This window comes from Saccharopolyspora sp. NPDC050389 (genome assembly GCF_040655595.1).
Lineage (GTDB): Bacteria > Actinomycetota > Actinomycetes > Mycobacteriales > Pseudonocardiaceae > Saccharopolyspora.
Map to the genome: position 1 here is coordinate 1 of NZ_JBFAKG010000046.1, position 54,437 is coordinate 54,437.

Sequence of the window (54,437 nt, forward strand, 5' to 3'; positions counted from 1 at the left end):
GCGCACCCCGGGGCCCCCCCCGCTCCACCCCCCCCCCCCCGCGCCGCCCCCCGCCACCCCCCGGCGGCCCTTTTTTTTTGTGGGCTCAATCCGCAACCCAAAAGACTCACGGCCCCGGTATCAGGCGGGCTGGACTCCGGGGTGGCGGTCTTCGACGACGTAGCTGGCCCGGGTCGAGATCGGGGCATCGGGTCGCGAGATGAACGGGACCACCCGGTAGTCGCTGCGCCAGAGCTCCGGCGTCAGCGTGCAGCGGACGTAGCCGCGCTGGGCGTTGAAGAACTTCATGTGCGGATTCGCCGCGAGCATCGTGCGGCCCTCGTCGGTGATGTCCGCGCCGTCGCCGCCGCTGCTGATCGAGGTGCCGACGAACTCGCTGGCCACCGTGGGCGAGTTCGGGTCTTCGAAGTCGCGCTTGAGGTCCCAGGCGTAGTTCTGGTGCCGGTCGCCGGTGATCACCACCAGGTTGCGCACCCCGCGGTGGGCCGCGCCCGCCAGCACCGCGTTGCGCTCCGCCACGTAGCCGTCCCACGGGTCCATGAACAGCTTCTTCGCCGGGCCGGCGTCGAGGTCGGTCTCGCCCATCGGCGCCTGGTTGCCGAGGATCTGCCACCTCGACCGGTTCCAGTAGAACCCGTCCAGCAGCCATTCCCGCTGCTGCTCCCCGAGAATCGTGCGGCGCGGGTCCAGCCGCTCCGTGCAGTCGTACTTCGAGCCGTCGCCGCAGGGCTGGCCGTCGCGGTACTGACGGGTGTCGATCATGGTCAGGTCGGCCAGGTCGCCGAACTTCAGCCTGCGGTGCAGGCGCACGTCCGGGCCGCTGGGCATCCCGGTGCGGCGCAGTGGCAGGTTCTCGTACATCGCCTGGAAAGCCGCGGCCCGGCGTTGCAGGAACAGCGCGGGATCGGTGTTGTCCTGGGAGATCTCGCCGGCCCAGTTGTTGTCCACCTCGTGGTCGTCCATCGTGACGATCCACGGGAACATCGCGTGCGCGGCCTGCAGATGCGGATCGGACTTGAACAGCGCGTACTGCAGCCGGTAGCGCTCGAGGCGTTCGGTCTCCGACTTGAACTCGTCGCCCAGCGCGACGCCGCGCTTGTTGTCCGTCTGGTCGTACTCGTAGATGTAGTCGCCGAGGTGCACGACGAAGTCGAGGTCTTCGGCGGCCATGTGCCGGTAGGCGGTGAAGAAGCCCTCCTTCCAGTGCTGGCAGGAGGCGAAGGCGAACGATAGCGAGGCCAGCGCGGCGCTCGCGGCGGGCGCGGTCCTGGTCCGGCCGACCGGGCTGAGCTCGCCTCCGGCGCGGAAGCGGTAGAAGTACTCGCGGCCCGGCTGCAAGCCGGCGACCTCGGCGTGCACCGAGTGGCCGAGCTCCGGCGTCGCGGTGGTCTCGCCGCGCCGCACGACGTCGCGGAACCACTCGTCGGTGGCCACCTCGTAGCGCACCTGCACCGGTTTGTCGGGCATGCCACCGGAACCGTCGGCGGCCAGCGGCTGAGGAGCCAGCCTGGTCCAGAGCACCACGCCATCAGGCAGCGGATCACCGGAGGCGACGCCCAGCGAGAACGGGTATCCGCCGCGCAGCCGCGTGTCGGCCGCCGCGCTGCTCCACGCTCCCGTGCCGAGCAGCACCGCGGCCGCGCTCGCGCCGCCGAGACCCAACACCTTGCGGCGATTCAGCTTTCCTGACATGCGTCGCTCCATCTATCGCAAACCGGACAACGCAGCGATCTTGCGCACCGGGAGCATCCAGCAGGCCTCGATCAGCCGTCGCGGAGGTGAACGCCGGGCGAGCTGCAGCCGGAAATGGCCGCCGGCTCGCCCGGCGAGCCGCTACGGCAGGCTGATCGCCACCACGGCGCGCCCGAGGGCGGCGGCCTCGTCGGCCAGTCGGTGCGCCCACGGGTGCTCGTCCGCGTTCATGCCGCCGAGGTCGACGCGGAAGCGCACGACGTTCGGGCCGCGCACGACCTCGGCCGTCCCGCCGCGCTCGGCGATCAGCCGTTGCACCTCGTCCGCCGCGTCCGGGCGCACGCTGATCACCATCCGGTCCGAGCTCGGCGGCGCGGTCGGCACCGCGACAGGCGCGGCGGCGGTCTGCGGCGCGTTCGCCGTCTTCGGCCCGGTGATGGCGTTGAACAGCAGTTTCGCCGTGCCGTTGGTGAACGCCCGGTAGTTCGGGTCGAAGCCGAACAGCACCACGCGCCCGCTGCCGACGTTCTCGTCCACAACGGCGCTCTTGCCGTGCAACTGCTCGGCGCCCTCGGCGAAACCGGAGACGTACCAGTCCGAGTCGCCGGCCGCCGGGAAGCGCGCCGCCGAGGACCGCTCCGGGGCCGACCACACCGTGTCGTACTCGTACATCGCCCACGCCGTCGGGCCGACGCCGGCCGCGAGCGGGCTGACCGGGTCCAGCTCCATCCGGATCAGCGCGCCGGGGATGTCCGAGGTCGGCTCGGCGAACGTCGCCGAGGTGAGCCCGAGGCGAGCCGCCAACCGCGAGCTGTCCCGCAGCGTGATCAGCGTGCCGCCGCCGCGCACCCACTCGGTGAGCGCCGCCTGCCCCTGCTCGCCCAGCGAGTCCGCGGCGTCGGCGTCCGACCCGTTCGGCACCACGAGCACGTCGTAGTCGGCGAGCGCGCCGGAGGCGATCTGCGCCGCGGTGAGATCGCCGAAGTCCAGCCCCTCCTGCTCGCCCAGCCACCAGCGCAGCCAGCCCGACGACTCGACCGCGGCGCTGCTCTCCGACACCTGCCAGACCGCCGTCCGCGGCGCGCCCGCGACCGGCCGCGCGATCGGTTCGGCCTGCTGCGGCAGGGGAATCGCCCGCGGCTTCACGTCGGCGCCCGAGCGACCGCCGCTGACGTTCTCCAGCAGCGGGCCGCTCCAGGCCGTGACGTCGTAGAAATACGGGAACGGCACGTGGCTGTTCTCGTTGAGCATCGCCTGCACCCAGTGCTTCTGGCCCTGTGCCAGGGGAATCCACAACGTGCCCGCGGGCAGCGTCGTTTGCTGTGGAGCGCGACCGTATTCGGTGTAGTCTGGCACCGTCAGCGGCGTGGCGAGGCGGTACACGTCGACGTCCATCCGCTGCAGCCGGCGCGCGAGGCGCTGCACCTCGGCGGACTTCGCCGGGTCGTCGGTGCGCAGGAAGTAGTGCTTGACCCTGATGTCGGGCACCGGGTTGGAGATCTCGCCGTCGTTCCAGTAGAGCCGGTTCGGTTCCAGCTCACCGGCGGTGCCCTGCCGGTAGGCCTCCAGGTGTTCGGCGCGCCACTCGGCGAGCATGCCGTCGTTCTGCGCGCCGGCGGCCATCAGCGTCGCCCAGATCGCCGTGTACTGCTCTCCGACGCGCTCGGGCGTCGGGTCGCCGGAGCTCTTCTCGAACGTCATCCCGGCCGCGTTGAAGCCGGTCAGCGGCACGGTGTCGCCGTAGCCGAGGTACATGAGGTCGTAGGACCGGCCGTTGAAGTAGGGAATGCCGAACCGGCCGAAGGCCTGCTGCATCGCCGGGCCGTAGTTGTTGTAGACCCAGTTCAGCGGCGTCTCGCCGATGTCGTGGTAGACGGGGTCGGCGTTGGGCGGGAAGAAGTAGTCCTCGGTGCCCATCTCGTGCGCGTCGATGTACATCTGCGGCGGCAGCTCGCGCAGTTTCTCCAGCTTGCCGTCGGTCTCGGGCTGGGTGCGGGCGAACCAGTCCCGGTTCATGTCGAACCCGTTGGCGTTGCGGCGGGTGCCGGCTTCCCGGCCGTCCGGGTTCTGCGTCGGCAGGACCACGACGATCGCATCGTCGAGGATCGTCCGGGCGGTGCAGTCGGTGCGGGCGGCCAGTTCGTACAGCACGCGCAGTGCCGCGTCTGTGCCGCTCTTCTCGCCGCCATGTACGTTCCCCGCCACCCACAGGACGGCCGGGGTGTTCCGGATGATCTGCTTCGCCAGCGGTTCCGGCGTGCTCGGGTCGCGGAGCCGGTTGAGCTGCCGGCCGATGTTCTCCAGAGCCGCCGGGCGCACCCACTTCTCCTGCCCGACGACCGCGTAGCGCAGCGGACGGCCCTCGACCGACGTGCCGAGGACGCCGTCGACGACCTTCGGGCTCGCGTCGGAGATCGCGCGCAGGTAGTCGTCGGATTCCGCCGTGTTGACGTCGCGCTCGCCGAGGTCGATGCCGAGGACGTCGCGGGCCTTCGGCACCGATTCGTCGACCGCGGGCGCGGTGAACGGGTCGCAGGAACCCTCCGCCGCCGCGTGCACCGTCGGGACCGCGAGCAGCGGCAAGGCCGTGACCAGCGCCGTCACCCCGGTCAGCCACTTCGATCGGAATCCGCCTCGGGTGAACTTCTCCATGTGACCGCCCATTCGCTGCATGCCGAAGTACCGGGGAGTCGATCAGCGCGTCACCCGGCGGACAACCGCCGGGCGGGCGCAAACAGGCCGAACGGGACTTTTCCTCGGTCACCCCGAGGAAAAGTCCCGCTCGGCCTTCACCGAGTCCAGGTCACCAGGGCGTCCAGGGCTTCGACGCGGTCGCCGTCGACCAGCAGCGGGTTGACCTCCAGTGATTCCAGGCCTTCGCCGAGCGCTTGGGCGAGGCGTCCGATGCGCACCACGACGTCGGCCACCGCGTCCAGGTCGGCCGGAGTCGAGCCGCGAGCGCCCTGCAGCAATGCCGCGCCGCGCAGCTCGCCGAGGGCCTGCCGGACCTGGCCGTGGTCGACCGGGAGCAGGCGCAGCGCCGAATCGCGCAGCACCTCGACCCACACGCCGCCGAGGCCGATGGCCATCGTCAGGCCCCACGACGGATCCCGGACGACGCCGACCAGCAGCTCCACGCCACCGCTGCGCTGCGGCTGCACGAGCGCGCCGATCCCGCTCGCACCGGTTTCCCGCAGCGTCGCGCACACCTCCGCATGCGCCCGGCTCACGTCCTCAGGGCCGGACAGGCCGAGCCGCACGCCGCCGATGTCGCTCTTGTGTCCCAAACCGTCGGCGACCGCCTTGAGCACCACCGGATAGCCGAACCGCTCGGCGGCCGCGACAGCGGCGTCCGCATCCGCCGCCAGCTGCGCGGGAACCACCGGAATCCCGTTGTCGGACAACAGGGCCGCCGCCTGGTGTTCGGTCCAGATCCCGGAACCCCGCACGCCCAGCGGTTCCGGATCGTCCACATGAGACACCGAAGCCTCCGACCAACGCGCGGCGGCACCCAGCGCGGTCATGCCGTGCTCGATTCCGCCCGCCACGTAGGGGAAGCCCGACTTCTCCTGGATCATCCGGCCGAACTCGCTGACATCGGCGCACACGTTGCCGATCACCGCCACCGGGCGGGGCGACTCGCGGATCCGGCGCGCGTTCTCCTGGAACGCCGCGATGCTCAGCTCCGGATTCGGCGGCGGCACCCGCGGCAGGTCGGCGAGCAGCAGGACCGCGTCGATGCCCGGATCCTCGGCCACCACCTCCAGCGCCCGGCCCAGCAGCGTCCGGTCGACCACCACGTACCCGGTCACGTCCAGCGGGTTCTGCACGGTGGCGAAATCGGGCACGATCTCCTTCAGCCGCGCCACGGTCTCCGGCGCGTACTCGGGAAGTTCGAGCCCTTCCTCCGCCGCGCGGTCGGCGATGATCTCCGACGCGCCGCCCGACGGCGTGACCACGCCGACGCGGCGCCCCGGCAGCCGCCCGACCTCGGCCAGCAGCCCCGCCGTGATGAGCAGGTCCTCCAGCGAGCGCACGCGGATCACGCCGAGCTGCCGGAAAGCCGCGTCGACCACCGCGTCGTCGCCGACCAGCGCGCCGGTGTGCGCCTGCGCGGTGTGCGAGGCGATTTCGCTGGACCCGATCTTCAACGCCACGATGGGTTTGCCTGCCTGCGCGGCCCGGCGGGCGACCCGCGCGAACTCGGCGGGGTGGCGCACCTGCTCCAGGAACAGCGCGATGACCTTGGTCGCCGGATCGTCGACGAGGTAGTCGATCACGTCTGTCACCGACAGCACCGTCTCGTTGCCCATCGCGGTGAGCAGGCTGATGCCGACGTTGCGGGCCTGCGCGAAGTTCAGCACCGCGCTGGCCAGCGCGCCGCTCTGCAGCACCACCCCGATCGGGCCGCGGACCAGCGGCGCCGGGATCGGCAGGCCGTACGGGGTGATGCCGGCGGCCGCGTTGATGTAGCCGTTTCCGTTGGGCCCCAACAGGATCAGGTCGTTCTCGTGGGCGAACTCGGCCACCTCGCGTTCCAGCCGGCGGCCCTCTGCGCCGGTCTCGCCGAACCCGGCGGTGAGCACGACGTAGCTGCGGATGCCCAGTTCCGCGCCCTCGCGCAGCACATCCAGCAGCGCGTGCGTCGGAACCATCACGTACGCCAGGTCGACCTTCTCCGGGATCGCCGACAGGCTCGGATGAGCGCGTTCGCCGTGCACGACCTCGGTGCGCGGGTTGACCAGGTGCACCGGGCCCGGGAAGGCGTTGTTGCGCAGGTTGTCGAAGGTCGCCAGCGACCAGCCGGACTTGTCGGTGGCGCCGACCAGCGCGATGGACCGCGGGTTGAACAGCGCCCGCACCGCTTCCGCGCTCATCGCCCGACCACCCGGAAGCACGGCACCTCGGGAGAATCCTCGCCGAGTCTGGTGATCACCAGCTCGACCCGGTCGCCGATGCGCGTCTGGTCGCCGTCGACGATGCGGGTCAGCATCCGCGGCCCCTCGTCCAGGTCGACGAGCGCGACGGTGAACGGCGCCTGCCCGGCGAATTCGCCGAACGCCCGGTGCGCGACCGTGCAGGAGTAGACCGTGCCGCGGCCGCTCGCGGTGAACCAGTCGAGCCGGTCGCCGAAGCAGCCCGGGCACACCGAGCGCGGGTAGAACACGGCGGCTTCGCAGTCCGCGCACCGCTGGATGCGGAGTTCGCCCGCGGCGATGCCGTCCCAGAACGGACGCGTCTCGGCGTCCGGGATGATCTGCACCATCGGTCAGCCCCTTCCCAGCACGATGGTCGACGTCGACGACAGCACCCCGCCGGTGCCGTGGGCAAGCGCCAGCTCGGCGCCGTCCACCTGCCGCGGCGTGCCGGCGAAGTCGTGGCGCAGCTGCCGGGTCGCCTCGATCAGCAGGAAGATCCCGTACATCCCGGGATGCGTGAAGGACAGCCCGCCGCCGTTGGTGTTCATCGGTATCTCGCCGCCCGGCGCGGTGCGACCGCCCGCGACGAACGCGCCCGCCTCGCCTGGCTTGCAGAACCCGAGCGATTCCAGCGTCAGCAGCACGGTGATGGTGAACGAGTCGTAGATCTCCAGCACATCGATGTCGTCGTGCCCGACCCCGGCCATCTCCAGCGCCGCCGGGCCCGACCGGGCGGCGCCGGTGACGGTCAGGTCCGGCATGTTGGCGATGGTGTTGTGCGTGGTCGCCTCGCCGTGCCCGAGCACGATCACCGGCCGCGTCGCCAGATCCGGCCACCGGTCCTCGGCCGCGACGACCAGCGCGCCGCCGCCGTCGGTGACCAGGCAGCAGTCGAGCTTGTGCAGCGGCTCGCAGATCATCGGCGACGCCAGCACCTCGTCGACGGTGAGCGGATCCCGGTGGTACGCCTTGGGATTCAGCCGCGCCCATTCCCGCGCGGACACCGCGACGTCGGCGAGCTGCTCGCTGGTCACGCCGTGCTCGTGCATGTACCGGTTGGCCGCCAGTGCGTAGGCGCCGACCGGCGTGGGCAGCCCGTACGGCCGCTCGAACTGCTCGGTCAGCGTCGCCGGGCGCGGCTGGTTGCGGGACCGGTCGCTGCGCTGCGTGCTGCCGTAGGCGATCACCGCGACGTCGATGACGCCCGCCTCGATCGCCGCGGTGGCGTGGCCGAGGTGCGCCTCGAACGACGAGCCGCCGATGTTGGTGCCGTCCAGGTACCGCGGGCGCATGCCGAGGTATTCGGCCAGGGCCAGCGACGGCGCCCAGGACCAGCCGCCGGCGACGAACAGCGCGTCGACGTCGTCGCGCCGCAAACCGGCCTCGGTCAGCGCGGCCTTCGTCGCCTGCGCCTGCTGGGACAGCACGGTCAGGTGCGGGGTCTTGCCCAACTCGGATTCGGCCACCCCGACGATGGCCGCGCGACGCCGTGTCACTCCGCGATCCCTCCTAGCTTGACGTGGCCCTTGAGCAGGTTGCGGGCGATGGTGCGGCGCTGGATCTCGTCGGTGCCCTCAAAGATCCGCAGCAGCCGCAGCTCCCGGTACCAGCGTTCGATCGGCAGCTCGCGGGTGTAGCCCATGCCGCCGTGGATCTGCAGCACTCGGTCGACGACCTGGTTGGCCATCACGGCGCCGTGCAGCTTGGCGATCGACGACCAGTGCCGCGCGTCCATGCCCTGCTGCGCCCGCCACGCGGCGTGCAGCGTGAGCCACTTGGTGGACTCGATCTCGACCTGGGAATCCGCGATCTGCCACTGGATCGCCTGGTACTCGGCGATCGGGCGGCCCATCGACTCGCGGATCCTGGCGTGGTCGATGGCCATCTGCAGCATCCGCTCCGCCGCGCCGATCGCCCGCGCCGGGATCATGTAGCGGCCCTGGCCGATCCAGCGCAGCGCCAGCGGGAAGCCCCGGCCGACCTCGCCGAGCACGTTCTCGGCCGGCACCCGCACGTCCTCGAACACCAGCGACGCCGGGCCCCACTGCCCCATGGTCGGGATGGGCTCGGACTTCCAGCCCATGTCCCGGTCGACCAGGAAGCACGTCACGCCGTTGTCGGCGCTCGCATCGGGGTCGGTGACGGCGAAGACCATCACGAAGTCGGCCTCGTTGCCGCCGGTGATGAAGGTCTTCTCGCCGTTGATCACCCAGTCGCCGCCGTCGCGGACCGCGCGGGTGCGGATGTTGCGGGCATCGGAGCCCGCGCCGGGCTCGGTGATGGCGAAGCAGGACTTCCGCTCGCCCTCGATGGTCGGGACGAGGTAGCGCTGCTTCTGCTCCTCGTTGCCTGCGTAAAGGATGTTGTCCGCGCTGCCACCGAAGCTGAACGGCACGAACGTCCGGCCGGTTTCCATCGCCAGGATCGCGGACATGACCGCGCCGAGGTTCATCCCGCCGTACTCCTCGGGCGTGTTGACGCCCCAGAACCCGGCCTTCTTCGCCTTGTGCTGGAGCTCCCGCAGCACGTCCGGGTCCACCGAAGGTTTGCCGACGCGCTCGTTGCGCAACACCTCTTCCTCCAGCGGCCGCACCTCCCTGGTGATGAAGCTGCGGACGGTGTCGCGGATCTGCCGTTCCTCTTCGCCGAGTGCGAAGTCGACCATCGCGAAGTCCTTTCGACTCGGGCCCCGTTGCCCGGCGGTTCGAAGACTTTCTAGAACGGCACTCTAAATACTTGGACGCCCCGCGCCTAGCGTCCGTCCGTGGTAGCCACGCCGGTGCCGGGCACGTTCTAGAATGCGATCCCACTACTCGAACACCGGATCGGCGGATGTTTCCGCAGGTGGGTGGCCGTGAGTACTTTGTGCTGCCATAGCGACAGAAAGTACGCACGGGCTCTGACCAGGGCCGATCCGCAGCGACCGGCGTTCGAGGCGGTCCGACCAGCACGACGGGAAGGTGGGCATGGCACGGAAGACGAACCGCTCCAACGCCTGGCAGTGGAGCCGAACCGCGGAAACCCGCCGCGTGCTGCTGCAGGCCGCGCGCGAGGTGTTCACCGAGAAGGGGTTCGCCGAGGCCAGCGTCGCCGAGGTCGTCGAACGCGCCGGATCCAGCGTCGGCAGCCTCTACCACCACTTCGGCGGCAAGACCGAGCTGTTCCTGGCGCTGTGGGAAGACCACCAGGCCACCCACGAGCAGAACGCGATCAGCGCCGTCGCCAAGGCCCGCGCCGGCGGCGAGGAGGATCCGCTGACGCTGTTCAACGTCGGCGCACGCGCCTTCCTGGAGGGCTCGTGGGCGCGCCGCGACCTGGTCCGGCTGTTCATGGACGGCGACGGGCCGCCCGGGTTCGAACTGATCCGCCGAACCCGCGGCCGCGAGTGGGTGCGGCAGAATGCGGTGCTGCTGGGCGCCGGCACCGACCCGGTGGACCGGGTGACCGTCGCGGTGCTGACCACGATCATCGGCGAGGCGGGCCGCGAGATCGCGACGTGCTCGAGCAAGCGGGAAGCGAACAAGGTTCTGGAAGCCACGCTGCGGCTGATCCGCCGCCTGGACCCGCTCCGCGACGACGAAGACGAGGAGGATTGATGGCCGAGACCAACGGCACGGAACCGTTCTTCACCATCGACGGCGACCGGCTGGTGCCCGGGCCGCACGCGGGCAGCCCGTGGGCGCCGGACATGATGCACGGCCGGCTGTTCGGCGGACTGCTCGCCCGCGCCCTGGAGCACGAGCACGCCGGGCCGGACTTCCACTTCACCCGGCTGACCGTCGACCTGTTCCGCAACACCAAGCTGGTCCCGGTGCGGGTGGAGACCCAGCGGGTCCGCGACGGCCGTCGCATCCGCATCGCGGACGCGACGGTGTACGCCGGGGACACCCCGGTCGCGCGGGCGAGCGCGGTGCTGCTGCGCCGCGGCGAGCAGCCAACCGAGACCGTGGCGCCGACGCCGGCGTGGGCCATGCCGACCCCGGAGGAGATCGGCCCGCCGCGCTCCCAGTCGTCGGGCTGGCCGCCGCCGTTCGACATCTGGATGCTCGACGCCGACGGCAAGCCCACCAACGACTGGAGCGCCGACGGCCGACGCCGCGCCTGGCTGCGGGACAACAACGAGCTGGTGGCGGGCGAATCACCGTCGCCGTTCGTCCGGGTCGCGCTGGCGGGCGATTTCGCCAGCCCGCTGGCGAATTTCGGCACCCACGGCCTCCTGGAGTTCATCAACGCCGACTACACGCTGACGCTCAGCCGCCTACCGCTGAGCGAGGCGATCGGCATGGAAGCCACGGGCCACCTCAGCGAGGACGGCATCGCGGCGGCGAGCTGCACGTACCACGACACCAGCGGCCCGATCGGCTACTGCACCGTAACGGCGGTCGCCAACCCGGCGTCGAAGTAACCACCGGGCCCGTTCGCCAGCCGTGAGTCTTTTGGGTCGCCATAGCAACCCAAAAGACTCACGGCCCCGAACCTCAGGCGACACGATGGTGGAGAATTCGCCAAAACAGCCCGGAAAACTGTCTGACCACCCCGAAACGATCTCCTCGCCCTGCCAGAACAGCAGCGAAGGAGACCGAAATGGCACTGAGTCGTGAGTGATGGTTCCGGTAAGAACCGGATTGTTCACTCACGAGCTCGTGGCTGCCAGCCGACGTGGTCTCGGTATTCGCCCCGGATTCGGGCTTCTCCGAGCTTTTCCAGGAAGTCGGCCGGGCCGTCGAAGTCGGGCATGTGGAGGTAGGCCGCTCCGATTCCCGGTGGGTCGTGGGCGTCCGAGCCCGCCGCGGCCGGGATTCCGCGGCGGGCGGCGAAATCTGCCGCTGCCGCGTTGTGCTCCGGGTTGCTGATCTTGGCGTTGCAGGTCTCCACGACGTCGAGTGCGCCGTGTTCGTGGAGTTCTCGCAGGCCGTCGAGGCCGAGGCTGGTTCGGTTCGGGTCAAGGGGGTGGGGCGCGTAGATCACGCCCTGCTGGTCGCGGATTCGGCGCACCACGTCGGGTAGCGCCAGGACGTACGGGATTCTCTCGGTCAGGAACAGGCCGATCACCTCGCCTGCTCGGGTGCGGATCTCCTCCCCCACCACGACTCGGGCGCCGATGTCGCGTTCCACGGCTTCCCACGCGCCGTCGAGGCTGTGGTGGTCCGTCACGCACAGCACGTCGATCCGCTCCTCCGCCACCCGCTTCGCAATCTGCTCCACTGTGGACACCGCGTCGCCGGAGTGCACCGTGTGCAGGTGGCAGTCGACCCGGACCCAGCCCGGCGGGACGGGTCCGGGATCGGGCAGCCGCCAGTTCACTCCTCGCCCGGGACCTTGCCGTTGGTCAGCGCGTTCTCCCGCGCCTCGGCCACCAGGCCTGGGATCACGTCGTCGAGTTCGGCCGGGTCCCAGCGCTGGCCCTTGTCGACGCCGGGCCCGGCGATCCAGCCCTCCGCGACGCTGATCGAACCGCCGCGCACGTTGAACACCCGACCGGTGATGCCCTTGGCCTTCGCGCCTGCGAGCCACACCACCAGCGGCGCGATGTTCTCCGCGTTCGAGACGTCGAACCGGCCTTCCGGCGCTCGAACCTGGCGCCCGAGGCCGTCGGTCATACGGGTCAGCGCGGCCGGGGCGATGGCGTTGACCGCGATGCCGTAGCGCTCCATCTCGCGGGCCGCGATGACGGTCAGCCCGGCGATGCCCGCCTTCGCCGCGCCGTAGTTGCCCTGGCCGGGGTTTCCGTAGATACCGGAGGACGAGGTCGTGTTGATCACCCGGGCGTCGATCTCCTCGCCCGCCTTGGCCTTGGCGCGCCAGTACGCCGCGGCGTGCCGCAGCGGAGCGAAGGTGCCCTTCATGTGCACGCGGATCACCGCGTCCCACTCCTGCTCGGTCATGTTGAACAGCATCCGGTCGCGGAGGATGCCCGCGTTGTTGACCAGCACGTGCAGGTCGCCGAAGTGCCCGACGGTCGACTCGACGAGCCGCTTGGCGCCCTCGAAGTCGGCGACGTCGTCACCGTTGGCGATCGCCTCGCCGCCGGCCGCGCGGATCTCGTCGACGACCTCACCGGCCGGCCCGGTGGAGGAGCCGCTGCCGTCGACTTCCGCTCCGATGTCGTTCACCACGACCTTCGCGCCCTGCCTGGCGAACTCCAGGGCGTGGCCGCGGCCGATGCCGCGCGCCGCGCCGGTCACGATGACGATCCGCCCGTCCACGATGCCGCCCATGCGGTCCTCCCGGAACCCGGTTTTAGAGTCACCTTCTAGAAAGGCTGGCTAGTGATTCCTACCACTGTCAACGCCTTTTGCACAGATGGGCGCTTCTCGGCGGGCCTGGATGAGAATACCGTTCTAGTATTGCCCGTTCGAGGAGGAGGCCCGGCCGTGGACGATCAGCTGCGCTACGCGTGGCGCGTGTTGTCCGTGGTCAGCATCGCCAGCGTGCTGACCGGGCTGGGCACCAGTTCGCTCAACGTGGCGCTGCCCGAGGTTTCCCGGCACTTCCAGGCCAGCTCCACCGCCGCGAGCTGGATGCTGCTGTCGTTCATGCTCACCACGACCACGCTGATGGTCTTCTTCGGCCGGCTGGCCGACCTGTTCGGCCGCCGCACGATGTACCTGACCGGGCTGGCCGTCTACACCGCCGCGAGTCTCGCGCTGGGCTTCGCGCCGACCGCCTGGACGTTGGTCGCCCTGCGCGTCGTGCAGGCCGCCGGCGGCACGATGCTGCTCGCCAACAGCGCGGCGCTGCTGACCACCGCTTTCCCGCGCCGACACCTCGGCCGCGGCATGGGCATCTACATTGCGTCGTTCTCCGTGGCCCAGCTGCTCGGCCCGACGCTGGGCGGCTTCCTCAGCCACCGGTTCGGCTGGGAGTGGGTGTTCTGGAGCAACGTCCCGATGGGCCTGCTGTGCCTGCTCTGGGGCGCGATGGTGCTGCGCACCGACAAGGGCCGGACCGGCGAACGCGGCGTCGACGTGCCGGGCAATCTCCTGATCCTGTTCTGCCTGGGCAGTTTCCTGCTCGGGCTCTCGCAGATCGGCGAGCGCGGTCTCGCAGACCCGTTGGTGCTCGGCTCGTTCGCGCTGTTCGTGGTGCTCGCGCCGGTGTTCCTGGCCGTCGAGCGGCGCCGCCGCAATCCCGCCGTGGACATCGATCTGTTCCGCGATCCCGGTTATTCGTTCGGCCTCGCTGCGGGCCTGCTCAACACCATCGCGCGGATGGCCGTGCTGCTGCTGATCGCGCTGTTCTACCAGGCGGTGCAGGGCGACGACCCGGTGGCAGCCGGGCTGAAGGTCCTGCTGCTGCCGTTGACCACCATGATCGCCTCGACCGGATCGGGCCTGTTGCAGGGCCGGATGTCGACGCGCTCGATCGCGATCACCGGCGGCGTGCTGACCACCATCGGCCTGGTGGTACTGGCGATCTCGGTCTCCCCCACCGTCCCCTATGGACCGATCGCCATCGGGCTCGTGCTGCTCGGCACCGGATCGGGGCTGTTCATGCCCGCGAACGCCACCGCGGTGATGAACGGCCTGCCCCGCAACCGGGTCGGCGTCGGCAACGCGATGCGGCTGACCGTGCAGAACATCGGCGTGATGGTCAGCACCGCGCTGGCACTGGCGCTGATCACCAGCCCGCTGCCCGTGGAACTGCGGGACGACGTGTTCGCCGGGACGATCTCCGGGGTGTCCGGGCAGGCCGTCGACCAGCTCGTGCTCGGCTACCGGATGGCGCTGCTGGCCATGACCGCGATCGCGGCGTGCGGAGTGGTCGCGGCGGCTGTCCGCAGCCGTGCGCCCGAGCGGCAGGCGCCGGTTCCCGCACCCGCGCGCGTCGACGAACCCGCTTGACCAGATCGTTCCGGCATGCGGCGCGATCGTGCCTCCCGCCCGGGCGCGCGGACGACAAGACTTCGAGGCGTGAACAAAGCGCTTCTCGTCGTCGACGTCCAAGAGTCCTTCCGGCAGCGCCCGTTGTGGCGGGCCATCTCCAATCCCGACATCGTTGCGCAGGTCAACCGGCTGGTGGCGCTGGCGCGCGCCGAAGGCGACCTGGTCGTCTGGGTCCTGCACAGCGAACCCGGCACCGGCAACGCGTTCGACCCGGTCAACGGCCACGTCCGGCTGCAGGACGGGCTCGCTCCGGCGGACGGCGAACCGCTGCTGACCAAGACCTCGCACAACGCGTTCACCACCACGAACCTTGACCAGATCCTCACGCAGCGCGGAATCCGGGAGCTGTCGGTGTCCGGGATCCGCACGGAGCAGTGCTGCGAGACGACGACCCGGATCGCCTCGGACCTCGGCTACGACGTCACGTTCGTCACGGACGCGACAGCGACGAACCCGATCGCGCACCGGAACGCCCCGGCGGACCAGACGATCGAAGAGCTCCTGGCGAACCCGCGAACCCTGCACTCCGAGGACATCATCGCCCGCACCGAATACGCCCTGTCGGGCCGCTTCGCGACCATCCGCACCGTCGCGGAACTCACCGGTAGCTGAAGTGAACGGCCCGTTCGCCACGCCAGGCGAGGCAAACGGGCCGTTCGCTTCAACCCACCGGAGCATGCCCGCGCTTGAGCCCGCGAGGCGAACGGACCGTTCGACTCGATAGGCGGCGTGAGGAGGCCGTTCGCTTGCTCCTGGAGACCTGGACGTAAGATGACCGGATCGTGAGTCGTGTTGTCTTCTTGCTGCTGCCGGGATTGCACCTGCTGGACCTGGCCGGGCCCGCGCAGGTGTTCTCCACCGCCGCGAACCTCGGGCACCGCTACCACCTCTCGTACGTCGCGCAGGGCGGTGAGGTGGTGAGCGCGCAGGGCTTGCCGCTGCACGCCGGCACCAGCTGGCCCGCGCTGACCGGGGACGACCTCATCGTCGTCCCCGGTTCGCTCGTGGCCGAGCCGCCGCGTTGGCCGAAGCTGCACGCCGCGTCCGCCGAGCGGCTGCGCGAGCACCACGCCGCCGGCGGAACGGTGGCCAGCGTGTGCTCGGGCGCGGACGTCTTGGGGCAGGCCGGTCTCCTGCGGGGGCGCCGCTGCACGACGCACCACGACCTGCAGGACGAGCTCGCCCGCCGACATCCGGCGGCGAGCGTGGTGCGCGACGTGCTGTTCGTCGAAGACGACCGGATCATCACCTCCGCCGGGATCGCCAGCGGCATCGACCTGGCGCTGCACCTGGTCGCGACCAGGCACGGCCCGGGCGCGGCGGCGCAGGTCGCGCGCGGCATGGTCGTCTACGCCCGCCGCAACGGCGACGACCAGCAGGCCAGCGCGATGCTGCGGCACCGCTCGCACCTCAACGACGCGGTGCACCGCGTCCAGGACCTCATCGACGCCCGCTTCACCGAGCCGCTCCCGCTCGCCGCGCTCGCCGCCGCCTCGGGCTGCAGCGAGCGCACCCTGACCCGCTCCTTCGTGCGCGCAACGGGGCTGACACCCCTGCGCTACCAGCAGGTGCTCCGCGCGGAGCGCGCCGAGCACCTGCTCGGCCAGGGCGCGACGGCGGAGGCTGCGGCGCACGCGGTCGGCTTCGCCGACGCGCGCATGCTCCGCCGCCTGCGCGCCCGGGGGTCGGCCGAGTCTCTGTAGGAGCGCGACCTGAATCGTGAGCAGTTTGGACTGCTATAGAGCCTGTTTTGGATGTGGTGACGTGCGAATGTGGTAACGCGGGCGTTTTGTCTTTGAAGCGGCGCAGCCGCTTAGCCCACCCATGCCGCTTGCACCGCCGCGGGTTCACGATGCCCACCCCTCCGGGGTTCTCCCAGCGAGGACAGCCCCGACGTAGTGAATTGGCATTCATGATGTCGGGGATCCCACAGCGAGAAGACCGCGGTGACTCCCGCAGGGGGCCGCCACCCGCACCGCCACGCAGGACAAGTTTGGAAACAGGCTCTATAGCGCTCCAAAATGCTCACGAGACCTGACCACGACGAAACGGCGACAGGCTTCACCGGCCCTTGGCGGACCACCGCTCGGCGAACTCCGTCATCCTGGCGGCGAAACCCTCCACCGCGCCGAATCGGATCGCCACGGCGTCGGCGCCTGCCTCGGCGAACGCACGGGTCTGCTCGACGGTCTCACCGAGCTGCGACTCATCGGCACACTCGATCCGAGTCCCCACCCGGATCTGACGTTCGCCGAGTTCCCCGAGCCGGACCAGGCAGCGCGCGAACTGCTCCGGTGCCAGGTTGACGCCCTGCCACTCGTCCGCGAGGGCCGCCGCCCGCTGCAGGGCGCGGTCCGAGGTGCCACCGACCGTGATCGGCACGTGCCTGGTGGGCTTCGGCTCGAACACCCCGGTCTCGTAGCCGTAGAACTTCCCGGGGAACGGGCCGCGACCACCGCCGAAAAGGTGCCTCAGCAGCGCGATCGCCTCGTCCGTGCGGGCGCCGCGCGTGCGGAAATCGGCTCCCACGGCGTCGAATTCGGTCCGGTTCCAGCCCACTCCGACGCCCAAGTTCATCCGGCCCTCGGAGAGCCGGTCGAGGGTCGCCACCTGCTTGGCCACCACGAACGGATTGCGCATCGGCAGCACCAGCACGGACGTCGCCAGCCGGATCGTGGTCGTCCGCGCCGCCAGGTACGAGAGCGTGATCAGCGGTTCGTAGACGCCGCCGAACACGTTGCCGTAGTCGTCGGGCGGCAACAGGTGATCCGGCAGCCACACGGTGTGGTAGCCCAGCGCTTCGGCCGCCACCCCGAGGTCGATCAGCTCGGCCGGCCGCATCGCCGCGGCCTCATCGGGCAGCACCACCTGGATGTCCACGAGACGCTCAGTCATGCCGTCAAGCTAGAGCCTGACACCGATGTCAGAGTCAAGACCTCGGCAGCGAGGCGGGGATCCGTCCGATCGCCGCGATGGATTCCACCACGAAGTAGATCCCGCGGAAGAACAGCAGGACGTCGCCGCGCACCAGCCTCATCCGGCGGTACATCAACAGCCGTCCGGCGTCTTCGCCGGTGGCGATGTCCCGCCAGGCGTCGGCGTCGGCGGTCAGCACGTAGTCCGCGTCCGGCTCGTCGCGGATCGACGCCTCGACGCAGTCGCCGTCGTTCCACTGCAACCGCAGGTACTGCCCCGTTTCCGCGAGGCCGAGCGCCCAGGACGACGAGTACGACTCGCGCGCCCGGTCGATCCATTCCCAGTAGCTCGGCAGCTTCGTCGCCCGGATCGCCTCGTCCGGCCCGCGGTCGACCACCTCGCGCGCCGCCTCCGCCCACTGTGGACTGAACAGTCGCATGCTCATCCTCCCGCCAGTTCGGGCTCGATCCCCTCGATCATCCGCTCGATGTCCGGCGCCAGGCCGATGCCCACGTCGGAGAGCTTCATGTTCAGCTGGCGGATCATCAGCCGCCGCACGTCTTCCGGCGACCAACCCAGCGACTCCAGCGCCACCCGGCGGCTCGTCGCGCCGTTGATGGCCAGGATGGTGCGCAGCGTTTCGTGGATCTCCAGCAGCAGGCGCGGATCCTCGCGCACCGAGTCGCGCAGGAACCGCATCCCGGCCTGCACGTGGCGGGCCTCGTCGCGGCAGGTGGCGGTGAATCCCGCGTAGTAGCCGGGCAGGAAACCCTTGTTGCGGCAGTAGGTCAGGGTGATCTTCATGACCGACAGCGCCAGCACGCCCTCGATCCACAGGAAGTAGTTGGTGCCGTAGCGCACCCGCAGCGCCGGGTTCTCCGGGTCCGCGCGCAGTTCGTCGGCCTGGTAGGCGAGCAGGCCGAACGGCCCGACGAACGTTTCGGCCACGTGGTGGAAGGACGCGTCCAGCACGTCCTGGATCGACTCGCCGGGCAGCCCGACCACCTCGCGGTAGAAGCGGTCGAAGAACACCGTGTGGCGGGCCTCGTCCTCGATCTGGCTGGACATGTAGATCTTCGATTCCTCGCTGCCGCCCAGCATGAACACCGGCAGCTCCACCTCGACCTGCCGCTCGCCGTGGTGGAATCCCGACGAGATCGCGACGAAGGCCTCCCGCTCGACCTCGGTCATCCGCTCGGTCCAGTCCGCCGCGTCGCGGGTGAAGTCGAGTTCGTAGACGTCCCAGCGCTGCCGCAGGTACCGGCGGTAGAGGTCCAGGTAGCCGGGTAGTCGTTTCAGGTCGCGGTGCAGGTAGGCCAGCACGTCGTCGATGTCGACGCGGCCGAGGCCGGCCAGGTCGACACGGTCCACCGCGTCCTGGGAAAGGTCGGTCATCTGCTCACCTCTCGGCTTTCTCGACGCCGGGCGCGACGTCCGCGCGGGCCGGCGAACGCCGCCACGGCCCGCGGAACAGCAGCATCACCGGCAGGAACAGCACCATGCAGACCAGCGCGATCGACAACCACGCCGACCAGCTGGTGGCGGCCACGACGCGCGGCATCAGGAACAGCACCAGCACCGCCATCACCCTGGTCAGGAACGAGAACACGCCCCACGCGCTGCCCTGCAGCCGCGGATCGATGTCCTCGGTGTTCTCCGAGTAGTTCGCCATCCACGGCGCGTAGGCGGCACCCATGCCCGCGCCGAGCAGCGCCCCGGTGATCAGCAGCTGCACGATCGAGATCGTCTCGCCGCCCATCAGCACCACGAGGTAGCCGGTCATCACCACCGCGACGACGGTGCCCGCGGCGGTGATCGGCTTGCGCAGCTGCAGCCGGTCGGAGAGCCGGCCTACGGCGATCAGCGTGCCGAGGTTGAGCACCCAGAACCCGCTCATCACGGCCGACGCCGAGGCCGCGCTGAGCCCGAAGCTCTGCGCCAGCATCGTCTGCCCGAACAGCGACAACGTCAGGTAGAGCACCAGCCACACCGAGATGCCGACGACGTGTGCCCACATCGTGGTGTGGCCGAACAGGTCTCGCATCCGCACCGGCCGGTCGGTGTCGGCCGCGGCCAGCGCGCGCTTCTCGGTCTGCTGGATCTGCGCCCGCAGCCGGGGCGACAGGTCGGCGATGTTGAACGCGATCACCAGCGAGATGACCAGCGAGATCACGCCCATGATGACGAACTGCGAGCGCCAGGAGTTGTCGAACAGCGGCAGCGTGAAACCGGCGATCGCGGCGGCCAGGAAGTTCGCGCCCACCGGTCCCCAGGTCCAGAAGCCGAAGGCCTGCGCCCGGCCCATCCGCGGCGAGAAGTCCCGCACCAGCGGCGCGGTCGCGGCCATCACCACGCCGTCCAGCACCGACAGGAAGGCGCGGGCGACGAGCAGCTCGCCGGGCGTGCTCACGAGCGTCATCGCGAAGCACATCACCGCGGTGAGCAGCATCAGCGGGACCAGCACCCGCACGCGGCCGAACTGGTCGGTCAGGCGCCCGCCGACCATCGCCGCGATCGCCCCGGCCATCAGCGCCAGGGCCGACACCGAGCCGTAGGTGATCAGGCTCATGTGCAGGTCTTCCAGCAGCAACGGCACCACGGGAGCGATCTGCCCCTCGTAGGAGCCGATGAGGCTGGCCAGCACCGCCATGGACAGGATGCGCATCCGACGGGATCCGGTCGGATATTCCGAGAGTTCACGAACGTACGAGAGCCCCATTGCTCCGCCCTTCCGCGACCGGCTGGTGGCCAACCCCCACATCCGGCTCGACTCGAGCCGCAACCCTAGAATTTCGCTCTAAAATTTGTCGATCGACCAACAGGGTCGGAGCGATCTTCCCCCAGTGTCAAGGGTTTCGGGCACATTCCCCCCGAACGTCGAGGAGGTTCGGGCTCGAACGACCGGCCTTCAGCCGTCGTCGCGGATGGTGGCGATCAGGTGGTCGACGAAGAGGCGGACCGGGGCCGGGAGGCGGCGTTGGGCCATCGTCTGGATCTGGAGGTTCCGCTCCAGCAGCTCCGGGTTCGTCAGCGGGATCGAGACCAGGCCCTCCGCGTCGAGGCGGCGGCGGACGCTCAGCCTGCCGGTGAGGGTCACGCCGCCGGAGAGCCGGACGAAGCTGTGCAGGGCGATCGTGTGGTTGCTGACGAAGACCGGATCGAACTCCAGGCCTTCCATGCTGCAGCAGATGTCGAACAGCTGCCGCAGCGTGGTGCCCTCCTCCATCAGCGCCAGCGGATACGGCAGCAGGTCGGCCAGCGAGGCTTCCGCGCGGCCGGCCAGCGGGTGGTCGGCGCGGACCAGGGCGCGGATGTCGTGGCGCTCGGAGTGCTCGACGCGCACGCCCTTCTCCGGGGCCGTGCTGAAGGTGACCGCGACGTCCGCGGTGCCCTCGCCGACCTCGCGGGTCGCCGCGGCCGGAGTGGTGACGTGCAGCCGGAACCGGACGCCGGGATGCTCCGCGCGGAAGGAGGCCATCGCCTCCGGCAGGAAGTCCTGGGCGAAGCCCTCCGAGCTGACGACCTTCACCGTGCTCCGGTGCGTCTGGTGCAGCTCGCGCATCTCGGCGAGGACCTGCTCCTCCTCACGCATCCGCCGCCGCGCGTAGGCGGCCAGCATCTCGCCGGCCTCGGTCAGCACCATGCCGCGCGGCTGCCGCTCGAACAGCGGCATGCCCGCCTCGTTCTCCAGCTTCGCCACCTGGCGGCTGATCGCCGAGGTCGCCACGTGCAGCCGCTCGGAAGCCTCCCGGATCGATCCGGTCCGAGCCACCTCCAGGAAGTACCGGAGCTGGTTCATCGGACGGTGAAAGCCGGACGGCCGTGGGACATGCGTGGCACGGTACAGCAGCGACTACGGAGGACAGCTACGAGCGCGGACCGGCCAGACTCCGACCCTGGCTGCCCTCCTCCGCCTCAGTCCTCCTCGATGACGAAGTATCCCACTCTCGTCGCCCGGAAAACGCTGCCCCGATGCTCAGCGGGAAGCCGCTCCTTCTCTGGTCGGCTACGGAACAGGGCACCACGCAACGGCGCACCGTCGCTCAGGAACCCGGCATCGGCGAAGTGCAACTGACCGTCGAAACGAGCCCCGTCGAAACTGACGGCGCCCGCGAACTCGGACTTATTGAAGAAGGCATCGCCCTGGAACGTCGCGGTCTCGAACCTGGCATCCAGCACGAAGCGCGAATCGTTGAAGTAGGAGGACTCGCGGAAAGTCGCAGCCGTGAAGTCGGCACCCAGCTCGAAAAGCGAATTGTTGAAATAGACGGGCCCGCCGAAGTCGGCCAGCTCGGAGATCATCTCCCCTTCAAAAAGCGAACCGTTGAAGTAGGAGGAGGATTCGAAGCTCGACCGTTCGAAGCTCAAGTCTCCGGCGGAGCGCGTGTCGTTGAAGTAGGCGGAAGCACGGGCTTTCAGGAGGTCGAATCGGACGCCTCCCTCGAAATCCGTATCGTTGAAGTAGAGCGGGCCGTGGAACTCCGCCTCGGCGAAGGATGCCTGGTCCGCGAAACGAGTTCCGTTGAACTCGGCTGGGCCGACGAAGCGGGCCTTCCCGAACGCGATGTACGGAAGATCCGCACCGGCACTCAAGGTCGCGCGGGTGAACCTGACCGACTTGCGGAACGTCGCCCGCGCGAAGGAAGCCCGGGAGATCTCGCAGTCTTCGAACACTGTCGGAGCCTCAAACGTAGCTCCCTGACAAGAGGCGACAGCCATATTGGCGCCCCGGAAATCGGCGAAATCACCGACAAACCGGGCTCCATCGAAGATCGCGGACGACACCTCGCACCGGCCGAAGTCGAAGTCCACGAGGGTGGCTCCGCGCAGCTCCAGCCCGATGTGGTCCCAGTACTTCGGATTGCCCGGCCTCCCCTTCTTGTTCCGGTCCGGCGCAGCCAGGTGCGCAGCGAGGAGTGTCTGGGCGGTCAGCCGCACCTCCTGCTCCTCCTGCCGTTCATCCTTGACGACGTCGACGGTCGCCGCATTCGGCCGGGCCCACGCCGGCTCGCGCCGCCGCCGGAGACTTCCGGCGATGGGGCGTCGGGACTGCCGTTTGCCGGGTGGGGTGAAAGGCATCCGCAGATAGGCGCAGATGATGTTGACGATGGCCTGCCGGTGGCTCGGGTGGTCTTGCGCGAGGCGTTCCAGGCTGTGCAGTCCGGCAAGCCGGACGGCGGCCTTCTCGTGACCGAGCTGATCGGCGGCCTTGGTCTGCAGCTCGGTGATCCGGCGTTCGGTGCCGTCGAGTTCGGCGAAGCGCTGCCGGCGGGCGGCGAGGAGCAGGGCCGCGGCCCCGCCGGTGCCGACAACGACCGTGCTGGCAATGCGGATGGCTTCCAGGCGCGCGCTCCCCTTCGGGTCGTCACCGAAGAAGAAGAGCATCCCCGAAACCGAGCCGACCGCGATCACGACGAGGACGATGCCCCAGACCCAGATGGTCACGTTCGACAGCACTCGATGGTTCGGTGCGGTCCACGCCTGCCTGCGCCACATGATCGCCGATTGTGCCAGCGGGGCGCCCCGAGACCGGCGAAAGCGCCCAGGATGGCGCGACTTCCAGGACGAACAGGACACGGCACGCCCGAACCAGCTGTTGACACGCGGGCGGTTCGGCACGACGCTGAGCACCGTCGACCGACTAGTCGGTATGTTCCGGATGAACGACAGGAGCCGGTATGGACGTGGTCAGCTACCTGGCGGATCTTCGCGCTCGGCAGCAGCGCAGCTGGCCGCGAGACGTTCCCCGCGACGTGACCTACCCGCTCGGCGAAGTACCGGTGACCGACTACCTTCGGCACTGGGCCCGGCACGAGCCACAGCGCGCCGCGATCGTCTTCTACGGGCGCGAAATCACCTACGCCGAGCTGGACGAGGCGTCCGACCGCTTCGCGGGCTGGCTGGAAGGCGCGGGCGTGCGCGCCGGCGACCGGGTGGGCGTGCTGCTGCCGAACTGCCCGCAGTTCGTCATCGCGATGATGGGCATCCTCAAGCTCGGCGCGGTGCACGTGCCGGTGAACCCGATGTTCCAGCAGCACGAACTCCGCTACGAGCTCGCCGACGCCGGCGTCGAGGTGCTCGTCGCGAGCACCGAGCTCGTGCCGCTGGTGGAGCAGGTCCGGGCGGAGACGCCGCTGCGCGAAGTGCTGGCCACATCGCCCACCGACCTGCTCCCCGCCGATCCCGTGCTACCGCTGCCGGAAACGCTGCGCACCGACGCGGCGGGCAGCCAGTGGTCCCAGGTGAGCACCAGCCCGCGCGCCGAACGCCGCGAGGTGGACCTGGACGCGCTGGCCGCGCTGAACTACACGGGCGGCACGACTGGCATGCCGAAGGGCTGCGAGCACACCCAGCGCCACATGCTCTACACCGCGGTGACCGCCGGCGCCGCGCGCCCGCCGCGACAGCGCACCGAACCCGACGTCTGCCTGTGCTACGTGCCGATCTTCTGGATCGCCGGCGAGGACATGGGAATCCTGGTGCCGCTCGTGCACGGCGCCACGGTCGTGCTGCTCGCCCGATGGGACGCCACCGCCGTGCTCGACGCCGTCGAGCGCTACCGCGTCACCGACATGATCGGCACCGTGGACAACTACGTCGAGCTGATGGAGCACCCCGACTTCGCCGCCCACGATCTATCCAGTTTGGACAACGCACGGTCGATGTCCTTCGTGCGCAAGCTGACGCCCGAACTGCGGCGGCGCTGGGCGGCGGCGGTCGGCGAGCACAGCGTCCTGCGCGAGGCGTCCTACGGCATGACCGAGACGCACACCGCCGACACCATCACCTACGGCTTCTCCGACGGCAACCGGGACCTGCACTCGGAGCCGGTCTTCTGCGGGCTTCCGGTGCCCGGCACCGAGTTCATGGTCGTCGATCCCGAAACCGGCGAGCCGCTGCCGCTCGGCGAGCGCGGCGCGATCGCGATCCGCACGCCTTCCCTGCTCACCGGCTACTGGCAGCGCCCGGAGGCCACCGCCGAGGCGCTGCGCGACGGCTGGCTGCGCACCGGCGACGTCGGGATGGTGGACGAGGACGGCTGCCTGCACTTCCTCGGCCGCAACAAGGAGCTGATCAAGGTCAGCGGCATGAGCGTGTTCCCGTCGGAGGTCGAGGCGCTGCTGGCGCGCCACCCGGACGTGCTGGGCGTGGCGGTGGTGCCGATGCCGCACCGCGCGAAAGGACAGCTGCCGCTGGCTTACGTGCAGCCGGTCCCGGGAACCGCGCTGACCGCGGAGACGCTGACCGGATGGGCACGGGAGAACATGGCGTCCTACAAGGTGCCGCGCTTCGTGCTGGTGCCTGAGCTGCCGATGACCGCGACCGGGAAGATCAAGAAGGGCGACCTGCTGGAGCGAGCGCAGAGCCTCGCGGAGAGCTCCTGACCACGTCAGCTGGTCAGCCCATTGATCGGCGGCGGAGTCCAGCCGCTGACCCGCATGAACGTCTTGACCGCCGCGCTGCCCGGGGCGAGCCGTGCGGCGGTGTCGCGCAGCGCGACCGCGACCGGGTTGGTCAGGAACGGGCCCAATCGCCCGGCCCAGTACGAGGCCCGCGCGATCTGCTGGGTGCGTGGGCGGCGCTCGGCGTCGTAGTGCGCCAGGGCCTCGGTCACCTCGTCGTACCGCGCGCAGGCGGCGACGAGCACGACGGCGTCTTCGAGCGCTTGGCAGCCGCCTTGACCGAGGTGCGGCGTCATCGCGTGCGCGGCATCGCCGAGCAACGCCACGTTTCCAGCCACGTACGACTTCAGCCGACCGCCCAGGTGACGGATGTCGTTGCGCAGCAACGCTTTCGGTGGCGTCGCGTCGATCAGCTCCGGGATCGGCGAATGCCAGGACGCGAACTGCTCCCGGAGGAACGCGCGCTCATCGGGGTTGCGGGCGCCTTCGGGTGCGGGCATCGCGACGTACCAGTAAATCCGGCCGTCGACCAACGGCACCAGACCGAACTCCCTGCCCATCCCCCAGCTCACGCCGATCTCGGTTCGCTCCCGGCGCTCGCAGATGCCGCGCCACGCGGCGAAGCCGGTGTGGCGGGGGCGCGGCGCATCCGGCCAGTGCTGCGATCGGACCTGGCTGTTGATCCCGTCGGCACCGATGACGAGATCGGCGGGCGGCAGGTCCAGGCCCGGCACCGCGCCGTCCCGGCCGACGGCGGTCACGTGGACCCCGGTGTGCAGGGCATCCGCCGGCAGCTCGTCCAGCAGCATCTGGTGCAGCTGGGCTCGATGCACTCCCAGCATCGGCCTGCCCAGCTGCCGCTCGATCTCCGCGCCGTCCAACCGGCTGAGCCACCGGCCGCTGCTGGTGCGCATCCCGACGGACTCCTGCGGCTTCCCCAGCTCCCGGACCCGCGCGCCGAATCCGAGCGCCTCCAACGCTCGCAATGCGTTGGGCCACAGCGTGATTCCCGCCCCGATCGCGCCGATCTCGGCGGCCTGCTCGACCACCGCCACCCGCCAGCCGATCCGGTGCAGGCCGACGGCCGCGGCCAGCCCACCGATCCCCGCACCGATCACAGTCGCGCTTCGCACCACTCCACGCTACGTCACGCACCGGTCGGGCCGTTGCAGATCCGGCAACGCTGCATTGTCTTTTTGCTGCTGGTCACGCGGCGCTCCGCGTGGTTGAGTTTGCGAATCCAAGTCGCGCATCCGGCGTGGAAAACCCTTGGTGCGCAAGCGAATTCGGGGAGGACATCGCGGTGATCCGGGAAGTGGCAGTCGAGCGGGCGACGCGGTACTACGACTCCGGCGCGTTCCGCGCGGATCTCGCGCGCCGGGTCGCCTTCCGCACCGAGAGCCAGGATCCGCAGCGCGCCGACGTGCTGCGGGAATACCTCGTCGACGAGATCACGCCCGCCGTCGAACGGCTCGGCTGCACCGCGCGCATCGTCGACAACCCGGTGCCCGGCGGCGGGCCGTTCCTGATCGCCCACCGGCACGAGGACGACACCCTGCCCACGCTGCTCACCTACGGTCACGGCGACGTCGTGCCGGGCCACGACGCGCAGTGGCGCGACGGGTTGGACCCGTGGCAGATCACCGTCGACGGCGACCGCTGGTACGGCCGCGGCACCGCCGACAACAAGGGCCAGCACACCATCAACCTCGCCGCGCTGGAGCAGGTGCTCGAAACCCGCGGCCGGCTCGGCTTCAACCTCAAGATCCTGCTCGACATGGGCGAGGAGACCGGATCGCCGGGCCTGAGCGAGGTCTGCGCGGACCTCGCCGACGAGCTCGCCGCCGACCTGCTGATCGCCTCCGACGGCTGCCGGCTCGCCGCGCAGCGGCCGACGCTGTTCCTCGGCTCGCGCGGCGCCGTGAACTTCACGCTGCGCGCCAGGCTGCGCGACGCCGCCTACCACTCCGGCAACTGGGGCGGCCTGCTTCGCAACCCCGCCAGCGTCCTGGCCAACGCGCTGGCCAGCATGATCGCCCCCCAGGGAGCCGTGCGGGTGGAGGGCCTGCGGCCCGCGCCGATCCCAGCGGCGGTGCGGGCCGCGCTGGCCGACATCACCGTCGACGGCGGCCCGGGCTCGCCGCAGATCGACGCCGACTGGGGCGAGCCGGGGCTGACGCCGAGCGAACGCGTCTTCGGCTGGAACACCCTGGAGGTGCTGGCGTTCACCGCGGGCACCCCGCAGGCGCCGGTCAACGCCATCCCCGGCAGTGCGGAGGCGCACTGCCAGCTGCGATTCGTGGTCGGCACCGACTGGCGCGACGCCGAGCAGATCGTGCGCGCGCACCTCGACGAGCACGGCTTCTCGATGATCGACGTCGAGGTCACCAGCAGCGTCGCCGCCACCCGGCTGGACCCGGAGGACGAATGGGTCCGCTGGGCGCTGGAGTCGCTGCGGCGCACCACCGACGCCAAACCGGCGCTGCTGCCGAACCTGGGCGGCACCCTGCCCAACGACGCCTTCGCCGACGTGCTCGGGCTGCCCACGATCTGGGTCCCGCACTCGTACCCCGCCTGCGCCCAGCACGCTCCGAACGAGCACCTGCTGGGCACCGTGGCCCGCGAGTCGCTGGCGATCATGGCCGGCCTGTTCTGGGACCTCGGCGAGCCCGAACGCTGATCTTCTTTGTGGCACAAGACAAACGGAGAACTTGATGGCCACTTCCACCGCCTCGACAACATCGCACAAAGCGTTCCGGGTGATCGCGGCCGCCTCGATCGGCAACGCGCTCGAGTGGTACGACATCGCCGTCTACGCGATCTTCGCGACGGTCCTGTCGAAGGTGTTCTTCCCGGCGCAGGACGAGACGGTGTCTCTGCTGCTGACGCTGGGCACCTTCGGCGTCTCGTTCCTGATCCGGCCGATCGGTGCGGTGGTGCTCGGCGCCTACGCCGACCGCGCCGGGCGCAAGGCGTCGCTGACGCTTTCGATCCGGCTGATGGTGCTGGGCACCGCGATCATCTGCCTGATGCCCTCGTACGAGACGATCGGCGTGATCGCGCCGATCGGCATCCTGCTGGCGCGGCTGATCCAGGGCTTCTCGGCGGGCGGCGAATTCGGCAGCGCCACCGCCTTCATGGTGGAGCACATGCCGGGCCGGCGCGGTTTCGTGGCCAGCTGGCAGTTCGCCAGCCAGGGCCTGAGCACGCTGGTTTCGGCCGGGATGGGCGTGCTGCTGACCTCCGCGCTGAGCCCGGAGCAGCTCGAATCGTGGGGCTGGCGGATCCCGTTCGCGGTCGGCCTGCTGGTCGGGCCGGTGGGCTACTACATCCGGCGATTCGTCGACGAGGCGCCGGAATTCACCGCGGCGCAGACCGCCGAACCGCACTCTCCGGTGCGCACCGTGCTGCGCACCCAGAAGATCCGGATCCTGCTCGTGGTCGGCGCGCTGCTGGTCTCCACGGTGCTCAACTACACGATCACCTACATGCCGACCTACGCGATCAAGCAGCTCGGGCTGCCCGCGTCGACCAGCTTCGCCGCGACCCTGGTCACCGGCGTCGTGCTGACCGTCGTGACGCCGCTGGCCGGGCACCTGTCGGACAAGATCGGCCGGGTGAAGCTGATGGGCGTGTTCGCCGCGCTGATCCTGCTGCTGATCTACCCGATCTTCGCGACGCTGGTGGCATTCCGCGGATTCGGCGTGATGGTCGGCATGATGCTGCTGATCGGGCTGCTGAAGGCCTGCTACTTCGGGGCGCTGCCGGCGCTGATGTCCGAGCTGTTCCCGACCGAGACCCGGGCCACCGGCATGTCCATCGGCTACAACATCGGGGTCAGCGTGTTCGGCGGGTTCACGCCGTTCATCAGCACGTGGCTGATCGGCCTCAGCGGCACCAGCCTGGCCCCGAGCTTCTACCTCATGTTCGCGGCAGCGGCGAGCCTGCTCAGCCTCGTGGTGATCCGCCGCCGCATCGGCCTCCGCTGACGCAGGTCGTGACCGCGGCAGGGCGGTCGGGAGCGGCGCTTGCGCAGGTACGGGGCCGTGAGTGTTTTGGGGTGTTATAGCAGCCCAAAAGACTCACGGCCCCGTACCCAACCGCAGCGAGAACGGTCATTGCCCCCTGCCCCAACCGCAGCGAGGCCCCGAGGTCATTTGCGCAGCAGGCGTTCGCGCAGGGTCGTCAGGGTGTTGCGGGTTTCCACGGCTTGGGTTTCGTGGAGCGTCGCCACTCCGTGGACGAGGAGGTCCGTCAGGGTCAGCGCCGAGGTCGATTCGGCCGCGACCCGGCCCGCTCCGCCCGCCGCGTAGAGCGACACGTCCAGTTGCGGGGCGAACTGCTTGGCCAGGCGGCGTTCCGAGATCAGGATCCGGCGCGCGCCGACCACTTGGGCGTGGTCCAGCAGCACCTGCAGCTCCGGTAGAGCGCGACCGGGCAGGTAGATCACGACGACGTCGTCGCGGCCCAGCGGCAGCAGGTCGTCGGCGAGCCGGAAGCCGGTGCCGCCGACGAACCTGGCCCGCCGCCCGAGCCGGTTCAGCCGCAGCGCCAGGTGCCGCGCGCCGAGTTCCGAGCCGCCGACGCCGAACGCCATCACCTCGCGAGCGTGGGACAGCAGGCTCACCGCTGTGCGCACGTCTTCGAGCTTCAGCGCGGCCAGGGTGTTCTCCAGCTCGTCGCGGGCCTCGGTGAACACCGTGGCCATCGCCCGTTCCAGGTCCGGGCCGATGCTGGCCAGCCGCTGCTCCAGCCGGGTCGCCGGCGCCACCGTGGTCACCAGCGCCCGCCCGGCTTCGCGCTTGAGCTCCGGCAGCCCGCTGTAGCCGAGCTTGCGCGCGGTGCGGACCACCGTCGCGTCGCTGGTGCCGGTGTGCTGGCCGAGCTCCTCCGCGGTGGCGAAGACCAGTTGCTCCTGCGGCATGTTCAGCAGGTAGCGCGCCACCTTCTGCTCCGCGCGGGACAGCCCGTCGAGGCGCTCCTGCACCCGCGCGCGGAGGTCGTCGGCGGTGCCTTCCGGCTCGTCCTCGTCTGAAGTGTTCGCTTCAAGTCTTGACTTATCCGTCATTCTCACTACGGTCCTTGTAGCAGTCACGCCCATCACATTTTTTCTGTAGCAGATACTACAGCCCTTGGTGAGAGACCGGATGAGCAACTTGACACTTCCCACCGTGGAACTCCGCGGCACCGCACGGGAACGGGGCCGCCAGTACGGCGAGTTCGCCCGCGCCCAGATCGACCGAGCCCTCGCCTTCTACTCCGACGCGTTCGGCAAGGCGACCGGCCTGACCTGGCAGCAGGTCACCGCGCGGGTCGACGAGCTCCGCTCCCCCTGCCAGCGATTCGCCCCCGACCTGGTCGAGGAGATGACCGGCATCGCCGAAGGCGCCGCGGTCGACTTCACCGACGTCCTGGCGCTCAACGCGCGCGGCGAGCTCATCAGGGACAGCCTGCCCGCCGCCGACGAGGACGCCGACGGCTGCTCGTCGTTCGCCCTGCTGTCCGAGGCCAGCGGCGACAGCCACGTCTACTGTGGACAGAACTGGGACTGGCGGCACGGCATCCGGGACACCATCGTGGTGGCCCGCATCGTGCAGCCGCCGAAGCCGACCGTGGTGATGCACCTGGAGGCCGGGCAGGTCGGCCGCCAGGGCGCCAACTCCGCCGGGCTCGCGCTCAACGCCAACGGCCTCAACGGGAACTTCGGCACCACCCGCGGCGTCCCGCAGACCCTCATCCGCCGCAAGGTGCTCGACTCACCGAGCATGCACGAGGCGCTCGAGGTGCTCAGCAAGGCCGACCAGCAGATCGCCAGCAACGCGCTGCTGACGCACCGCGACGACTTCGCCATCGACATCGAGACGACGCCCAAGGCGCACGGCTGGATGTATCCCGAGGACGGAATCCTGGTGCACGGCAACCACTACCAGGCGTTCATCCCGCCGCAGCTGGCCGCCGACTACCGGCCCCGGCCGGTGGACTCCCTGTTCCGCGTGCCCCGCATCCGCACCGGGCTGCGCCAGGCTCGCACCGCCTCCGACGGCGATGCCGTGCGCAAGGCGATCAAGGACGCCTTCTCCGATCACTTCGGCTACCCGGAGTCGGTGTGCACCCATCCCGACGAGCGCACCGACGAGATCCGCCAGTGGTCGACCGTGCTGCACAACTGCATCGACCTCACCGCCGGCGAGTACTACGTGGCGGCGGGCAACCCGTGCACCGAGGAATACCAGCTGCTGCCGTGGAACCTCTACGACGGACCGGGTGGTGACGGCTGATGCGAAGATGCCTGGCCCTGCTCTCCGTCGGGCTGCTCGCCGGCTGCGGCAGTTCGGCGCAGCTCGGCGCGGTCCAGCTGGTGCCGAACACGCCGCCTGCGGTCGCGCCGGCCGGCGACATCACCTGGTTCCTCGACTCCGAGCCGCTCACCCTCGACACCGACTACCACGGCGCCACCACCGAGGACACCGTGGTGGCCAACCTCTGCGACCGCCTCTACCAGCTGCAACCCGACCTCACCGTCCGCCCGTGGCTGGTCGAGGAGCCGGCGATGCCGGACCCGACGACGTTCGTCTACCGGGTCCGCGACGGCGTCCGGTTCCACGACGGCAGCACGGTGACCGCCGAGGACGTCGCGTTCAGCCTGCGGCGGCACGCCGAGGACGGCAACGACGAATCCGACGAGTTCGGCAACGTCGAGTCCATCGACGTCACCGGCCCGATGGAAGTGACCGTGCGGCTGGAAGAACCGGACGCGCAGTTCAAGTACCGGATGGCCGGCGACGCCGGGATCGTCCTCAACGCCGGCCTGGTGAACCGGCTCGGCGACGACTTCGGCAGCCCCGGCCGGCCAGACGCGTGCAGCGGCCCGTACTACCTGGACCGCTGGGACGCCGGAGACAGCTTGACGATCAAGCGGTTCCCGGACTACTGGAACGCCGAGCTCCGGCCGCTGACCGAGAGCATCCGGTTCGTGTGGGGCGACGAGTGGGCGGCGGTCAACAGCCTGCGCACCGGCGCCGCCGACGGCGCCTACCTCGACGACCCGAGCATGGCACCCGCCCTGAGCACCAGCCCCGAGCTGTCCCTCCACTTCGGACTCACCACGTCGGCGTGGCAGCTCATCCCGACCGACCGCGGGCCGATGTCGGACGTCCGGCTGCGCACCGCGCTGTCGCTGTCGCTGGACCGCCAGGGCATGGCCGAGGCGGCGTTCCGGGGCGCCGCCGAGCCGTGGAAGCTGCCGGTCGGCGCGGGCACGTTCGGCACCGGCAAGGCCCTGTTCGAGCAGGCCTACCAGCAGATCCGCGATGTCCCGATCCGCCCCGGCGAGCAGGACCTGGCGCGCGCCCGCGAGCTCGTGCGGGAGGCGGGGCCGCCGTCGGAGCCGATCGTGGTGGCCAACGACGGCACCGCCGTGGGCAACGTGCTGGCCAACGGCGTCCGCGACGCCGGGCTGAAACTGGGGCTGCCGGTGGAGATCCGCACCGTGCCGCCCGCCCAGTTCTCGGAGCTGTTCGCCTCGCCGGAGGCGCGGGCCGGCGTCGACCTGCTCGTCAACGACTGGTACCTGTCCAAGCCCGACGGGCTGGGCATGTACGACAACGTGCTGCCCGACAGCGTCAACAACTACCTAAACTTCCGCGACGAGCAGTACGAGAGCACCTTCGCCTCGGCCGCGGCCACCTACGACGACCTGCAACGCGCCCGGCAGGTCATCCGGCTGCAGGACGAGTACCTCGAACACATGCTGTCCATCCCGCTGGTGATGGCCCCGACGACGCTGGCGATGAGCAACCGGCTCACCGGCGCGCCGGTCTCCAGCGCGTACCTGACCTATCCGTGGGCGGCCGATCTCGGGAGGCGGTCTTGATCGCGCTGTTGCGTTGGCTCGGCCAGGTGGTGATCACGCTGCTGGTCGCGTCGTTCCTGATCTTCGCCGCGATGTACCTGGCGCCCGGTGATCCGGCGACGGTGCTGGCCGGCGGCGCGGAGAACGCCAGCGACGAGACGCTGGCCGCGATCCGCGCGGAGTACCACCTCGACCAGCCGTTCCTGGTGCAGTACGTGCTGTGGCTCGGCGGCGTGGTGCGCGGCGACCTCGGCCGGTCGTTCGTCTACGGGCAGGACGTCGGCTTCCTGATCGCCACCCGGCTGGACACCACGGTGTGGCTGGCGCTCTACGCGGCGGTGCTGACCATCGCGATCGGCGTGCTGCTCGGCTCGCTGTCGGCGGTGCGCCGCGGGCCGCTGGACTCGGTGGTGTCGGCCGCGACGGCCATGCTGGCCGGGATCCCGCCGTTCGTCGCGGCCGTCGGGCTAATCGCCGCGTTCGGCGTCGGGCTGGCCTGGTTCCCGGTGACCGGCGCCGGCGAGGGCGTGCTCGGCAGGCTGCACCACCTGACGCTGCCGGCCGTCTCCCTGGCGGTGGTGTCGCTGGCGACCATCACGCGGGTCACCCGGCAGTCCATGGTGGACATCCTGGTGCAGGACCACGTCCGGGTCGCCCGCACCCGGGGCATCCCGGAGCGGCGCGTGATCGGCCGGCACGTGCTGCGCAACGCGGTCGGCCCGATCGCCACGATGGCGGGCATGATCACCGCGAGCCTGCTGGCGGGAACGGTGGTGGTGGAGTCCGTGTTCGGGCTCAGCGGCGTGGGATCGCTGCTGGTCAACGCCATCAACACGAAGGACTTCCCGGTCACGCAGGCGGTTCTGCTGTGCATGGTGCTGGCGTACGTGGTGACGACCGGGCTGACCGAGCTCGTGCAGCACCTCGCCGATCCGCGGCTGCGCCGGGCCCGGCGCGCGGGTGTCCCACGACAGGCAGGAGCGGCGGCATGACACTGTCCGGATCACTCGTCGCCGACGCAGCGGTCTCGGCCGGGCGACGGCGCAACGGCCCGCTGTTCTGGGGCGCCGCAAGCATTCTCGCGATCCTCGGGCTCGCCGCGCTGGCCGCGCCGCTGATCGCGCCCTACGACCCGACGGCCACCGATTTCGACTCGATCCTCGTCCCGCCGGGCGCCGAGCACCTGCTGGGCACCGATCAGCTCGGCCGCGACATCCTGTCCCGCATCCTGCACGGCGCCCGCACCAGCCTGATCGCACCGCTGGGCGTGCTGGCCATCGCGCTGCTCCTCGGCCCGGTGCTGGGCGTCGTCGCGGCGTGGCGCGGCGGCTGGCTGGACGCGGTGGTCTCCCGCGCGACCGATGCGCTGATCGCCTTCCCCGGCCTGCTGTTCGCGGTGCTGACCATCGCGGTGCTCGGCACCGGTGTCGCCGCGTCGGTGGTGGCCTTGGGCCTGGCGTACTTCCCGGCGGTCGCCAAGATCACCCGCAGCGCCGCGCGGGCCGAGCGGCAGCGCCCGTACATCGAGGCCTACCGGGTGCAGGGCATGGGCGGCGCCGCGATCTGCCTGACCCGGTTGCTGCCTCGAGTGATGCCGATCGTGCTCGGCTACGCGGTGGTGCTCTTCGGCGACGTGCTGATGGCGCTGGCGAGCCTGAGCTACCTCGGTTTCGGCTCGCAGCCGCCGTCGTCGGACTGGGGCCTGATGGTCGCGGAGGGCCAGTTCGCGATGCTCGAAGGCGCGATGGCCCCGACGCTGGTGCCCGGCGCGATGATCGCGGTCGCGGTGGTGGCGTTCAACATCGTCGGCGTGCGGATCGCCGACCGGCTCGGCAGGGTGGAGCGGTCATGAGCCTGGCAGAACTCCGAGACCTGACCGTGGGTTTTCCCGGCGCGCCGATCCTGCGCGGGATCGACCTGCACATCGACGCGGGCGAAGTGGTCGGGCTGGTCGGCGAGTCCGGTTCCGGCAAGTCGACCGCCGCGATGAGCATCGCGGGCGTGCTGCCGGACGCGGCCGAGGTGTCCGGACGGATCACAGTGGACGGTCGGGACGTGCTGGGCATGTCCCCGGCTGCGCTGCGGGAGCTGCGGACCCGCAAGGTCGGCGTGGTCCAGCAGGAGCCGCGGGCCGCGTTCAACCCGGTGCGCCCGGTCGGGCACTTCCTGACCGAGCAGCTGCGCACGAATCTCGACTGGTCCCAACAGGATGCCCGCGACCGGGTGGTGGGGCTGATGCGCGAGTGCGGGCTGCGGGAACCCGAGGCCATGCTCGCGCGGTATCCCCACGAGTTCTCCGGCGGCATGCTGCAACGGCTGGTCATCGCCGCAGCCCTCGCGCCGGAGCCGGAGCTGCTGCTGGCGGACGAAGCGACCAACGCCCTGGATGTCACCACGCAGGCCGAGATCATCGGGATCCTGGGCCGAGCGCGCGCCGATCGCGGGCTCGGGATCCTCTTCATCACGCACGATCTGCCGCTGGCGGCGGCGTTCTGCGATCGCGTGGTCGTCCTGCGCTTCGGCGAGGTGGTCGAGGAGCAGGGCGCGCGCGAGCTGTTCACCGCGCCCAAATCCGCCTACGCCGCGGAACTGCTCGCCGCTGTGCCGATGTTGGACGAGGACGGAGTCGACGCATGACGCTCGAAGTGACCGGCCTGCGCAAATCGTTCGGCCCGACCCGGGCGGTCGACGACGTGTCGCTGACCGTGCCCGATGGCGGCTCGCTCGGCCTGGTGGGCGAATCCGGTTCCGGCAAGAGCACGATCGCCCGCATCCTGGCCGGCCTGGAACGCCCCGACGCCGGCGAGATCGCCTTGGACGGCACGCCGGTCGAGACGCGCCCGCGCGCCGGCCGGGCGCGGCTGGCGCGGGCGAAGGCGATCCAGCTGGTGTTCCAGGACCCGTACCTCTCGCTCGACCCGGCGGTTCCCATCGGCCGCTGCCTCGGCTCGGTGCTGCGCCTGCACGGCTGGTCGGATCGGGCGAAGCGGCAGGCCCGGGTCGGCGAGCTGCTCGACCAGGTCGGCCTGGATGCGGCGAAGCGGCATGCGGTGCCCCGGGAACTCAGCGGTGGCCAGCGGCAACGCGTGGCGATCGCGCGGGCCGTCGCGGTGCAGCCGAAGCTGCTGATCCTCGACGAAGCGGTTTCCGCGCTGGATGTTTCGGTGCAGGCGCAGATCCTGCGGCTGCTGGCCGAACTCCGGCGGGACACCGGCACGGCGCAGCTGTTCATCAGCCACGACCTGGCCGTCGTCAACGAGGTCACCGACACGATCGCGGTGCTGCTGCGCGGCCGCCTCGTCGAAAGCGGCATCACCAGCGACGTTCTGCGCGCACCGGAACATCCCTACGTGCAGCTGCTCAAGGACTCGGTGCCCCGGCCGGGCTGGAACCCGGCGGACGTCGCGGCTCGCCGCGCCGAACTCCCGGAACTGGCGGGCTGATTCGCGGCGAGGCGTCGGCCCCGGCCGGTGTGGAGGCCGGCCGGGGCTCCGCTTTCGGGCCGGACCGCGCGTTCAGTCGACGGGCGCGCCGAACCACTTGGGCAGCTGACCGAGCAGATCCTGCTGATCTTCACCGACCCACGCCACGTGGCCGTCCGGCCGCAGCAGCACCGCGGGCACGTCCAGTTCCTCGCTGACGTCGACGACGTGGTCGACCCGATCCGCCCAGCCCGCCACCGAGAGCCGGCCGGTCTGGTCGAGCAGCAGCCCGCGGCCGCCGTGCATCAACGCGTAGAGGCGACCTCGCTTCAGCCCCACGTCCCGCATCCGCCGGCCGAGCAGTTCGTGGCCCTCGCCGAAGTCGTAGCGGACGCCGACCGCGCTGATCATCTCGGTCACGTACCGGTTGACCTCCTCGAAGTCCATCAGCTTCGAGAACAGCTCCCGCAGCGCGGTCGCACCCGGATCGGCTCCCAGCAGCGTGATCTGCGCGCGGGTGTTGTCCAGCACACGGGCGCCCTCCGGGTGCCGTTCGGCGTGATAGGTGTCCAGCAGCCCGTCCGGAGCCCAGCCGCCGACCGCGGCGGCCAGCTTCCAGCCGAGGTTGAACGCGTCCTGCACTCCGAGGTTGAGCCCCTGCCCGCCGGTCGGCGGATGGATGTGCGCCGCGTCGCCGGCCAGCAGCACCCGGCCGACCCGGTAGCGCTCGGCCAGCCGGGTGGCGTCGCCGAACCGGGACAGCCAGCGCGGCGAGTGCACCCCGAAGTCGGTGCCCGCGAAGGCCTGCAGCTGCTTCTTGAACTCCTCGATGGTCGGCGCGGTCGCGCGGTCCTCGGCAACGCCGTCGGCGGGCACGACGACGCGGTACACCCCGTCCCCGATGGGGATGGCGCCGAACCGCAGTTGGGTCTTGCGGACCTCCTCGCCAACGGCGGCAACCGTCGCCGGATCCTCGGTCAACTCCATCTCACCCAGCAGCGTCTCGACCTTGGCGGGCTCGCCGGGGAAACCGACGCCGAGTCGCTTGCGCACCGCGCTGCGGCCGCCGTCGCACCCGACGAGGTAGCGCGAGCGCAGGTGCGTACCGTCCGCCAGCTCGACGGTCACCTCGTCCTCGTCCTGGCTCAGCCCGATCACTTCGCAGCCGCGCCGGATCTCGGCACCGAGTTCGAGGGCGCGCTCGTTGAGCAGCCGCTCGGTGACCGGCTGCGGGTGGGCGAGGCTGTAGGGGTGAGCCGTGTCCAGCCGGTCCGGCCACGGCTTTTGGATGCCGCCGAAGTGACCGCCGACCTGGAACTTCTTACTGACCGCGGCGAAGCGGTCCAGCAGGCCGCGCTGGTCCATCAGCTCGACGCTGCGCGCGTGCAGGCCCTGCCCGCGGGACTGCCCGGTCGGCTCGGTCAACTTCTCCAGCACGACCACGTGCACGCCGTGCAACCGCAACTCGCTGGCCAGCATCAAGCCGGTCGGTCCGCCGCCGACCACGATCACGTCAATCATCAAAACGCCCGTTCAACGAGATTGGATTTCCGGTCAGCCGCTCCGCGCGATCCGGCGGCACGCACACCCGCACGTACTTCGCGAATCCCTGATTTCCCCAGGTTCTGGCTTCGAGCGAAGATTCTGCGGTACAACCCGGGTCTTGCCGCAAGCCCCCCGGTGCGCTATACCTTGAAAAGGGCAGGGAGCACGTAGTCTCCTCAGCGGCAGCGCGCCGCGTGCGGCGGTGCGCCGATCCGGGAGGATCTCCCCTTCTAAAGGCCGACCGGTGCTTCGCGGCGCTTATGGTGCGATGACAGATTCCGAAGAACCAGATCGCATGATGTAGTCGATGTGCACCTGGCGCGCGATGAATCGCCCGTTCTCAACATTGGCCGAGATGGCCACCGGGGCGAGCGAGTTCCCGTCCGGGAGCCCGGCGTAATGCAGTCCGGGGATCGCCCCCAGGATGCCTTTCCGCTGGACGGGCGCCCCGCGGTCATCAAGCGCACTGTCCGGCAAGATCCGGTAGTCCGACCCGAATCCGGTGCACCAGATGATCGTCGCGATGCCGTGGCGCGCCAGGTCGAGCTTGTTCCCGAAGTTGGATATGCGATCCATGTCGACGTCGGGCACCGGCCTTTGCTCTGGCACCACAAAGCCCCGCTCGCGCATACCGGTATCGATCTTGTGAATGATCTGCCGAAACGAGCGAGCAGATTCCTCCGCGATCGCAACGACATTGTCCTCCAGCAGAAGAACACCATGCTGCGCCGCGCACAGAACCGACGAGGACGACCCCTTTTCCGGCCAGCGTGCCGAGATTGAGATCTTTCCAGGACAATCGCTTCATGGCCGAGCTCCTGCAAAGCTGCGGCTATCCCGCACCCCTGCTGGCCAGCGCCGACAATGACGGTCTCCGAGTATTCGAGTCCCACCTGGCGCGCTTCGTCCTGCGCCGTGCTCGACTCAGTCACCATCCGGCCCTTTCCGTGCTCACCGATCGCACCGGGCGTGCCCGGCAGGAGAACTCGCGGGCGACCACAAGCGCGACAGTGATCAGGGTTAGCCTTACTTGAACCTTGCCTCCTCAAGTCGACTTGAGGTCGAGTGAGCTCGTGAGCGATCGAGCGGTCTCCATCGGCGGAGCAACCCGGCGGATCGTCCTCCGCGTGACGAGAACTCGGTGCTCTGTCCCGGTTGCCGTGGACCGGTGACGCGGACCTCCCGCGGCCGACCCAGGAATACTGCTCACGCACCTCCCGGCAGCGCGCTTACCGCGCGCGCCACGCCATTCGGGCTTAGCAGCGCGCTGTTGCGGCGCGAAGCAGCCGTCGATCAGATCCTGCGGCTGCCGGCCGAACTCCCCGTCCTCGACGGCTGATTCGCGGCGAAATGTCGGTCCCGGCCGGTATAAAGGACGGTCGGTTCCTCTCGGCGCCGTTGCCGCAGGCCAAATCCCGGGCGCCAATTCCCGCTCCACGGTCGGCACCGCCACGCAAACGATGCTGCGATTCGCAGAAATGAGCGCCCGCCCGGGGCGAACCACCGGGCGGGCGCTCCCGTCTTCAATGCACGCCGTCAGGACATACGCGACGTCACGTCTTCCTCGATGCGCTCGAAGATGTCGGAGTCGGTCTCCTTCTGCCATTCGGGCATGGCTTCCCAGTCTGCGACGTAGGCAGGCTTAGGATCGGCGATGTGGCGGAAGATCTGCCCGATCCAGCACAGTGCCACGAAGCGCCCCTTCTGCTCGCGGGTTAGCTTGGCCGCGCTGCCCTCGGTCGCGAGGATGAAGTCGTGCACCTGCTGGTACACGGCTGCCGCGCTCGCGCGCTCCCAATCGGGCGTTTCTTCCCACGGGGCGATGTAGCCGGGCTTCGGCTCGCCGGGGTAGTACTTGTTCACCCCGGTGATCCACGCTTCGCGGAAGATCCGTCCCTGCTCGTCCGACACTGAAATCTCTCCTCACTGCTTCGAGCCGGATGTGGTCACAACGTCCTTGATCTGCGAGTCCAGGTACCGCACGTGCCGGTCGCCGAGGTACGGCACCAGGTGCTCTCGCAGGTCGCCAAGCTTGCGACCAACGTAACCGGACGTCGTTTGCCGGGCACTGTCCAGTGCTGCAGCGCCGTTCATGAGCAGTTGGTCGACGTCGCCGCGCTGGGCGCCGACGGTGGCGAGGTCGACCAGCACGCTTCCACGGCGGCGGGCCGAGGTCGCTTGTCCCAACGCCTTGCTGAGTGCGGGCTCAGCCAGGTCTGGGCGACGCAGCGTCACGTAGCACGCGCCGCGTTCCTCGTCCAACCGCGACCCTTCGAAGCGGAGCCAGCCGGTCGCGGGTGCCGTGCTGCCGAAATTGGCGACTTGCTCGGCCTTGTCCAATGCGCGTTGGCAGGCGGGCAGGTTCCCGAGTCCGGCGTACGTCTGTGCCTGGACGCCGGCAACCCAATACCGAGTAGTCCGGCTGGGGTTGCCCCTTACTGCGAGCTGAGCTGCCCCGTCGAGCAATGGGGAGGCGTGTTTGTACTGGCGTTCATAGATGCTGATGAAGGCGTGCCGGGTCATCGCGCACGCCCAGAGGTCGAACTCGCGCGCTTCCTTGCTGACGTGGGCGGCTTCGGCGTAGCAGCGCGCGGCATCCTCGTAGCTGTCGCTGTCGAAGAAGATTTCTCCGCAGAGCTGGAAGAGGTCACCGGCGAGTGTGCACAACCTGCGCCGCATGTCGGCACCCTGCGGTTCGTTCAGGCTGGCGTTAATGGCGGCGAGCTGTTGCTGTGCGGCTGGAAGGACATCGCGCTTGGAGCGCGATTCGGCGAACTTCGTCCACAGCTCGGCGTTCAGTTGTTCGTATGCGTCCACGGTCGCGGGGTCGAGGCGGCGGGGGTGCTCGGCGCCGTGCTGGACCCGGTCGACGTCGAAAGCAGGGATCGCGAGCAGGCTGCCCGTGGCCGCCACTAAGCGGAGTAGTTCACGGCGATTCACGTCGTCACGTTGCCAATCGTCGTCGTGCGGCGTGCCGGGAAACCGCGGTTGTCGTGTTGCTGGGGGACTCCTTCGTACCGGTGCGCCTTGCAGCTCGGCAATCCTGATCTGCTTCTCGTCCGCGACGACGCGGTCGAACTGAGTGAGAAGCTCGCCGCTTGCTTCGAGCGCCCGATCGGCCGTTTCCCAGAAGCCGCGACCAGGGAACTGGCGGCCGGCCTCGATATGGGAGATCGATGTTCGCGAGTAGGCGGTGATCCTCCCGATGGCGGTCTGGTCGAGCGGTGAAGCCTCCCGGTAGCCGCGAAGCGCAGCCCCAAGGGCGCGGCGCAGTTCTGCGATCGCTTCTGGCGTACGGGCCATGAAGGTCTCCAGTCGGTGCGCAGCAGCCATCTTCGCTGATGAAGTGCGGATACGGCGCGAGCAAGTGCGCCGCAACACCCACCAGGAGGACGCCGAAGACGACAGGCAGAAGGCGGCAAGTGATGTGTTCTTCCGAGGTTGATCTCTTGTTGACCGAGCTGCGCCGCAACGCGTGGAGGCTGTGGGTGTTCGGCCGAAGCATGGTCCCGACGTTGTGGCAGCGGTGTTCAGGTGGCGGACCTGCGCAGACGTGGTGATCCTCCGCGGCGAGGACGACGCGACCGCCTACCGCACTCCGACGCTGCCGGGCTCCGACGTGTTCGCACCTGTACTGGTGTCGTGGCATTACCACTCATCGGCGGTGTGGACACTGCGCGCAGTACTCGGGCTGCCGCCACCGGGACATGCCCAAGCGCCGATGGCTGTGCTGAAACCCGATCCGCTGTGCTTCCAACCCGCTGATCTCGGCCGACCGGTCACCGTCCGTCCGCTACGGGTCACCGAGCCACTCCAGCCGCGCCGATTGGAAAGGGCTTTCGGATGATCATCGCGGGAATCCTGGCGAGCGTGGCAGTCCTCGCGCTCGTGGCCTGGTGGTTGGCCCGCAACGTCGCCGAGCGCGGCAAACATGCGGGTGCCGGCGAAGGTGCCCTGCTGGTCCAGCACCTGCTCGATCAGGCCGATGCCGAGGACGAGCCGGGCGGCCGGCATCGGCTTCGCGAACCGGTCGTGATGCACGGGGACCTACCCGACGAACTCGCCGTGCTTGAAACGCGGCTACTGCCGCGGGCTGAGGCCGGGCTGCCATTCGATGACCGCGACGCCTTGGCGCGGCATCCGTGGACGTTCCGCCACGTTCTGGACGGGCTGTAGCGGCTTTAGGGCTCGGCGAGGGCACCTCGGCCGACTTCCCCTCCTAGGCCGGTTCCCTCGCCGTCACCACGTGCCCACCGCGACTCCCAGGGCGTCGGGCACTCGGATGGCCGGGCGGTGTGTCCGACTAACGGATGTCCCCCGGCATCGCCCGGCTATCCATTCCCCCGGTGTGGAACGGGATTCGACGCACGGCACCGAATCCTGCGCTGGGGCTAGTCAATGCGGGCTCTGATAGCGCCCTGGCCACCACATCACCAGAAAGGAGGTGTCTACCCAGCAATCGGCTCGACACCCGACATGAGCACCACAGGAACGTTCAACGGAGGAAAGCAATGACCGAAGTCGTTATCGAGCCTGCCGCAGCGCGCACTCTGGTCGAACCGGAGTTGTTCGACCGGCTATGCCGTCGCATCACGATCGACGAAGGCCTGGACCGCGAGTTCGCCGACCGCATCATGGACCAGGCGTTGGCGTTCCTTGGCGCGTGCGCCGAGTTCCCCGGCAACCGGCTTGCGCCGTCCAAGCCGGTCGATATCGGGTGGCACACGTTCATTCTCTACACGAAGGACTACGCCCGGTTCTGCCAGCGTGTTGCTGGGCACTTCATGCACCACGTACCCCAAGATGTGCCCGGAGCGCCGGACCACTCCAAGGACCCGGCCAGTGTTCGCGATGTCACCCTGGAGTCGATCCGGCAGGCCGGATACCGCATCGACGACGAGCTGTGGATCCGCGACGCCTACAGCTGCGGTGGCTGCGACGAAGATGGCAACTGCGCCGCCTCGGGCAAGCAGGGCAACGAGAACACCGAAACCAGGAAGAACTGAGAGCGGGGCCGACGTGACCACCTGGGTTGATCTACCGTCCGCTGCGCGGCACGCGGTCGAGGGGCACGTCGGCCCCATCACCACCGCCGAGCCCATCACCAACGGCATCCACCACGACTTCGCCGCGGTGCTGCACCCTGCCACCAGTCGGCCGGTATTCGTCAAGGGCGTGCAGGGCATCGGCCGCCGCATGCGGATGTTGCGACGCGAAGCCACGACCAACCTGCTCGCACCCGGCATCGCACCGCAGGTGCTGTTCACTGTGGACGTTGACGACTGGCTGCTGGTCGGGTTCGACTACGTGCACGGTCAATCAGCTGATCTCTACCCTGGCTCACCAGATCTGCCGCGTGTCGCCGACGTCGTCCGCCGCATCGGCGCCCTGCCCGCGCCTGGCCTGCGGTCGATCCGCGCGCGGTGGGACGGCGTCGACTGGTGGAGCAAACTCGCCGCCGACGCCCCCGATCTCGTCGCCAGGTGGGATGTCCATGCGATGTCGGAGCTCGCGTCGAAGGCGCCCGAACTCGGTGACGGCGACCGCCTCGTGCACTCCGACTTGCACGGCGACCAAGTCCTGCTCGGACCCGACGGCGCGGTGCACGTCATCGACTGGGGCTTTCCCGGTGCCGGCGCCGCATGGGTGGACCCGGCCTATCTCGTGCTGCGTCTGGTCGAAGCCGGTCACGAGCCGGGCGACGCCGAAGAATGGGCACGCCGCGAACTGCCCTCGTTCGCCGAGGCCAACGAAGAGACCGTGACGGCGTTCGCCGTCTACCTCGCCGGCATGTGGACGCACTGGGCCGTCGTCAACGACGGTCCCGGGAAAAAACACCGTGCGCGGCTCGCCCGTGACTACGCCGCATGGCGCCTTGAAGCTACGCCCGCGGGTACCGGCCGCTGAACTCGCCGAAACGGGCTGGAACCCGGCGGACATCGCTGCCTGCCGCGCCCGGCTCCCGGAGCTGGCCGGCTGACTTCGCGGCGGCTGTCGGTCCCGGCCGGTATAAAGGATGGCCGGTGCTTCGCGAGTCTCCTTTTCCGCTGATCAAATGCCGTGAGCGTTTTGGGGTGCCATGGCGCCCCGAAATGCTCACGGGCGTTCAGCCGCGGAAACGGCACCGCGAAGCGTCCGGCCCAAATGCCTTTCGCACGGTTGGAGAAGCAGCGCAGCATGAGCCCGGATCCGTCCGAACGCATCAACTCCGAACCCGCCGAGCCGCGGCGGGCCGCTGACACCCACGACGTGATCGAAGTCCGCGGGGCGCGGGAGAACAACCTCGCCGACGTCTCGCTGGACATCCCCAAGCGGCGACTCACGGTGTTCACCGGGGTCTCCGGTTCCGGGAAGTCCTCGCTGGTGTTCGGCACCATCGCGGCCGAATCCCGGCGGCTGATCAACGAGACCTACACGGCGTTCATCCAGTCGTTCATGCCCAGCCTCGGCCGCCCCGACGTGGACTCGCTGCGCAACCTGAGCACCGCGATCGTCGTCGACCAGGAGCGGATGGGCGCCAATTCCCGCTCCACGGTCGGCACCGCCACCGACACGCAAACGATGCTGCGCATCCTGTTCAGCCGCCTCGGCAGCCCGCACGTCGGCACCTCGACGGCCTTCAGCTTCAACGGCCCCGAGGGCATGTGCCCGGAGTGCGAGGGGCTCGGCCACGTCTCGAAGATCGACGTCGACGAGCTCATCGACAAGGACCGCTCGCTCAACGAAGGCGCCATCACCGTCCCCGGTTTCGCGGTGGACTCCTGGTACTGGCAGGTGCTCGCCGCCTCCGGGCTCTACGACCCCGACGTCAAGCTGCGGGACTTCACGCCCCAGCAGTGGGAGGACTTCCTCCACAAGCCGGCCACCAAGATCAAGCACGCCACCATCAACACCACCTACGAGGGCCTGCTGGTCAAGGTGCAGCGGGTCTACCTCGCCAAGGACCGCGAGGCGATGCAGCCGCACATCCGGGCGTTCGTGGACCGCGCCGCGGTGTTCGCCGACTGCCCGGCCTGCGGCGGCACCCGGCTGAACCCGGCCGCGCTGTCGGCGAAGATCGACGGCCGCAACATCGCCGACTGCTCGGCGATGCAGATCGACGAGCTGGCCGAGTTCGTCCGCGGCATCACCGACGAATCGGTGGCGCCGCTGCTGGAAACGCTGAGCGGCACGCTCGATTCGCTGGTCGAGATCGGCCTGGGCTACCTGAGCCTGGACCGCGAGTCCGGGACGCTCTCCGGCGGCGAGGCGCAGCGGGTGAAGATGGTGCGGCACCTCGGTTCGAGCCTGACCGACGTGACCTACGTCTTCGACGAGCCCACGGTCGGCCTGCACCCGCACGACATCCAGCGGATGAACGACCTGCTGATCCGGTTGCGCGACAAGGGAAACACCGTGCTCGTCGTGGAGCACAAGCCGGAGACGATCGAAATCGCCGACCACGTGGTGGATCTCGGGCCGGGCGCGGGCACCGCCGGCGGGCGGGTGTGCTTCACCGGCGACGTGGCGGGCCTGCGGCGCTCGGACACCCTGACAGGACGGCACCTGGACCACCGGGCCCGGCTGCGCGAGGACGTCCGCGAGCCGACCGGGCGGCTGTCGATCACCGGCGCCGACACGCACAACCTGAAGAACGTCGACGTGGACATCCCGCTGGGCGTGCTGACCGTGGTCACCGGTGTCGCCGGATCGGGCAAGAGCTCGCTGATCCACGGTTCGCTGCCCCGCCGCGACGGCGTGGTCGTCGTCGACCAGGCCCCGATCCGCGGGTCCCGGCGCAGCAACCCGGCCACCTACACCGGCCTGCTCGACCCGATCCGCACGGCCTTCGCCAAGGCCAACGGCGTCAAGGCGAGCCTGTTCAGCGCGAACTCCGAGGGCGCCTGCCCGAACTGCAAGGGCATCGGCCTGGTCTACACGGATCTAGCGATGATGGCCGGCGTCGCGACGGTCTGCGAGAAGTGCGAGGGCAGACGGTTCACCGCCGAGGTGCTGACCCACAAGCTGCGCGGCAAGGACATCAGCGAGGTCCTGGGCATGTCGGTGGCGCAGGCGCACGAGTTCTTCACGTCGGGCTCGGCCCGCGCGATCCTCGACCGGCTCGTGGACGTCGGCCTGGGATACGTCCGCCTCGGCCAGCCGCTGACCACGCTGTCCGGCGGCGAGCGGCAACGCCTGAAGCTCGCGATCCACATGGCGGAGAAGGCGTCGATCTACGTCCTCGACGAACCGACCACGGGCCTGCACCTGGCCGACGTGGACCAGCTGCTCGCGCTCCTTGACCGGCTGGTGGACGACGGCGGCACGGTGGTCGTCATCGAGCACCACCAGGCGGTGATGGCGCACGCGGACCACCTGATCGACCTCGGCCCCGGCGCGGGCCACGACGGCGGCCGGATCGTCTTCACCGGCACCCCGGCCGAGCTGGTGGCGACCGGCGATTCCCTGACGGCCCAGCACCTCCGCAAGTACGTCGGCGCGAACTAGAACCGCGGGAGGGGCACCGCGAACGGCGCGGTGCCCCTCCGCGGTGTGGTCGGTGTCACCGATGAGTTTCTCCGGCGCGCGTGGTCTTCCCCAGCACCAAGAGTGCAGGAGGAACCCGCGTGACCCAGCTGCTGAGAGTGCAGAACTTCAACGTCTCGCTCGACGGATTCGGTGCCGGTGAGGGCCAGAGCCTCGAGAAGCCGTTCGGCCATGCCGACCCCACGGCCATGTTCAGCTGGGGCGGCGCCACGGCCAGCTGGCCAACCCGAACCGATCCCGGTGGCAGCCGCGGGCTCGACGACTACTTCACGCGGGACTTCGCCCGCAACATCGGCGCCGAGATCATGGGCCGCGGCAAGTTCGGCCCGCAGCGCGGCCCCTGGGAGAACCACGACTGGCTGGGCTGGTGGGGCGACGAACCCCCGTTCCACACCCCGGTTTTCGTGCTGACCCACCACGTGCGCCCGTCGTTCACCCTGTCCGACACCACGTTCCACTTCGTGGACGGCGATCCGGCGACGGTCCTCGAACAGGCGCGGGAAGCGGCGCGGGGCAAGGACGTCCGGCTCGGCGGCGGAGCCACCACCATCCGGCAGTTCCTCGATGCCGACCTCGTCGACACCATGCACGTGGCGGTCTCGCAGGTGAAGCTGGGATCCGGGTCGAAGCTCTGGGATTCGCCCGACGAGCTGCGCGACCGGTTCCACCTGGACGTCGTGCCCAGCCCGAGCGGCGTGACCCACCACCTGTTCTGGCGAAAGTGACGCGAGCCGGGCCCGGTGGTGAACGATCACCACCGGGCCCGGCTCGCTCTGCGGCTGATCAGGCTGTGACAACCTGGCGGGGCTTGGCGAGGTCCCAGCGGTGGCGGGTCAGCACCACCGGCACGCCTTCGCCGCGGGCCTCCGCCGCGAACACCTCCGCCCGCGCCCGGCGCCACCAGACCACCGTCCGGAACGCGCCGAACAGCAGCATCGCCACCAGCGCCAGCATCGCCACCCGGTACTCCGAGCCGCCCGGCATGTCCTGCGCCAGGTCCAGCACCAGGCCCACGAACAGCACGCCGAGCGCCGTCGCGGAGTGGCCGCCCGCGTTCGCCACGCCGGTCGCGGTGCCGACCCTGGACACCGGGTTGTAGTCCCGCACCAGGGCGAACGCCACCGCCGAAACCGGGCCGCCCAGGGCGAAGACCAGGAACGCCGTCGCGATCACCGCCAGCGGCGGGCGGCCTTCCGGCCAGCCCAGCAGCACCACCCAGGACAGGGCGTTGAGCACCAGGTAGCCCAGCACGATCCACATCCGGCACTCCGGGCGGCTGCCGATCAGCGCGCCCACCACGGGCCCGCCGACCACCTGCCCGATGATCAGCAGGCTGAGCATCACGCTCGCCGTCGCCGCCGGCACGCCCAGCCCGTTGACCAGGTACGGGAAGCCCCACAGCAGGGTCAGCGCGCCCGAGACGAACATCGTGCAGAAGTGCGCCCAGAACGCCAGCCGCGTGCCCGGCACCGACCAGGCCTCGCGCACCTGCTGGAACACCGCACCGCCGCTGCGCGCCTGCGCACCTCCGAGCGAAGCGTCCCGCACGACCGTCGAGGTCACCGCCGCGTAAGCCAGCGTCAAGGCGCCCACCAGCAGGAACGTCGCCGTCCAGCCCATGTTCTGCAACGCCAGCGCGAGCGGGAACGTGGCTGCAACGCCACCCAGCGCCCCCAGCGCGCTGGACACCGTTGCCACCAGTGCGTAGCGGCGGGCGGAGAAGTGCGCCGCCACCAGCCGCAGGATGCTGACCCACATCAGCGCGTCGCCGAGGCCCAGCACCGCGCGGGCGAGCAGGCCCATCGAGTAGGAATCGGCGAGGGCGAAGAGCATCTGCCCCGTGCCCAACAACAACACCGCGACGGTGATCACCTTTCGGGAACCGAAGCGGTCCACCAGCAATCCGGTGGGAATCTGCATGCCGGCGTAGATGCCGACCTGCAGGACCGTGAACGCGCTCAGCGCGGCCGGACCGACGTCGAACCGGTCGAGCGCCTGCGTTCCGGCGACCCCCAAGCTGCCCCTGTGAAATACCGCGGCGAGATAGGCGATCACCGCCGCGCTCCAGATCCACCATGCCCGACTCTCCGGTCGGTCGGCAGCCACTTAAGACCTCCTTGTTCAGTTCTGTGCAGCGAAAGTCGAAGCCAAGATCATCGATGATCGGTTGTTCACCCGTTGTGTCGTCGCGGCCCGGCCCGGAGTTACCGCAACCGCACGTGCACTGCACCACACTTTGCGCGCGTGTCCGTTTTCCGTGCGGTCACCGCAAATTCGTGCGAACGTCCACAGTGGATCGAAAGATCAGAGCTCGGCGACGACTTCGTCAAGCAGCCCGACCAGGCCGGCCAGCGCCGGGTTCTGGTCGTCCTCGCGCCACACCAGCGCCAGCGGGACCGCCGGGGCGTCGTGCACCGGCACCAGCACCACGCCGGGAACCTTCAGGTGCCCGGCGGTCATCGGAACCAGGCTGACGCCCGAACCGGCGCCCACCAACGAGAGGATCGTGTGGGTGTCCGGCGCCTCCTGCACGAAGTTCGGGCTGAAGCCGAGTTGCAGGCACGCCGCCTGCACCAGCTGGTTGACCACCGATCCGCGATTGGTCGGGTAGCTGATGAACGACTCGCCCCGCAGGTCGTCCAGCCCCACCCGCCGGGCACCGGCCAGCCGGTGGCCCTCCGGCAGCGCCACCGCCAGCGGGTGCTGGTCCAGCTCCCGCACGCACAGGCCCTCGGTCGGCACCGGCAGCCGCAGCAGCCCGGCGTCGACCTCGTGCTGGTTGATCTGGTCCACCAGCTCGCCGCCGTAGAGCGGGCTGAGGATGTCGAAGCGCACGTTCGGGTAGCGCTCGCGGAACTTTCGCACGATCAGCAGCATCACCCGGTACGACGTCTGGCCGCTGAAACCCAGCCGCACCACGCCGATCTCCCCCGCGGCCGCCTGCCGCGCCAGCCGGGGCGCGGCCTCGGCCGACTGCAGCGTCTTGCGCGCCTCGCACAGGAACGCCTCCCCCGCCGCGGTCAGCTCCACCTGCCGCGTGGTGCGGCGCAGCAGCGCCACCCCGACCTCGTGCTCCAGGCGCTTGATCTGCTGTGAGAGCGGCGGCTGGGACATGTGCAGCCGCACCGCGGCCCGCCGGAAGTTCAGCTCCTCCGCCACGGCGACGAACGCCTGCAGGTGGCGTAGCTCCACCGCTCAAACCTCCCGACCACGAGCGCCTTTGCCCAGGTCAGCGCCGATTATGTCGCGCGACCGAATCAAACCTACCCGAATTTGGTGTTAGACGGAACACACCCGCTGACCTAGCGTCGAGGAACCGCGTTCGCGATGCGGCGGGCGCCGGGCCCCGCCCGCCGCATCGGCGAATCCTGCGGTTTCCCAACGGGTTTCGACCTGCCGAGCAGCGCGGCGGGCACCCGGATTCGGCGGAGACGGAGCCAAATTCGATGAGACGGCTTTCAGAGCAGGAAAGAATGGGGCGCAAGGCCGGGATCGCCTCGTTCGTCGGCACCAGCATCGAGTGGTACGACTTCTACATCTACGGCACCGCGTCCGCGCTGGTGTTCGGCAAGCTGTTCTTCCCGGTCGTGACGCCCGCGATCGGCGTCCTGGTCTCGTTCGCGACGTTCTGGGTCGGGTTCCTGGCCCGGCCGCTGGGCGGCATCATCTTCGGCCACCTCGGTGACCGGGTCGGCCGCAAGAAGGCGTTGATCATCACGCTGCTGCTGATGGGCGTCACCACCGTCGGGATCGGCCTGCTGCCCACCTACGCCACCATCGGCATCGCGGCACCGATCCTGCTGGTGCTGCTGCGCGTCGTGCAGGGCCTGGCGGTCGGCGGCGAGTGGGGCGGCGCGGTGCTGATCGCGACCGAACACGCACCCAAGGGCCGCAGCATCATCTCCGGTTCGTGGGCGCAGCAGGGCTCGCCGTCCGGGCAGATCCTCTCCTCGCTGGCCTTCACCCTCGTCTCGCAGCTGCCCGACGAGTCGTTCTACGACTGGGGCTGGCGGATCCCGTTCCTGGCCTCCGCGGTGCTGGTGGTGCTGGGGCTGGTGATCCGGCTGAGCATCGAGGAGTCGCCGCAGCTCACCAAGCTCAAGGAGACCGGGCAGACCGCGAAGTTCCCGCTGCTGGACACCTTCCGGCACCACACCGGGCTGGTGGTGCTCGGCGTCTTCGCCTGCGCGATCGTCTTCTCCGCCTCGTACTTCAAGAACACCTTCGCGGTGTCGTGGGCGACCAACGAGCTCGGCTTCCAGCGCGAGACGTTCATGACCGTGGTGCTCATCGCCAGCATCACGCAGTTCTTCGTGCAGCCCTTCGGCGCGGTGCTGGCCAGCAAGTTCGGCGTCCGCAAGATCGTCACGATCCTGCTCGTCGCCGAGCTGCCCGTGATGCCGCTGATGTTCCTGCTGATCAGCACCGGCAGCTTCGCGTGGTCGGTGGTCGGCATGGTGCTGGCGACCGTCCCGCACGTGATGTTCTACTCGATCCTCGCCGGCGTGCTGGCCGACGCGTTCCCGGCCCGCGTGCGCTACACCGCCATCTCGCTGTCCTACGGCCTGGCCGGGACGCTGCTGGGCGGCACCACGCCGATGATCGGCCAGCTGCTGCTGACCGCCTCCGGCTCGATCCTGCCGGTGATCGGCTGGGCGCTGGTGACCGTGCTGATGTCGCTGATCGGCGTCCGAATCCTGTTGACCCGGTCCGCACGGAACGCGAACGAAGAAACCCACGAGCCCGCCACCGCAGGTTCGTGACGAGGTGAGGAGAACGATGGACCCGAACGTGTTCGACGACGTGCTGCGCACGGTGCGCGACTTCGTCCGCAACGAGGTGGTGCCCGCCGAGGACGAGATCGACGAGACGAACGCGATTCCGCAGCGGGTGCGCGAAACCGCCGCCGAGATGGGGCTTTTCGGCTTCGCGCTGCCCGAGGAGCACGGCGGGTTGGGCCTGTCGATGAGCGAGGACGTCCGGCTGGCGATGGAGCTGGGCTACACGGTTCCGGCGTTCCGTTCGATGTTCGGCACGAACAACGGCATCGCCGGGCAGGTGATCGTCAAGTACGGCACCGAGAAGCAGAAGCAGGCGTGGCTGCCGCGGCTGGCCGCCGGTGAGGCGATCGCGTCGTTCGCGCTGACCGAGGACGGTGCCGGTTCGGACCCGAGCTCGGTGCGCACCAAGGCCGTGCGCGATGGCGGAGACTACGTGATCTCGGGCGCCAAGCGGTTCATCACCAACGCTCCGCAGGCCGACCTGCTCGTGGTGTTCGCCCGCACCGATGAGAATGTCGAGGCGCACAAGGGCATTTCGGTGTTCCTGGTCGAGACCGGGCTGGACGGGGTCCGGATCGGGCCGCCGAACGCGAAGATGGGCCAGGCCGGGGCGCACACCGCCGAAGTGTTCTTCGACGACGTGCGCGTGCCGGCCGAGGCGATCGTCGGCGGCCAGGAGGGCACCGGGTTCGCCGCGGCGATGTCGTCGCTGACCCGCGGCCGCCTGCACATCGCGGCCATCTGCGTGGGACTGGCGACGCGGATCGTCGAGGAGTCGGTGCGCTACGCCGCCGAGGCCGAGCAGGGCGGCAAGCCGATCAGCCGGTTCCAGCTGGTGCAGGCGCTGCTGGCCGAGTCGCAGGCCGAGCTGTACGCGGGCCGATCCATGGTGCTGGAGGCCGCCCGCGAGTACGACTCGGGCGCGGACACCCGGCTCGCGCCGTCCTGCGCGAAGTTGTTCTGCAGCGAGATGGTCTCCCGCGTCGCCGACCGCGCGGTGCAGGTGCACGGCGGCTCCGGATACATGCGCGGCGTTCCGGTGGAGCGCTTCTACCGCGACTCGCGGGTGTTCCGGATCTACGAGGGCACCAGCGAGATCCAGAAGCTGATCATCGCCAAGCAACTGCTGCGACAGGTCTAGGCGGCCGGGTGCGCTCGTGAGTGTTCGCTCCGGTTCTTACCGGAACGAACACTCACGACCCGCGCGCCAGCGCCGAAGTCCGTCTCCCCACCGCTAGGAGGAATCTGTGGGCGCCGTCGACAACACGGCAATCCAGCGACTGCTGCATCCCCGATCGATCGCCATCCTGGGCGCCTCGGACAACCCGATCAAGTTGTCCGGCCGGCCCATCGAGCTGATGAAGCGGCTCGGCTACACCGGCCGGCTGCTGCCGATCAACTCGCGGCGCTCCGAGGTGCAGGGCCTGCCCGCCTACCGCAGCCTCGACGACATCGACGGCGACATCGACCTGGCGATGGTGATGCTGCCCGCCGACAAGGTCATCGACGGGGTGCGGGACTGCGCGCAGCGCGGCATCCCGGCGGCGATCGTCGGCGCCTCCGGCTTCGCCGAGGTCGGCGGGCGCGGCGAGGTGCTGCAGCAGCAGCTGCAGGCGGTGATCGCCGAGACCGGCATCCGCGTGCTGGGCCCGAACTGCCTGGGCATGCTCAGCCTGCGAGACCGCGCGCTGCCCACGTTCACCTCGGCGATGGACGACAGCGGCGAGCTGCGCGAGGGCCCGGTGTCCTTCGTCAGCCAGAGCGGCGCGTTCGGCACCTTCATCTTCAGCGCCGCGCAGACCGCCGGGCTGGGCATCTCGCACTTCCTGAACACCGGCAACGAGGCCGACCTGTCGGTGGCCGAGGTGCTCGGCGGGCTGGTGGAGACCGACGAGACCAAGGTCCTGATGGCCTACCTCGAAGGCGTGCACCACGGCCGCGAGCTGCTGCAGGTGGCCCGCCGGGCGCACGAGCTGGACAAGCCGATCCTGGCGGTGAAGGTCGGCCGCTCGGAGGCCGGTGCGCGCGCCGCGCAGTCGCACACCGCGTCACTGGCCGGCGAGGACGCCGTGTTCGACGGCGCGACGCGGCAGTTCGGCATCACTCGGCTGGACGGGATGGAGCAGCTGCTGGATGCCGGGCTGGTGTTCGCCGACGGCAGGCGCGCTCGTGGCAGGCGGCTGAGCACGCTGTCGCTCTCCGGCGGCGCCGGAGTGCTGATGGCCGATCAGGCCAGCAGCAACGGCCTCCAGGTGCAGCCATGGGACGAGGCGTGGCAGCGGCGGATGGCCGAGGTCATCCCGCCGTTCGGTTCGCCGCGCAATCCGGTCGACCTGACCGCCACGCTGATCAGCGACCCGGGCATGCTGCGCCGCGCCCTGGAGATCACCGTCGAGCACCCCGGCACCGACATGATCGCGGTGCTGCTGGGCAACTCCGACAACGCGTCCGGGCCGCTGATCGACGCGATCGAGCAGGCCTACCGCTCCACCGACCGGCCGCTGGTCGTGGTGTGGACCGGCGGCAGCGGGCGGCCGCGCCAGCGGCTGCAGGAGCTGGGCATCCCGTGCTTCACCGATCCCGGCCGGGCTGCCGCGGCGCTGGGCGTGCTGGCCGACTTCAGCCTGCGGCCGCCGTTGCCCGATCCGTCGCGCCCCGCGGACATCGATGAGCAGGTCGCCCGCGGGATCCTCCGGGACGCCCGGGCGCAGGGCCGCGCCCAGCTCAACGAGCACGAGTCGAGCCGGCTGATCGCCGCCTACGGCGTGCCGTGCTCCGGAGCGTTCCCGGCAGACGACCCGGATGTGGCCGTCTCCGCCGCGCGGGACCTCGGCGGGCCGGTGGCGGTCAAGCTGCTGTCCGACCACATCGGACACAAGTCCGACATCGGCGGCGTGCGGCTGGGTCTGACCGGCGACGCGGAGATCCGCGCCGCCGCCGAGGAACTGCTGGACATCGCGCGTGATGCCGGTGATCCCGAGGCTCGGCTGCTGGTGCAGCGGATGGCCGGTGGCGACACCGAGCTCATCGTGGGCATCAAGCGCGACCCGGCCTTCGGGCCGGTGGTGGTCGTCGGGTTCGGCGGCGTGCTGGTGGAGGTGCTCGCCGACAGTCAGGTCGGCGTGGCACCGCTGGACACCGACGCGGCGAAGCGCCTGCTGCTGTCCTTGCGCGGCAGCCGCCTGTTCGGCGAGGTGCGCGGCAAGCCCGCGCGCGACATCGACGCCGCGGCCGAGGTGGTCGCACGGCTGTCGTGGCTGGCCTACGACCTGGCGGACGACATCGCGGAGCTCGACGTGAACCCGCTGCTGCTGGACGCCGAGGGCAAGGGCGCCGTCGCGGTGGACTGCCTGGCGGTGCTGACGAAGCCCGAGGAGTGAGCGGTGCCGATCGCAGCCGTGGGTGGTTTTTGGTGGGGTGGGGAAACCAAAAAAAAACAGGCCGCGCCCCCCCCCGGCCCCCCCCCGCGGGTTGTGGGTGGGGTGATGAAGACAG

Annotated in this window: 45 protein-coding genes; 23 read left to right on the forward strand and 22 right to left on the reverse strand. The window is 69.8% G+C overall.

The window, feature by feature from the left end:
* Positions 1-120: 120 nt before the first annotated feature.
* The 6 genes from AB0I53_RS27495 to AB0I53_RS27520 all read right to left on the reverse strand — a co-directional run bounded on the left by AB0I53_RS27495 (position 121) and on the right by AB0I53_RS27520 (position 9,276).
* Positions 121-1,692 carry an alkaline phosphatase D family protein gene (locus AB0I53_RS27495; RefSeq protein ID WP_358608793.1) on the reverse strand — a complete coding sequence of 524 codons (1,572 nt, stop codon included), beginning with the start codon at positions 1,690-1,692 and terminating at the stop codon, positions 121-123.
* A gap of 141 nt (positions 1,693-1,833) precedes the next feature.
* Complete coding sequence (locus AB0I53_RS27500; RefSeq protein ID WP_358608796.1) at positions 1,834-4,356, reverse strand: M14 family zinc carboxypeptidase; 2,523 nt, start codon at positions 4,354-4,356, stop codon at positions 1,834-1,836.
* Between the two features lie 125 nt (positions 4,357-4,481).
* Entirely contained in the window at positions 4,482-6,569 is a 2,088-nt protein-coding gene (locus AB0I53_RS27505; protein WP_358608799.1) for an acetate--CoA ligase family protein, read from the reverse strand.
* Positions 6,566-6,958, reverse strand: a complete 393-nt coding sequence (locus AB0I53_RS27510) for a Zn-ribbon domain-containing OB-fold protein (protein WP_358608802.1) — start codon at positions 6,956-6,958, stop codon at positions 6,566-6,568. Before AB0I53_RS27510 ends, AB0I53_RS27505 begins: the two co-directional genes overlap by 4 nt.
* Positions 6,959-6,961: 3 nt before the next feature.
* A complete protein-coding gene (locus AB0I53_RS27515; RefSeq protein WP_358608805.1) occupies positions 6,962-8,107 on the reverse strand; it encodes an acetyl-CoA acetyltransferase in 1,146 nt (381 codons plus the stop codon).
* Entirely contained in the window at positions 8,104-9,276 is a 1,173-nt protein-coding gene (locus AB0I53_RS27520; RefSeq protein WP_358608808.1) for an acyl-CoA dehydrogenase family protein, read from the reverse strand. The genes AB0I53_RS27515 and AB0I53_RS27520 overlap by 4 nt, the downstream gene beginning before the upstream one ends.
* A 301-nt stretch (positions 9,277-9,577) precedes the next feature.
* On the opposite strand from AB0I53_RS27520, the gene AB0I53_RS27525 reads away from it, so the two are divergent.
* Both AB0I53_RS27525 and AB0I53_RS27530 read left to right on the forward strand, forming a co-directional pair.
* Positions 9,578-10,207 carry a TetR/AcrR family transcriptional regulator gene (locus tag AB0I53_RS27525; RefSeq protein WP_358608811.1) on the forward strand — a complete coding sequence of 210 codons (630 nt, stop codon included), beginning with the start codon at positions 9,578-9,580 and terminating at the stop codon, positions 10,205-10,207.
* A complete protein-coding gene (locus tag AB0I53_RS27530) occupies positions 10,207-11,016 on the forward strand; it encodes an acyl-CoA thioesterase domain-containing protein (RefSeq protein WP_358608814.1) in 810 nt (269 codons plus the stop codon). The genes AB0I53_RS27525 and AB0I53_RS27530 overlap by 1 nt, the downstream gene beginning before the upstream one ends.
* Positions 11,017-11,240: 224 nt before the next feature.
* On the opposite strand, the gene AB0I53_RS27535 is transcribed toward AB0I53_RS27530, so the two are convergent.
* Together AB0I53_RS27535 and AB0I53_RS27540 are read right to left on the reverse strand one after the other, a co-directional pair.
* Positions 11,241-11,915, reverse strand: a complete 675-nt coding sequence (locus AB0I53_RS27535) for a PHP-associated domain-containing protein (protein WP_358608816.1) — start codon at positions 11,913-11,915, stop codon at positions 11,241-11,243.
* On the reverse strand, positions 11,912-12,829 hold the full coding sequence (locus AB0I53_RS27540; protein WP_358608819.1) for an SDR family oxidoreductase: 918 nt from the start codon (positions 12,827-12,829) through the stop codon (positions 11,912-11,914). Before AB0I53_RS27540 ends, AB0I53_RS27535 begins: the two co-directional genes overlap by 4 nt.
* A gap of 156 nt (positions 12,830-12,985) precedes the next feature.
* On the opposite strand from AB0I53_RS27540, the gene AB0I53_RS27545 reads away from it, so the two are divergent.
* The 3 genes from AB0I53_RS27545 (at position 12,986) to AB0I53_RS27555 (ending at position 16,200) form a co-directional block, all read left to right on the forward strand.
* A complete protein-coding gene (locus tag AB0I53_RS27545) occupies positions 12,986-14,455 on the forward strand; it encodes an MFS transporter (RefSeq protein WP_358608822.1) in 1,470 nt (489 codons plus the stop codon).
* Between the two features lie 69 nt (positions 14,456-14,524).
* Complete coding sequence (locus AB0I53_RS27550; protein WP_358608825.1) at positions 14,525-15,109, forward strand: isochorismatase family protein; 585 nt, start codon at positions 14,525-14,527, stop codon at positions 15,107-15,109.
* A gap of 170 nt (positions 15,110-15,279) precedes the next feature.
* The gene (locus AB0I53_RS27555) at positions 15,280-16,200 is read left to right on the forward strand and encodes a DJ-1/PfpI family protein (RefSeq protein WP_358608828.1); all 921 of its coding nucleotides are present in this window, start codon (positions 15,280-15,282) and stop codon (positions 16,198-16,200) included.
* A gap of 358 nt (positions 16,201-16,558) precedes the next feature.
* Here the strand turns inward: AB0I53_RS27555 and AB0I53_RS27560 are convergent, their stop codons facing one another.
* From AB0I53_RS27560 to AB0I53_RS27585, 6 genes are all read right to left on the reverse strand, one after another.
* Positions 16,559-17,392, reverse strand: coding sequence for a TIGR03619 family F420-dependent LLM class oxidoreductase (locus tag AB0I53_RS27560; protein ID WP_358608831.1), 834 nt, complete (start codon positions 17,390-17,392; stop codon positions 16,559-16,561).
* A gap of 34 nt (positions 17,393-17,426) precedes the next feature.
* The gene (locus tag AB0I53_RS27565; protein ID WP_358608834.1) at positions 17,427-17,852 is read right to left on the reverse strand and encodes a hypothetical protein; all 426 of its coding nucleotides are present in this window, start codon (positions 17,850-17,852) and stop codon (positions 17,427-17,429) included.
* Between the two features lie 2 nt (positions 17,853-17,854).
* Complete coding sequence (locus tag AB0I53_RS27570; RefSeq protein ID WP_358608836.1) at positions 17,855-18,808, reverse strand: ribonucleotide reductase; 954 nt, start codon at positions 18,806-18,808, stop codon at positions 17,855-17,857.
* 4 nt (positions 18,809-18,812) lie between these two features.
* Positions 18,813-20,078 carry an MFS transporter gene (locus AB0I53_RS27575; protein ID WP_358608839.1) on the reverse strand — a complete coding sequence of 422 codons (1,266 nt, stop codon included), beginning with the start codon at positions 20,076-20,078 and terminating at the stop codon, positions 18,813-18,815.
* 243 nt (positions 20,079-20,321) lie between these two features.
* Positions 20,322-21,212 carry a LysR family transcriptional regulator gene (locus tag AB0I53_RS27580; RefSeq protein ID WP_358608842.1) on the reverse strand — a complete coding sequence of 297 codons (891 nt, stop codon included), beginning with the start codon at positions 21,210-21,212 and terminating at the stop codon, positions 20,322-20,324.
* 116 nt (positions 21,213-21,328) lie between these two features.
* A complete protein-coding gene (locus tag AB0I53_RS27585; protein ID WP_358608845.1) occupies positions 21,329-22,909 on the reverse strand; it encodes a pentapeptide repeat-containing protein in 1,581 nt (526 codons plus the stop codon).
* Between the two features lie 182 nt (positions 22,910-23,091).
* Here AB0I53_RS27585 and AB0I53_RS27590 point away from each other — a divergent pair, with 182 nt between their 5' ends.
* Positions 23,092-24,798 carry an AMP-binding protein gene (locus AB0I53_RS27590; protein ID WP_358608848.1) on the forward strand — a complete coding sequence of 569 codons (1,707 nt, stop codon included), beginning with the start codon at positions 23,092-23,094 and terminating at the stop codon, positions 24,796-24,798.
* A 5-nt stretch (positions 24,799-24,803) separates the two neighbouring features.
* Here the strand turns inward: AB0I53_RS27590 and AB0I53_RS27595 are convergent, their stop codons facing one another.
* Positions 24,804-25,949 (reverse strand): FAD-dependent monooxygenase, encoded by a 1,146-nt coding sequence (locus tag AB0I53_RS27595; RefSeq protein ID WP_358608851.1) that lies wholly within the window; start codon positions 25,947-25,949, stop codon positions 24,804-24,806.
* A 170-nt stretch (positions 25,950-26,119) separates the two neighbouring features.
* On the opposite strand from AB0I53_RS27595, the gene AB0I53_RS27600 reads away from it, so the two are divergent.
* Positions 26,120-27,496, forward strand: a complete 1,377-nt coding sequence (locus AB0I53_RS27600) for a M20 family metallopeptidase (protein ID WP_358608854.1) — start codon at positions 26,120-26,122, stop codon at positions 27,494-27,496.
* Between the two features lie 34 nt (positions 27,497-27,530).
* Complete coding sequence (locus AB0I53_RS27605) at positions 27,531-28,805, forward strand: MFS transporter (RefSeq protein ID WP_358608857.1); 1,275 nt, start codon at positions 27,531-27,533, stop codon at positions 28,803-28,805.
* Between the two features lie 164 nt (positions 28,806-28,969).
* Here AB0I53_RS27605 and AB0I53_RS27610 read toward each other — a convergent pair whose 3' ends face one another.
* Positions 28,970-29,884: a MurR/RpiR family transcriptional regulator gene (locus tag AB0I53_RS27610; protein WP_358608860.1), complete on the reverse strand. Its 915-nt coding sequence runs from the start codon at positions 29,882-29,884 to the stop codon at positions 28,970-28,972.
* A gap of 79 nt (positions 29,885-29,963) precedes the next feature.
* Between AB0I53_RS27610 and AB0I53_RS27615 the strand changes: the two genes are divergently transcribed.
* The 6 genes from AB0I53_RS27615 to AB0I53_RS27640 are packed head-to-tail and all read left to right on the forward strand — an operon-like array spanning position 29,964 to position 36,111.
* Positions 29,964-31,094 (forward strand): C45 family peptidase, encoded by a 1,131-nt coding sequence (locus AB0I53_RS27615; RefSeq protein ID WP_358608863.1) that lies wholly within the window; start codon positions 29,964-29,966, stop codon positions 31,092-31,094.
* Entirely contained in the window at positions 31,094-32,689 is a 1,596-nt protein-coding gene (locus AB0I53_RS27620; RefSeq protein WP_358608866.1) for an ABC transporter substrate-binding protein, read from the forward strand. The genes AB0I53_RS27615 and AB0I53_RS27620 overlap by 1 nt, the downstream gene beginning before the upstream one ends.
* Positions 32,686-33,660, forward strand: coding sequence for an ABC transporter permease (locus tag AB0I53_RS27625; protein WP_358608869.1), 975 nt, complete (start codon positions 32,686-32,688; stop codon positions 33,658-33,660). Before AB0I53_RS27620 ends, AB0I53_RS27625 begins: the two co-directional genes overlap by 4 nt.
* Positions 33,657-34,520 carry an ABC transporter permease gene (locus AB0I53_RS27630; protein WP_358608872.1) on the forward strand — a complete coding sequence of 288 codons (864 nt, stop codon included), beginning with the start codon at positions 33,657-33,659 and terminating at the stop codon, positions 34,518-34,520. Before AB0I53_RS27625 ends, AB0I53_RS27630 begins: the two co-directional genes overlap by 4 nt.
* Positions 34,517-35,305 (forward strand): ABC transporter ATP-binding protein, encoded by a 789-nt coding sequence (locus AB0I53_RS27635; protein ID WP_358608875.1) that lies wholly within the window; start codon positions 34,517-34,519, stop codon positions 35,303-35,305. Before AB0I53_RS27630 ends, AB0I53_RS27635 begins: the two co-directional genes overlap by 4 nt.
* Positions 35,302-36,111, forward strand: coding sequence for an ATP-binding cassette domain-containing protein (locus AB0I53_RS27640; protein WP_358608878.1), 810 nt, complete (start codon positions 35,302-35,304; stop codon positions 36,109-36,111). The genes AB0I53_RS27635 and AB0I53_RS27640 overlap by 4 nt, the downstream gene beginning before the upstream one ends.
* Positions 36,112-36,183: 72 nt before the next feature.
* On the opposite strand, the gene rox is transcribed toward AB0I53_RS27640, so the two are convergent.
* Positions 36,184-37,611 (reverse strand): rifampin monooxygenase, encoded by a 1,428-nt coding sequence (gene rox / locus AB0I53_RS27645; protein ID WP_358608881.1) that lies wholly within the window; start codon positions 37,609-37,611, stop codon positions 36,184-36,186.
* A gap of 282 nt (positions 37,612-37,893) precedes the next feature.
* Positions 37,894-38,226, reverse strand: a complete 333-nt coding sequence (locus AB0I53_RS27650) for a hypothetical protein (protein ID WP_358608883.1) — start codon at positions 38,224-38,226, stop codon at positions 37,894-37,896.
* Between the two features lie 215 nt (positions 38,227-38,441).
* Here AB0I53_RS27650 and AB0I53_RS27655 point away from each other — a divergent pair, with 215 nt between their 5' ends.
* Positions 38,442-38,669 carry a hypothetical protein gene (locus AB0I53_RS27655; protein WP_358608886.1) on the forward strand — a complete coding sequence of 76 codons (228 nt, stop codon included), beginning with the start codon at positions 38,442-38,444 and terminating at the stop codon, positions 38,667-38,669.
* 502 nt (positions 38,670-39,171) lie between these two features.
* Here the strand turns inward: AB0I53_RS27655 and AB0I53_RS27660 are convergent.
* Positions 39,172-39,546: a hypothetical protein gene (locus tag AB0I53_RS27660; RefSeq protein WP_358608889.1), complete on the reverse strand. Its 375-nt coding sequence runs from the start codon at positions 39,544-39,546 to the stop codon at positions 39,172-39,174.
* Positions 39,547-39,558: 12 nt separating this feature from the next.
* Positions 39,559-40,968, reverse strand: coding sequence for a helix-turn-helix transcriptional regulator (locus AB0I53_RS27665; RefSeq protein ID WP_358608892.1), 1,410 nt, complete (start codon positions 40,966-40,968; stop codon positions 39,559-39,561).
* Positions 40,969-41,478: 510 nt separating this feature from the next.
* Between AB0I53_RS27665 and AB0I53_RS27670 the strand changes: the two genes are divergently transcribed.
* The 5 genes from AB0I53_RS27670 to AB0I53_RS27690 all read left to right on the forward strand — a co-directional run bounded on the left by AB0I53_RS27670 (position 41,479) and on the right by AB0I53_RS27690 (position 46,886).
* Positions 41,479-41,811 carry a hypothetical protein gene (locus AB0I53_RS27670; protein WP_358608894.1) on the forward strand — a complete coding sequence of 111 codons (333 nt, stop codon included), beginning with the start codon at positions 41,479-41,481 and terminating at the stop codon, positions 41,809-41,811.
* 335 nt (positions 41,812-42,146) lie between these two features.
* The gene (locus tag AB0I53_RS27675; RefSeq protein WP_358608897.1) at positions 42,147-42,641 is read left to right on the forward strand and encodes a hypothetical protein; all 495 of its coding nucleotides are present in this window, start codon (positions 42,147-42,149) and stop codon (positions 42,639-42,641) included.
* A 13-nt stretch (positions 42,642-42,654) separates the two neighbouring features.
* Positions 42,655-43,542, forward strand: a complete 888-nt coding sequence (locus tag AB0I53_RS27680; RefSeq protein WP_358608899.1) for a hypothetical protein — start codon at positions 42,655-42,657, stop codon at positions 43,540-43,542.
* A gap of 270 nt (positions 43,543-43,812) precedes the next feature.
* A complete protein-coding gene (locus AB0I53_RS27685) occupies positions 43,813-46,122 on the forward strand; it encodes an excinuclease ABC subunit UvrA (RefSeq protein WP_358608901.1) in 2,310 nt (769 codons plus the stop codon).
* Between the two features lie 119 nt (positions 46,123-46,241).
* Positions 46,242-46,886 (forward strand): dihydrofolate reductase family protein, encoded by a 645-nt coding sequence (locus tag AB0I53_RS27690; protein ID WP_358608904.1) that lies wholly within the window; start codon positions 46,242-46,244, stop codon positions 46,884-46,886.
* Positions 46,887-46,944: 58 nt separating this feature from the next.
* Here AB0I53_RS27690 and AB0I53_RS27695 read toward each other — a convergent pair whose 3' ends face one another.
* Both AB0I53_RS27695 and AB0I53_RS27700 read right to left on the reverse strand, forming a co-directional pair.
* Positions 46,945-48,267 (reverse strand): MFS transporter, encoded by a 1,323-nt coding sequence (locus AB0I53_RS27695; RefSeq protein ID WP_358608907.1) that lies wholly within the window; start codon positions 48,265-48,267, stop codon positions 46,945-46,947.
* A gap of 198 nt (positions 48,268-48,465) precedes the next feature.
* Complete coding sequence (locus AB0I53_RS27700) at positions 48,466-49,353, reverse strand: LysR substrate-binding domain-containing protein (RefSeq protein ID WP_358608910.1); 888 nt, start codon at positions 49,351-49,353, stop codon at positions 48,466-48,468.
* Between the two features lie 254 nt (positions 49,354-49,607).
* Here AB0I53_RS27700 and AB0I53_RS27705 point away from each other — a divergent pair, with 254 nt between their 5' ends.
* From AB0I53_RS27705 to AB0I53_RS27715, 3 genes are all read left to right on the forward strand, one after another.
* On the forward strand, positions 49,608-50,924 hold the full coding sequence (locus tag AB0I53_RS27705; protein ID WP_358608913.1) for an MFS transporter: 1,317 nt from the start codon (positions 49,608-49,610) through the stop codon (positions 50,922-50,924).
* A 16-nt stretch (positions 50,925-50,940) separates the two neighbouring features.
* Complete coding sequence (locus AB0I53_RS27710; RefSeq protein WP_358608916.1) at positions 50,941-52,083, forward strand: acyl-CoA dehydrogenase family protein; 1,143 nt, start codon at positions 50,941-50,943, stop codon at positions 52,081-52,083.
* A gap of 106 nt (positions 52,084-52,189) precedes the next feature.
* Entirely contained in the window at positions 52,190-54,322 is a 2,133-nt protein-coding gene (locus tag AB0I53_RS27715; RefSeq protein WP_358608919.1) for an acetate--CoA ligase family protein, read from the forward strand.
* Positions 54,323-54,437 lie beyond the last annotated feature (115 nt).

Bases quoted from the DNA above. Each gene is read 5' to 3' on its own strand.
- AB0I53_RS27670 (WP_358608894.1), top strand. From the start codon at position 41,479: ATGATCATCGCGGGAATCCTGGCGAGCGTGGCAGTCCTCGCGCTCGTG.
- AB0I53_RS27635 (WP_358608875.1), top strand. From the start codon at position 34,517: ATGAGCCTGGCAGAACTCCGAGACCTGACCGTGGGTTTTCCCGGCGCG.
- AB0I53_RS27705 (WP_358608913.1), top strand. From the start codon at position 49,608: ATGAGACGGCTTTCAGAGCAGGAAAGAATGGGGCGCAAGGCCGGGATC.
- AB0I53_RS27585 (WP_358608845.1), bottom strand. From the start codon at position 22,909: ATGTGGCGCAGGCAGGCGTGGACCGCACCGAACCATCGAGTGCTGTCG.
- AB0I53_RS27540 (WP_358608819.1), bottom strand. From the start codon at position 12,829: ATGGGCGGCATCGTGGACGGGCGGATCGTCATCGTGACCGGCGCGGCG.
- AB0I53_RS27605 (WP_358608857.1), top strand. From the start codon at position 27,531: ATGGCCACTTCCACCGCCTCGACAACATCGCACAAAGCGTTCCGGGTG.
- AB0I53_RS27610 (WP_358608860.1), bottom strand. From the start codon at position 29,884: ATGACGGATAAGTCAAGACTTGAAGCGAACACTTCAGACGAGGACGAG.
- AB0I53_RS27580 (WP_358608842.1), bottom strand. From the start codon at position 21,212: ATGAACCAGCTCCGGTACTTCCTGGAGGTGGCTCGGACCGGATCGATC.
- AB0I53_RS27575 (WP_358608839.1), bottom strand. From the start codon at position 20,078: ATGCGCATCCTGTCCATGGCGGTGCTGGCCAGCCTCATCGGCTCCTAC.
- AB0I53_RS27560 (WP_358608831.1), bottom strand. From the start codon at position 17,392: ATGACTGAGCGTCTCGTGGACATCCAGGTGGTGCTGCCCGATGAGGCC.
- AB0I53_RS27665 (WP_358608892.1), bottom strand. From the start codon at position 40,968: ATGGCTGCTGCGCACCGACTGGAGACCTTCATGGCCCGTACGCCAGAA.
- AB0I53_RS27510 (WP_358608802.1), bottom strand. From the start codon at position 6,958: ATGGTGCAGATCATCCCGGACGCCGAGACGCGTCCGTTCTGGGACGGC.
- AB0I53_RS27615 (WP_358608863.1), top strand. From the start codon at position 29,964: ATGAGCAACTTGACACTTCCCACCGTGGAACTCCGCGGCACCGCACGG.
- AB0I53_RS27530 (WP_358608814.1), top strand. From the start codon at position 10,207: ATGGCCGAGACCAACGGCACGGAACCGTTCTTCACCATCGACGGCGAC.
- AB0I53_RS27495 (WP_358608793.1), bottom strand. From the start codon at position 1,692: ATGTCAGGAAAGCTGAATCGCCGCAAGGTGTTGGGTCTCGGCGGCGCG.
- AB0I53_RS27520 (WP_358608808.1), bottom strand. From the start codon at position 9,276: ATGGTCGACTTCGCACTCGGCGAAGAGGAACGGCAGATCCGCGACACC.
- AB0I53_RS27710 (WP_358608916.1), top strand. From the start codon at position 50,941: ATGGACCCGAACGTGTTCGACGACGTGCTGCGCACGGTGCGCGACTTC.
- AB0I53_RS27630 (WP_358608872.1), top strand. From the start codon at position 33,657: ATGACACTGTCCGGATCACTCGTCGCCGACGCAGCGGTCTCGGCCGGG.
- AB0I53_RS27675 (WP_358608897.1), top strand. From the start codon at position 42,147: ATGACCGAAGTCGTTATCGAGCCTGCCGCAGCGCGCACTCTGGTCGAA.
- AB0I53_RS27500 (WP_358608796.1), bottom strand. From the start codon at position 4,356: ATGGGCGGTCACATGGAGAAGTTCACCCGAGGCGGATTCCGATCGAAG.
- AB0I53_RS27655 (WP_358608886.1), top strand. From the start codon at position 38,442: ATGGCCGAGCTCCTGCAAAGCTGCGGCTATCCCGCACCCCTGCTGGCC.
- AB0I53_RS27640 (WP_358608878.1), top strand. From the start codon at position 35,302: ATGACGCTCGAAGTGACCGGCCTGCGCAAATCGTTCGGCCCGACCCGG.
- AB0I53_RS27590 (WP_358608848.1), top strand. From the start codon at position 23,092: ATGGACGTGGTCAGCTACCTGGCGGATCTTCGCGCTCGGCAGCAGCGC.
- AB0I53_RS27620 (WP_358608866.1), top strand. From the start codon at position 31,094: ATGCGAAGATGCCTGGCCCTGCTCTCCGTCGGGCTGCTCGCCGGCTGC.
- rox (WP_358608881.1), bottom strand. From the start codon at position 37,611: ATGATTGACGTGATCGTGGTCGGCGGCGGACCGACCGGCTTGATGCTG.
- AB0I53_RS27685 (WP_358608901.1), top strand. From the start codon at position 43,813: ATGAGCCCGGATCCGTCCGAACGCATCAACTCCGAACCCGCCGAGCCG.
- AB0I53_RS27570 (WP_358608836.1), bottom strand. From the start codon at position 18,808: ATGACCGACCTTTCCCAGGACGCGGTGGACCGTGTCGACCTGGCCGGC.
- AB0I53_RS27565 (WP_358608834.1), bottom strand. From the start codon at position 17,852: ATGCGACTGTTCAGTCCACAGTGGGCGGAGGCGGCGCGCGAGGTGGTC.
- AB0I53_RS27505 (WP_358608799.1), bottom strand. From the start codon at position 6,569: ATGAGCGCGGAAGCGGTGCGGGCGCTGTTCAACCCGCGGTCCATCGCG.
- AB0I53_RS27525 (WP_358608811.1), top strand. From the start codon at position 9,578: ATGGCACGGAAGACGAACCGCTCCAACGCCTGGCAGTGGAGCCGAACC.